This is a genomic window from Candidatus Methylacidiphilales bacterium (genome assembly GCA_028713655.1).
GTDB lineage: Bacteria > Verrucomicrobiota > Verrucomicrobiia > Methylacidiphilales > JAAUTS01 > JAQTNW01.
Window position 1 is genome coordinate 1 of the sequence record JAQTNW010000014.1, and the last position, 57,523, is coordinate 57,523.

Sequence of the window (57,523 nt, forward strand, 5' to 3'; positions counted from 1 at the left end):
GATCCTGCCCTACGCGCTCTACAGCGTGCTCTACGCCTCGACATCCGACTCCCGCTGGCACGAGGCCGGACACGGCACCGCCTTCAAAACCGACTGGATGAACAACGCCCTCTACGAAATTGCCTCGTTCATGGTCATGCGCGAATCCACGGTCTGGCGCTGGAGCCACAATCGTCATCATAGCGATACCATCATTGTCGGGCGAGATCCGGAGATCGCCGTCCCCCGCCCCCCAAACATCAAGACGCTCATCATGGGCTTTTTCAACCTTCCGGTGTATCCAAAATATTTCAGGCAAATCATAATGCACTCCTTTGGCCGGATGAGCGCCGATGAGAAGACTTTCATCCCCGAGAGTGAATTTCCAAAAATCTATTGGAAGGCCCGCATCTGCGTACTCATCTACGCCGATGTCATCGGCCTCGCGATCTGGACCGGCAGCATCCTGCCGCTTCTCTACGTTGGCCTTGCCAACCTTGTCGGCTCATGGCTCATGGTCATCTACGGCCTCACCCAGCACGCCGGGCTCGCCGAAAACGTCCTCGACCACCGCCTGAACTGCCGGACGGTCTATATGAATCTGATCCACCGCTATCTTTATTGGAACATGAACTATCATGTGGAGCATCACATGTTCCCGCTGGTGCCCTATCATGCCCTTCCGCAACTTCACGCCGCCGTCAAGGATGACATGCCGACGCCTTACCCAGACATCCTCACCGCCTGGCGCGAGATCGTCTCGGCTGTGCTTCGTCAGGTCAAAGACCCCGCCTACCATGTGAGACGCAAACTGCCCGAGACCAAGGCGCGCCTCAACGAGGGCCTCCACAGATCCGACGCCATGCCTGATGCCGACGGTTGGATCGAAATTTGCGCCGCAGCGGATCTCGGACCCGCCGACGTCATTCGCTTCGACCACGGCAAGAAAACCTATGCCATCTGCCGCGACGACAAGGGGAATCTCCATGCCACAGACGGCATTTGCACCCACGGCAACACCCATCTCGGCGACGGCCTTGTGATTGGAAATACCATCGAGTGCCCGAAGCACAACGGACGCTTCAACCTGGCTGATGGTTCACCGGCGCGCGCCCCCATCTGCCGCGGACTCGCCACATTCCCCATCGAGGAGCGCAAGGGCCGTCTCTGGCTCAACATCGCCCACCCCGGCGGCGCTGGAACCCGCGAGCAAAAAACCTATCATCTCCGCGTCGTCAGCAACAAGAACGTTTCCACCTTTATCAAGGAACTTGTTCTCGAACCCGTGGATCCGACGGAGAAAATCGCATTCACACCCGGCGACTACCTGCAATTGGATATTCCTGCCTACGAAAGCATCCCCTTTCGCGGGTTTGACATTCCCGAACCCTACGCCTCGGTCTGGGAGCGGCAACACATCTTCGACCTTGTCGCGCACAACCCCGAGACCGGCAGGCGCAACAACTATTCCCTCGCCTCCAATCAGGAATTCGAACGCATTCTGCGCTTTAATGTCCGCATTGCCACGCCGCCGCCCGGGCAGGATTGCCCGCCCGGCGTCGGTTCCACTTACGTCTTCAACCTCAAGCCGGGCGACACCGTCTCCGCCATCGGTCCCTTTGGCGACTTTCATATCAAGCCCACGCAACGGGAAATGGTTTATATTGGAGGTGGCGCAGGCATGGCCCCGCTCCGCGCCCACCTCTCGCATCTTTTCGAGACGGCAAAGACCGCCCGCAAGGTCAGCTATTGGTATGGAGCGCGCTCAAAGCAGGAGCTCTACTATCAGGACTACTTTGAAAACCTCGCCAGGTCCCACTCGAACTTCACGTTCCACTCCGCCCTGTCCTCTCCCCTGCCGGAGGACCAGTGGAGCAGCTACACCGGGTTTATCCACGAAGTCGTGCTGGACAACTATCTCAAGGGTCATGAGAACCCGAAGGTCGTCGAATTCTATCTCTGCGGCCCGCCCCTGATGATCAAAGCCTGCACGAAGATGCTCGCCACACTCGGCGTTCCCGCCAACCACATCGCCTACGATGAATTTTAAGAGCAGCTTGGAATTACTTGAGCCTTGTTTCGTAGAAGACGTATTTGCCGTCGGTCCGGACGAAGAAATCCTTGTTGAGCAGAATTATGGTGTAGGCCGGTGATGCCTCATTTGCGGGAGTGTATCCTTGTGATTCATAAATCCTGTTACCTTTCAGCAGCCAACGTCCATGCAGGATACCCTCTTCAACCGGCAGCAGGGTCCATGTCCCGTCTTTTCGGTAAAGGTAATCGTGACGCGGAGATCGCCATGAGCCTGGCAGCAGCTTTGAAAAATCCGGATCCGCGGGCGCCGGGTGCTGGATCAGTTTTGCGTCGATCTCAAACGCCGCCGTCGCATTGCCGGCCTGGGCAAATTTTTCGCGTTTCGGAATCAGGTCCAGAATGAGGCTGACGCGTTCAGACTCGGATTCGGCGAGGAGCACATGGCCTGTGAATAGAAACAACAACAGTAATATTCCGGTCTTCATGATGAGAGACAATTGAACCACCAAGACACAAAGACACCAAGAAAACAATTTTACAGGAAGGTCGCGAAAAGCGCAGAGAATGGAGATTAATACGAGCACGGTTTTAAACGCGGATTTCGCAGATAAACGCAGTTGGGAAGCCTTAAGAATCGGAGTCCTTATTAGTGATCCTGTTCATCCTGTCAAAAATGTGCCAGTCATGCCAACTTTTCACAAAGCTGCGCGATGGAATCGCCTTGTTCTGTGTCAGGCAAAGGCGGCCGTTAGCTAACCTTGTGAGGTTATTCGGAAGAAAAAAAGCGGTGTCGCGCCCGGAGGGCTTGCCACCGCACTCCATATCACATCCATCATACAAAGCGCATCAATGCGTCATCGCGAGAACCCAAACCTTCAAAGAAGGTGTTTTGAGCGGGAAAGAACGTGAGCTGTAGCTTACCGCAACGCGGTTGCATCCTTCAGCCCAGGGTTGGCGCGAGTCAGCGAGAGCCTACCCTGGGTATCTGTCAAAAATGTTCCCAACTCTGAAGGAGTTCACTCGCGATGCCTATCGGAGTTGCAGCGGGGCGGCATGGGCGAGAGGAGGACGGAACCCATTCAGGGTTCGGGGTATTTTTTGATTTTACCCAGGGTAGCTCGTTCCTCGCAACCCTGGGCTGAAGGACGAAACGCCGTTGGCGTTTTAGCTAACATCATATATCTCAACATCTTGTCACATCTGTTCATTAGGAGGTTCATCTGGAACACTCGCGACGCATGTCGGAGTTGGACCGTGGCGACCCATATATCTCTGGATTGCCGCGTTGTCCGCCACGGCGGACTCCTCGCAATGACGAAGCATGCCTGCTTCGTCTGGGATCACTGTAGCTTCAGTCAGCAGCTTTATGTTTTAAGCCTCCAGTTTCCCATCTGCGTCTATCCGCGTCCATCCGCGGTTCTATTTAAGTTCCTTCTGGATTCTGGATTTTCCTCCGCGCTCTAAATCATTCAACCATTTCATCCAGCACTTTATTCTCCAGCAGGATAACCGGGCACTCCGGCAGTTTACCCAGAAATGCCCTGCCATAGGACTTGGACAAAATCCGCGAGTCCAAAACAGCAATCTGTCCGGTGTCGGTGGCGGTGCGGATCAAGCGCCCGACTCCCTGGCGAAACTTCAGCACCGCTTCCGGCAATGAATATTCCTGAAACGGGTCGCCTCCGCGCGCTTCGATCCATTCCAGCTTGGCCTCGACCAACGGATGGTCGGGCACGGCAAAGGGCAGCCGGGTCAAGATCACGTTCTTCAAAAGGTCGCCCGGCAGATCAACACCCTGCCAGAAGCTGTCGGTACCGAACAACACCCCGGATTTGCTTTTCTTGAACGCCTCGATCAGGCGACGGCGCGAGGTGCCTGTCCCCTGCACCAGCAGTTCGATTTCATGTTTTTCAAAGCATCGCCTCATGGTGGCGGCCATGCGGTGCATCAGTCCGTAACTGGTAAACAAGACCAACGCCCGGCCCGCGGTCTGGCGTGAAAAATATTCGATCCAGCGCTCAAGAGCGGCCTCGTATTCCCGCGAAGCGGGCTCAGGCAGGCTTTTGGGGATAAACACCCGCATCTGCCGCGCGTAATCAAACGGCGAATCCAGTTGAAGGGCGTCCGCATCTTCCGCACCCACCCGATCCTGAAAATAGCCAAGCCCTTTCCCCACGGAAAGCGTGGCGCTGGTCAGGATTGCGGAATGCTCCGGTCTGAAAATGGTTTGGCGCAATACTTCAGCCAAATCAATCGGCGCGGCCTGCAATTGCAGGCTGGCATGATCCCTGCCTGTCCGCTCCACCCAATAGACATAATCGTCGCGCTCTTGCGAAAGAAACGTCTTGAGCTCATCCCGTACCGACGCAAAACGCCTCGCGAAGTCGCGCAGTTCAAGCTGCGTGCTTTCGTCCTTGGTGTCCGTGGCCAGTTCCAGCAACGACTGCCGTAATTGCATCAGCGGCAGCGCGAGCGAATCCTCGGCCAGCTCCGGCTGCCGTACGCGGAATTCGTTCCCCTTTTTGAAAGTGCAGGCCGTCTCGATTTTTCCAAAAAATATGTCCATTTCTTCCATCAGGTGCGACACCTGCTTTTGCGCCTCGCCCGCGCGCAGGACCGAAAGCAAACCCTTGCGGGTCGAGGGATGATGCAGTCGCTGGAGCTGGTAACGCAGGGCCGAAGATGAAACCGATAATCCAATATGCCGCGCCGCGGTCAGTTCGAGATTGTGCGCCTCGTCGAAGATCACGAAATCATTCGGGAACAGATAACCCTCCTGCGCCGCGATTTCCTCGTCCATGCCGCCCAGGCAGGTGAAAAAGAGCGTGTGGTTGAGGATCACGAGGTCCGACTCCAAAAGCCGCTTGCGCGCACGCTGATAAAAACATTTCGGATTCGATCCGCAAGTCCGCGTGGTGCAGGTATGCGGCTCGCTGCAAACCTGCGACCAGACCTTGAAATCCGGTTCGGTATCAAAATCGCTGAGCGTCCCCTCCTCGGTCTTTTGCAGCCACTGCCAGATCCGTTCCAGTTCCGCGCGCTCGCTGCTGACAAACAAATCGGCGGCCTGGGTCATGGCGCGCTGGAGGCGGGCCGGGCAAACATAGTTTTGCCGCCCCTTGAGAAGGGTTGCTTTGAAATCAAACGGCAGGATTTTTTCAGCCAGCGGAATGTCCTTGTGAAACAACTGCTCCTGCAGATTGATCGTGTGCGTGGAAATGAGGGCCTTCCGGCCCTGCTCACGGGCAAAGCTGATGGCCGGAAGCAGATAGGCCAGGCTTTTGCCGACACCCGTGCCCGCTTCGACCACCAGATGCCGCTGCCCTTCCAGCGCGCGGGCGACGGCGGCGGCCATGTCCTGCTGCACCGCGCGATGCTCGTACTTGCGCGCCTTTGAAAGCAGGCCGCCAGGGCCGAACATGGCGCGAATGCGTGCTTCGAGCCCGGAGCTGCTATGTTCGATCGGCAAAATCATGAAACAAAATTCTACCGCGTAGCAAGCGCCTGTCCAACAGGGAAAAACACTATGACTTTAACCGCCAAGACACGAAGAATTTTGGATTACGAGAGCTGCCGGGCAAGATGCCCGCCAGTGCGGGCGGGACGCCAGCGCTCCTGTAAAGCAACCATTTAAAGCAAATGCTCGGCGTGGAATTTTTCCACAAGGGCCAGAATCACATCCGCCATTCCTGGTTCGGTACCAAGGGAAGGCGCAACCCAAAACCGTCGCCGATCCGTCGTGGCATCATTCGAGGCGGCTGCGGTTCCGCTTTCTCCCGATGCGAGCAGCGCCGGGATGTCCTCGGAAGCATGCAGGCCGTCGGAAACAAAGAACGGAACCACGATCATCTGCGGCAGGGCCGTCAAAGTCCTCCAATCGCGGATGAAAGGCGGTTCTTCAAGGAAAGCCGCCTCCACCTGGCCATACACGCCCAGTGCGCGAAGTTTTTCCACCTGCGCAACAATCACAGCCTTCGAGTTTTCATTCCTGGGCGTACCGTGCCCCGCGATCAGCAGGCATACATCCTTTTCCGACAACTTTTCGGTTTCCAGGATCGCCCGCGCGCGGCGCAGCAAAACCTCCGTCATCGACGGATGGGTGCCGACCGGGTCGCAATGATAGATGCGATGCCCGCGAACTTCCGTGACCGGCCCTGTCAGGGAAAATTCGCGCGGCAGGATTTGTTTGGTGTAATAGCCCTCGCTGATAAAATTCGGGACCAGGTAAACCTCGCGGCTTTGGACGAGATTCAAGACGTCCTTGTAAAAAGGCGGCTCGAGCCAGAAACAAACGTACACTTCCGCAAAAATCCCGCGTTGCCGAATCCGCTCCGCCTGCTCGCGCGTGGGCCGGCTGGAATCCTGGTTTTGGGTGGAACCGTGGGCTGCCAGAAGCAAGGCTGCATGCCGATAAGTCATCGGAGGCAAGATAACCGGAAACCCAAAAAAAAACAATGGGAGCAAAAGGCAACGATTTTAACGCAAAGGCGCAGGGGAAAATGCAAATAAACTTAAAACTTACTCAGAACCACGGATGAACACGGATAGGCGCGGATAAAAAGGCCGCTATTTGTTTTAAATCGGACGAGACAAGCGCGTCCCTGGTTCCTGCCAAACTTTGGAGCAGGACACTTTGCAGGGGTTTTCAGAAGCGTGTGAAACATCCGGGCTAGTCATAAAAGTTTTTCAAAATATTCACACAATTGACTTCAAATACACCAGCATTTCGATAGAGTTGGCTCCATTATAAAACAGAGCAAGCAACAAAAACAAAGCCGTTCCCGCCAACAAAACCCGGATGACAGCCCGTCGGCCAACAGGCAAACCTGCATGGATTGGTATGTGCGCTATTTAAAATTCCACAAGATGCGGAACCCGGAAAAGATGGGCGTAAAAGAGGTTGCGGCTTTTTTGGGCCATCTTGAAGGCAACGGCTCTACCGCAATCCATATCCAGAACCAGGCGCTTAATGCCCTGGCTTTTGTGTACAGCCATGTTTTGGACAAGCCCTTGCCGGAACTGAACGCCTCGCGTGTGCGCGAAATGCATAAACATAGGAATTGAGCCGCAAAAGTAAATCGCCACGGCGCGAAAGACAACTCCGACATGCGTCGCGAGTGGAATGACCACACACCCCGAAGCGGTCGCCGCGGCGACCTTTCTGCCCCTCTTGATAGAGGGGATTGCTATCAAACTTTGCCGAAGATGGATTTCCCGGTCGAGAGCAGGTCGTCACAGGCCTGTCCGAGCCGCTGGGCAAGGCCGAGTTCCGCTTTTTTCAGATAGGTCCTGGGGTCGTAAGCCTTTTTGTCGCCGATCTCACCGTCGATCTTGAGCACTCCATCATAATTTTTCATCATGTGATCCACGATCGGACGTGTGAACGCGTATTGCGTGTCCGTATCGATGTTCATCTTGACCACACCGTAGCCGAGAGTTTCCCGGATTTCGTTCAGAGGCGTTCCAGAGCCGCCGTGGAAGACGAGGTCGAATTCCGCCACTTTGCCATATTTGGCGACAACGGCGTCCTGTCCCTTTTTCAAAATGTCGGGGCGCAACTTGACGGCGCCGGGCTTGTAGGAGCCGTGCACATTGCCGAACGTGGCGGCAAACATGTAACGGCCGACACCCTTGAGATTCTCATAAACAGCGAGCATGTCCTCGGGCGTGGTGTAAAGTTTGTCGGAATGATGGCCGGAATTATCGACGCCGTCCTCTTCACCGCCAACGACACCAGCTTCGACTTCGAGCACGATCTCGTTCTCGGCGCAAAGCTTGAGCAAGTCCTTCGACAGCGCGATGTTTTCCTTCAACGGCAATTCCGAGGCGTCGAGCATATGGGAGGTGAAGAGGTTCGACTGGCCGGCCTTGCGACGACGGGCAGTCTCCGTGATGAGCGGCTTCAGGAAATTGTCCACCTTCTTGGGCTGGCAATGGTCGGTGTGGAGCCCCACCAAGATGTTATATTTTTCTGCGAGGCGATGGGCCGCTTCGGCCAGCACCATGGCGCCGAAGGCCATGTCCTTGACATTCAAGCCCGAGGCAAATTCCCCGCCACCGGTGGAGAACTGGATGATGCCGTCGGATTTTTTATCGGCAAAAGCCTTGAGGGCTCCGTTGATGGTGGTGATGGAAGTGACGTTGATGGCCGGGTAAGCGTAGTCGCCCTTCTGGGCGGCATCGAGCATGGCGGCGAATTGTTTGGGAGTGGCGACTGGCATAATGCGGGAAAGGCTAACGTCGCGCGACGGCTTGGAAAGCAGAAAAGCAAAAAGGGGGTTGCGATATTAACCCTGTGAATGGGCTTATGAGCCGGAAGGTAAAACGTTTTTTACAGGAAGGACGCAAAGTTAAAGAAAATAAAACTCTTTCTTTGCGCTGAACACTGGGAAGTGGATCAGTTATGGGCATTGACCCGGACGGGTTGCACTTGGTTCGGTACCGCCTGTTTTCCAGGTTCGGTCACAAAGGGCAATGTCAACCCATCGGAAGAAGGGTCTTCCAGAATTTTGCGATCCACCACATTGGAGGAGGACGGACGCTCAACCACTTTGATGGCAAAAAGCCGCTCCTTGCCGTTGCGCAAGACCTTGACCGGAACGCTTTCACCGATTCTGGAATAAAACGCCGCGTCGAGAATATCCCTCGGATCCGAGACGGGGTGCTTGCCAATGCTGAGAACCTGGTCGCCCTTTTTAAGGCCGCTGGTGGAAGCGGGTGTGTTGTCGTAAAGCGAATCCACCAGGACCGCCTGGGCCGGTTCCGCGTCCGAGGATTGGCCTTCGATCACGCCGACTCCGACCCAGCCATGTTTGGCGTAACCGTAGGTTTTGATATCGGCCACAATCCGTCCGGCCGCCTTGATCGGGAGCCCGTAGCATTCCTTGCCATCCTGAATGGCCAGCACGAGCATGGCCACGACCTCGCCCTTGTCATTGAGAAGCGGCCCTCCAATTTCACCCGGGCTCACATCGACGCTGGCGCGGATATGGGTTGTGGCAAAAAAACGGTTGAGATAGCGGACGTCGAAACCCTTGACCCAGCCGAAGCTTGGCGTCAGAGGGAGGTTATAAGGATAGGCGATCCCGATGACCCCGGAAGCCATCCTGACAGCATCGGAGTTGCCAAAAGGCAGATACGGCGTGCTGTGCTCATCGACTTTAAGCAGGGCAACGCCGCTGCGCTGGTCCCGTCCAAGAATCTTCGCCTGGAGTTTCTGCGCCTTGTATTCGATCCAAACTTCGGGCGAGTCCCGGACCACTTCATAACTGGTGAGCAGAGCGCCCTCGGAGTCGATGAAAAAACCGGTGCCGGCAAGGGGGCGGTAACCGCCTGTGGAGCGGACCTTGACAATGGCCGGGGCGGCTTTTTCAAAAACCTGTTGGACTTCCCCGCTGATGGAGTCAATTACGCCACTGCGCGAGTCGGCTGCGGCGCTCAGAAAGATAATCAGACAAGCACAGAAACAGCCGTATCGGTGTTTAGAATGCAAAAGCCTTCTCATACGACAGCGGGGTCTGGCCTGTCACGTAGCGGGGACTGGAAAAGTCCTTTTCAAACGCGGAGGCAGAAACCAACTGAAGATCAGGTTGAGACGCCGAGACGGCCTCGGGTTCCACATAGCCCTGTGAGGCGGTTGCGGGAACAACATGAGCCGCAGCCAAGGCTGTGTTCAAACCTCCCCTGCTCCAAGTTCCGTTCATTCCCAATCCGACCAACAGCACAACCAGCGCGAAGCTGCCACCCCAAGCCAGAACCTTGCGGGGCTCCAACGCAAAAACCTGGCGGATCGACTCCGTGACATTTTCAAGCCACGAGGATTTTTGAATCAAATCGGCCCGTTGATAACGGTGAAATTCGTCCAGAAAGGCGTCAAAATAGGCCTGTCCCGGAGTTTCCAGTTTTTTCAACCGCAACAGTTTCTGAAGTGCTTTGTCGTTCAATTCCATACTTATTTATTTCCCAAGTAATTTGCCAACGATTTTTGAAGGTATTGGTGCGCGTAATGCAATCTGGACCGCACCGTTCCCTCCGAGCAGTTCATGGTCTTAGCTATATCAGCATGGCTCATGCCGTCAATATCGTATAAAACCACAACCGCTCTGTGAGACTCAGACAATTTTTGGAGCGATTCGTTCAATTTATTTTGCAGCTCGCCCAGTTCCGAACTCCTCTCTCCGGTCAGAGCTCCTTCATCCGCCAGCTCTTTTTCGGTGGATTCATCCAAATTCATCTCGTTCAGGCTGAAGTCCTTAGACCGTTTTTTATTCTTATTTATATGGTTGATCGTACGGTTCAAAGCGATGCGATAAACCCAGGTATAAAAAGATGCATTTTTTTTGTAGCTCCCCAAGCTTCGGAAGGCCTTGTCAAAAGCTTCCATCAGGAGGTCATTCGTATCGTCATGGTTGGAGGTCATGTTGTAAATGACGCCATATAAGCGTTCCTTATACCTCAAAACCAGCCAGTCAAAGGCTTGAATGTCGCCCGCCAAAACACGGTCAACCAGCGTCTCATCCGGTACCTGGGGTTCGCCGGGTCTGAACTCGCCTCCTGCCATTGTGGGTGCAACTTATTCGCCCCGGCAGGCAAAGGGAAGGCTAAAACCAAGAGATCGTGAATTAAAGCCTGTGCGGACGCACAATACGTTTTTGATTCTGCCCCTCTTACGATTTCAAAACTTCCAGTTCGCGGGCAAACCCAAGGGCAAATGTTTTAAGCGTCTCGACAAAACCGTTCTGAGGCACGCCGTCCAGGATGCGCGCCGCCTTTTCCAAATAATCCTGCGCCTTGCGCACCGAATAGGTATGCCCGCCCATATCGACAATTCTCCGCCTCAGTTCATCACGCCCCGAATCGTCTCCATGCAAAATGGATTCGGAAACTTTTTCCATCTCACTCCCGCCCAATTGCTGCAACATATGCAGCATCGGCAGAGTCAACTTGCCCTTTTTCAAATCGGTTCCCAGGGTTTTTCCCGAGCCGTCTTCCGAGCCAAACAAATCCAGGCAGTCATCGTAGATCTGGTACGCGATGCCGATGCTGTCTCCATAAATCCGATAGGCTTCGACACCCGCGGAAGGCAGGCCGTTCAAATACGCCGAGAGTTCGGTCGAAACCCGGAACAAGGCCCCGGTCTTCATGGCGATCATGCGCAGGTAGTCGGACACCGGCAGCTTCAAGTCAAAACGGCGCTGGGTTTGCAGGATCTCCCCCGCGCACACTTCATTGGCGGCATCGGCAATCTGGCGGCATATTTGATTGTCGTCAAAATGAGTGCATAACTTCAAGGCATGGGCGAAAAGGCAGTCCCCCAGCAAAACGGAAAGTTCGGTTCCCCATTTGGAGTTGGACGTCGGTTTGGCGCGCCGGATTTGGGCATTGTCGAGCACATCGTCATGCACCAGGGAGGCCAGGTGGATCAATTCAATAATGACGGCCAGATCGATATGCTCCTCCTTGCAACCGCCTGTCGCATGGCTGGCAAGAAGAACCAAAGCCGGGCGGATGCGTTTCCCGCTGGTCTCGGTGGCGTATTCGATGTAGCCGTGGATTCCGGGATCAAAAAAATCAGCCTGCTGTTTGATCCGGCTTTCCACCCGCTGCAAATCAGGCTGTACCGGCGCAAAATGCTGCTTCAAAACCAATTTTTTGGCCAGCTTGGGCACGCTTAGCCTTGCGGTCTTGTCCGTCAGGTGCGATATTCTCTGTGAATCGGCCACGCATGAGGCTAAGGCATCGACTTTTATTGTCAAACTGTGGTTCATTTGGCAAAGGGAACGATGAGGGGCACAGGGAAAGCAGGGCTTGCGGGGCAAGATAAATTTTTAGCAAACTAGAGAAGTTGTGTTACCATACATTTAAGGCATGGAAACCAATAAATCATATCCCGCCGGCTCTCCGCAAATCCAGCGGCTGGCCGATATTGTCATGTACGTGCAGCGCAATTTCATTGTCTCGATCACCGAAAAGGTTTCCGAGCGGAAATTGTCGATTCCCCAATACACCCTGCTCGGCTTTCTCTCCGTCAATGATTCGCTGAACATGGGGAAACTGGCGGCTCTCATGGGGCATACGACCCCCGCCACCACGGGCTTGGTGGATCGTTTGGCTCAAGCGGCGCTGGTCGAACGCTTCACCACTCCCACGGACCGCCGCCAGGTACTCGTCCGCATCACAGCCAAGGGCCGCTCGCTGGTGGAGGACATGAAGTCGGATGTGGCTCAATGCCTCTCCAAAATCATGGTCCTTTTGCAACCGGAAGACCAGGCCGCATGGCTTCGCATCTACGAAACCATGTACCAATATTGCTCCCAAAAAGCCGACTCCGAAAGCAAATGACCCAACCCCATGCTCCGTTTCACATGAAACGAGCGGCGGGCTTACGGCCTGCAGATTGCCTGCAATTTTCCGCTCTTGACTGTCCCGGCCTGCAGCATCTTTTCACGCTCCGCAGTTCCACCTGGAAAAGTCCGGAATCCGCAGTCAGCCTGCTGGATTCGGCGCCTCCGCCCTTTGTTCAGGCCGCTCAGATTCACGGCAACGGCGTGGCGCGTGTCGGCCCCACCCATGCCGGACAGAGCATTCCGTCCGTCGATGCCCTGGTGACGGACTCCACGGGATTGGCCCTGCTGGTCCGGGTTGCGGATTGCGGCCCGCTTTATTTTTATGACCCGGTGCGGAGGGTGATCGCCCTTGCGCATTCGGGGCGAAAGGGCACGGAACAAAATATCGCGGGGGCCACGCTCCAAAACCTGAAGCGGCATTATGGCAGCCGGCCGGAGGATGTGATTACCGTGTTAGGCCCTTGCATCCGCCCTCCGCACTATGAAGTGGATTTTGCCCGCGAGATTTGCCGCCAGGTGCGGGCGGAAGGCGTTGTGCAGGTCCACGACTGCGGGCTGAACACCGCTTCAGACCGGGAGCGGTTCTATTCCTATCGCATGGAAAAAGGCGAGACAGGGCGCCACCATGCCGTTTTAAGAATGATTTAACCCGCCTGAATGAGACTTCTTTGAATTGGAGCCGCCATATTTTGAGGCGGTTTTGCTTTTTCCCATTCCATTCGCCGTTTTACTGCGCCAAAACACGAGCACCAGGACTGCGCTGAGCGCGCCGGCGGCGAGGCCGATCAGATTGCAGCCCAGGAACAGGGGCCAGAGGATATCCTGAAAAACCGCCATGGGAGGCCCGAGATGATCCTGCACCGGCCTGAGCAGAAGGTGGTTCCAAATGTTCTCACAAAACACCTGGATTTCAGCCGCATTTCGGTGGGATTTGCGGAGCATCACACAACCCAGCAAATAGGCGGCCGGATAAAAAATGGGGGCTGTAAAAATATTGGTCACCCATTGCAGAGCAAAAGCCACCGGCATGTTGGCCCGGAACCAAAGACACAGCCCTATGGCCAGGAAAACATGAAGCCCGATGAAGGGAGAAGTTGCCACCCAAAACCCGATCAGGCAGGCCTTGGCAACCGAATCCCGCTCCAACATCCAGAGCCCCTTGTGAAAAATATGCTTCCCGCCCAAATGACGCATCCATCCGCGCCGCATTTTACGGCGGGAGATGCCCATTTTACGGAGGCGGCGGAAAAATTTCAGCGACATGGAACCAATACCCAAACACAAGCCGTGTCATCCGGCAACTGTTATACTTGATTTCATGCGAAGGCTTCCGTGGCCGCAATCACGGCTGATTTTTCGGCTCCTCGCGTTTTTCCGCAAACTGGCGCGCCTGCGCAGCGGCCAGTTGGATGTTCTCGGGTTTCATTATGGCGGACAACCTTTGTTTGTCTTCGACAGCCTGGGGGTCGGAGTTGTTGGCGCTGATCATATACCATTTCAGGGCCTCCACAGTGTCGGCCTTGACGCCCTTTCCGATTTCATAAATCACTCCGAGGTTGTATTGCGAATTGACGTTCCCCTGGCCAGCAGCCCGCTTGAGCCAATCAACCCCCGTCTGGACGTTCTGAACCACGCCGTTGCCCTCGAGATACATCATCCCCAGGTCGTTTTGGGCCTTTTCATTCCCGGCATTCGCCGCTTTTTCATACCACCGCGCGGCCTCCCTGGCATCCGCAAGAACGCCCCTCCCCTTCATATAACAACCCGCAAGAAGCATCTGCGCGTCGGAATCCCCTCCCTCGGAGGCCCGGCGAAGCCACTCCGCGGCGGTTTTGGGGTCCGGCGTGGTTCCAATTCCCTCCATATAAACTTTGGCGAGATTAAACATGGCGGGCGCATAACCCGCATCGGCTGACTTCCGGTACCAGGCCACGGCCTTTTCAAGGTCGGGAGCGGCGCCATACCCGTTGGCCAGGCAAACTCCCGCCACATTCATGGCTTTGGGCTGGCCTTTTGCCGCGGCTTTCAGGGTGTACTCAAAGCCCTTTTTCAAATCTTTGGGCACTTGCCTGCCCTCCCAATAAATCATGCCAAGCGCCGCCAGGGCATCCGCATCGCCTGAACCCGCCGCTTTGGTGACTTCTGCCAGGGGTTTCTGGCGCCATGCTTCCATTTTGTCCTCCGCCGAAATCAGGACGGACGGCGCCAGCAGGACTGTGGCGGCCATTGTAAAAATCAAGGCTTGTACTTTGGAGTTCATGCTCGCGTTGCGGAGGCTGCGGCTGGGCGCTCTCACGCCCCGATTTCAATTCGGATCGCCAGCGGCTCAGGCAGTCCCACATCCAAAATTTTTCTTTGGGCCAGCTCCAGATTGTATGGCACCCGGCGGTACTCCACCGTTTGCGATAATGGCGTATAAACCACATAACTGGCCCGCCAATCGCGATCGCGAGGCTGGCCCACCGCCCCGACATTGATCAAATAGCGGGAACCCCGGGTGATCTCCAGCTTGTTGGTTTTTGGAATTTCCCGCACCTCGCGGTCCCGGACAAAAATTTTCGGGATATGGGTGTGCCCGCAAAAACAAAGCGGCGTGTTCTGGTAGGTGAAACTGCTTCTCGCCTCAAGATCCGATGTCACATAATTCCAATTTTCGGGATCATCCAGCGACGCATGCACCACGGTAAAACCGCCGATCCGCAAAATAAAGGGCAATCCCCCCAGAAACGCCTTGTCCTCCGCCGAGAGCCTCTTTTTGGAATAAGTAATGCCTTCGCCCGCCAATGCGTTAAAATTTTTTGCTTCCTTGGGACCCGACACAATTTCGTCGTGGTTGCCCTTGATGACCGGACAGTTCAACTGCTGAACCAGCCGGATGCACTCCCTCGGGCTCGCATTGTAACCCACGATATCGCCCAGGCAGATGGGATGGGTGACTCCCTGCGCATACATGTCCAGCAAGACAGCCACCAGGGCCTCCATGTTGCTGTGAATATCACTAAAAATGCCGTATTTGACCTTCACAAGATTGAGACTCAAATAATAATGAAGTCACAGGCCAGCGCTAGAGAAATTATGTTTTTTTTCTGCCCGAGGCGAACAACCCCCTGAAAGGCACCCGTTCCTGAAATTATTTTTCTATTGTATGAGACGGCAAGCAGGGTAAATTAATCGCCCATCGATGGCGGCCATAGCTCAATGGTAGAGCTCCAGATTGTGGTTCTGGCTGTTGCGGGTTCGAATCCCGTTGGTCGCCCATTTTTACGAACCCGCCTCATTTTGTTGGCTGCCCCGACATTCGTCGGGGGGCCGACTCCTTGTCGGCCTTGCGGGTTCGAATCCCGTTGGTCGCCCATTTTTACGAACCCGCCTCATTTTGTTGGCTGCCCCGACATTCGTCGGGGGGCCGACTCCTTGTCGGCCTTGCGGGTTCGAATCCCGTTGGTCGCCCATTTTAAGATTTGCATATCTTGACCCTTGCAGGCCAAGATGAACCGCATGTTCCTTGTAATCGGCAGCAGCGGGTATGTGGGTTCGGCATTCCGCCGCTATCTCGGAACCAACAACCTTCCCCACACCTGCCTGTCCTTAAAAAATCCCAGCCGTCCGCACCGGGAAGTTCTCACAGAAGCCTTGAAAAACTGCCGGCCGGACTTTGTAATCAGCGCCGCCGGTTATGTCGGAACTCCCAATGTCGATGCCACTGAAACCCACAAGTTAGAATGCCTGGATGCCAACATCTCCATTCCTGTGTTGATCGCGGATGTCTGCCGGGAACATGGTGTACCCTTCGGGCATGTTTCCACCGGATGCGTCTATTCGGGCTCCAAACCGGGAGGTGCCGGCTTCAACGAAGACGATCCGCCCAACTTCGATTTCCGCCACAATAACTCGGGCTTTTACAGCGGATGCAAAGCCTTGGCTGAAGAAATGCTCGCGGAATACCCCGCCGTTTATATTTGGCGGCTCAGATATCCCTACAGCGCATTCAACCACCCCAAAAACTACCTCTCGAAATTGTTGCGCTACTCAACCCTCGTCGAGGCCAGAAATTCCATATCCGAAATCGAGGAATTCGCCGCCGCTTGCGTCCAGTGCCACCTGAAAAAAATCCCGTTTGGGAAATATAACATCACCAATCCGGGCTCTGTGACCACACGGGAAGTCGTGGCTCTCCTTCAAAAATACAACATGGCGCCGGGAAAAGAGTTCCGTTTTTTTGCCGACGAAGCCGAGTTCCTCAGAACTGCCGCAAAAGTACCGCGCGCAAATTGCGTTCTCGATTCCAGTCGGATCACCGGCAGGGGAATCCATCTGACCGAAGTTCATGAAGCCATCGAGTCCTGCCTGAAAAACTGGCGGGCATGATTTTAAGGCCAAGGCGCGGAAAAAACACTTTTTTACAGGAAGATCGCAAAGCAACGCGAAGAAAAATATTTTAAACCACGAATGAACGCTGATTAACACCGATGGGAACTGCTGGCGGGAAGCCGGGAAGGCTGGGCCGCGAAAATGCTTTGTATCCGCGTTTATCCTTGTCCACCTGCTCGCGACGGATGTCGGAGTCCGCGGTTCGATCCGGGTTTTAAGTCTTAAGTTTCTGAATTCCGCATTCTGAATTCTTCATTTTCCCCCGCGTTCCCTACGGCTGCTCGGCGGAGGTCGCCGTCTTCTGCCGGCCGGGCCTCAGCATCGTCCTGGAATTTTCAAGACTGACAATCATCTCCCGGTAATCGGCATACTCCGACTCGCCCGTGTCCACCGGATAATTCACCATGACATAGTCCAGATAATCGCGAACCTGTCGCATATACCCCCCGATTCCCTTCTGCATCGCGTCCGCCCGTTCGATGGCCTTCCGGTAGCCGCGCAGGTCCGGCTGCAGCCAGGCCGTTACGGCCGCCCGATACATTTCAATGACCGGCACCCACGCCGCGTGGGCCTTGGTCTCCAATAGCGTCAATTCTTCCAGCTTCCTGCTCAGCGGTTCGGTCGAAACCACCTGGGAAGGCTCCGGCAGGTTCGAGATCGACAAAATCCGGCTTTCCTTTTCATCTTTGGCTGTCAAACCCACCTGCAACGCCTCCGTCAACGCGGCCACCGTCGCATCCCAATCATAAAACCAAAAGGAACGCTTGGCGGTACCATCGGATTCCTTCCACCAGGCTTCGTTGCGTTGGTTGGGATCCAGAAACGGCTTCGATATGTTTTTGGCGTCCGAAGTCAGCCAGAGAACCAGCGTTTGCTTGTCAGCCGCCGCCATGGTCAAAGATCGGACCAGCCCATAGGCAAATGCCTGCTGCCAGCGCGCCTCCAGGGAATTGTCACTGAGTTCGCTCCATTCCTGAACCGTTTTAAGCGGAGGCATGCGGTCAAGACGCTGGTAGCGCCGTACAATCGCGTCGAATGTCTCCTCCCGCGACTTGAGCGCCAACTGGGTCAGCCCCTCGCTCAACCAAAGCGGGGGTTCCGGAACGGCCTGAAGGTCCGCGGGCAGTTTCCCTTGAAATTCAAGCGACTGGAGATAACAAATCATGCAACTGCGGTAGATTTGCTCCCGCTGCGCCTGCAAAGGCCCCTGCGTGGAAATACGAAAACGAAGATCGCCCACATCCAACCCCATTCTTCGGGGGAAGGAATCAAAGGCATCCGGTTTGTATTTTTGCGGGGCATCGCTCCACTCCAGGACCAATTTGAAGTTCTCCAGCTTGGGCAACCCCAGGCGCTCCAAAAAAACCGCATAAGAGCTTTCCGCCATTTGCAACAGGTCCGCTGCCGCGGATGAATCCACACTCCGGGCTTCAATCGGATAATCGCCGCTGGGTTGGACATAAACCTTGCGTGGCTGGGGCCTGGTCTCGGCCTCAAGATTGCAACCCGCGCACAGGAACAGGCACCCCGACAACAAAATAGCCGGCCAAACCCAACCGCGTGAAAAAGTCGCCTTCATGAATGTGCATCCACTCTGCCAGCCGAATTGCCAAGATCAAGAAACCTCGAAAAAGCCACGGAACAAGGGTTTACAGTAAGATCGCGAAGAACGTAAAAGAAGGCTGAAATCAAACTGTTTTAACAACGAGAGCACAGAGGTTCAGGAGAGGTTTATGAATCTCAAACAAACTCCGTGACCTCTTTGTGAAAAAACTTCTGTTCCATTTTTGCGTCTTTAGCGGGCAAACCTGTTCGAGTCTTGGATTTTAAATCTTCGGTTCTCCATCCGCGTGAATCCGTGTTTATCCGTGGTTCTACCTGAGTTTCAGGAGGCTTTATCTGCGCTTATCTGAGTCATCTGCGGTTAAAAACCCTGATATCAGGCTTGCCATCACGGGAGCCTTCCTTAAAACATTTTGCCGTGGATATTCATCATTATTGGCAACAGCGTCAGGCAACTTTTGAAAAGGCCCTCCACGCGGCCCTCCCGCCCGCAAGCACCAAACCCGCAACAATTCACAAAGCCATGCGCTACAGCCTTTTTGCCGGCGGCAAACGCCTGCGCCCGATCCTCTGCCTCGCCGCTGCGGAATCCGTCGGGGGCAAAGTCCAGGCCGCCATGCCCCTGGCCTGCGCGCTGGAATGCATCCATACCTATTCCTTGATCCATGATGACCTGCCCTCCATGGACGACGACGATTTGCGCCGCGGCAAGCCGACCTCGCACAAGGTTTTCGGCGAGGGCGTGGCCGTGCTTGCCGGGGATGCCCTGTTGACCCACGCCTTTGAGCTGGCCGCGCGCGTGCCGGGTTGGCCGCGTTATTCCGTGGCCGCTGTGGTAAGTGAACTGGCCCGCGCCTCCGGCAGCAAAGCGCTCATCGCAGGACAAGTGGCTGATTTGGAATGCGAAGGCAAAAAAATCAGCCCGGCTGAACTGGCCTACATCCACCGGAACAAAACAGCAGCCCTCATTTCCGCTTCCATCCGCCTCGGCGCCATGTCGGGCAATGCAAGCTCCGCCGATTTAAAAACCCTCACCCGCTTCGGAGAAGCACTCGGCCTTGCCTTCCAGGTCATCGACGACATTCTCGACATCACGCAGACCAGCGAACAACTGGGCAAAAGCGCGGGCAAGGATCTGAAGGCGCAAAAAGCCACCTATCCGGCCATTCTCGGAATGGAGAAGGCCCAAAAGGAAGCCAAACGCCTGACCCGCCTGGCACAAAGCACCATCAAATCGATGGGCCCCAAAGCCGCCCCGCTGCAGGCAATTGCGGAATATCTTCTAAGCCGGAAGAATTAATTTACACAGACGGCAAGCAACAAAAATTTAACGCAACTCCGACATCCGTCGCGAGCATGAGAGCATAAGACGCCAAGCCGCAGAAAAAGGCAAAACAACATTCTTTGGCTTAAAACAAGCGCCATTTTGCCACCGTTGGGTGCGCATTTGGAACAACCACAAAAACAAAGGGGGTTTTTAATTTAGTTTCCCCTGCGCCTTACGCCCTTTGCGATTTGCGTTAAACCTTGTTGTTCTCGTCCTCTGGATTCCGCTCACGTTGGCGGGATGATTTTTTCGATCTCCTGCACCGCACGCTGATTCGCGCCGGGGCCGCCGAGTTTTGCCACCACAAGCTTGAGGTCTTCCTTCATGCGCGCAGCCAGCTCGGGCCTCGACAGCAGTTGCCTGCCCGCCTCCGCAAGAATTTCCGGATCGGCCCGGTCCTGCAGGAATTCAGGAACCACTTTGCGTTCCGCGATCAAATTGACAATGCTGATGGCGTCGAGTTTGACGAGCCTTCGACCCACCGAGTATGTGAGCGGGTGCGTCTTATAAACCACTATCATGGGAATGCCGGCAAGGGCGCATTCCAACGTGGCCGTACCCGATGCAACCAGGGCCAGATCCGAGCGGCTGAGCTGCGTGAGCTGGTAGCCGCATTGGATTTCCACGTTCAGGCCGCGGGCAGAAGTGGAATCGATGATCCGTTCCATCAGGCCCCGCGTTTCCGCATCCGTGGCCAGAATCAAAAATTTTAAATCGCCCACGACTTGAGCCAGCTTCAGCGCGGTCCGGAGCAGGATCGGCAGATGGATTTTGATTTCGCGCTCACGGCTGCCCGGCATGAGCACGACTTTGCGCCGCCCATCCGGATTCGCTCCAGCGGATTTCACAACGCGCCAGCGGTCCATGACCGGATGACCGACCCAGACGGTTTTTAAATCCGGAACATGTTTCTGGAACCAATCCTTCTCAAACGGGAAAATCACGAGCAACAAGTCCAGAATTTCCTGCATCCGCCGCGCGCGGCCGGCTTTCCAGGCCCAAACCTGCGGGCTGATGTAATAAATCTGCTTGGTTTCGGGCATTTGGCGCCGCACGGCCTCAGCCAGCCTCAGATTGAAACCCGGGAAATCCACCAGAATCAGAGCGTCCGGGCCCAGTTGTTTGAGGTCATCCAGGATTTTCCGGAAGAACCCGCGGAACTTCCAATAGTGCAGCAAGACATCTGTCAGGCCGACCACCGCATGCTGGGCCATGTCAAAAAGCTGTTCCTGGCCCGCGGCCTTGAGATGGCGTCCGCCCACGCCGCAAAACAGCGCATCGGGATAGCTTTTCCTGAGCTCCTTCAACAGCTCCGCCGCATGGCGGTCTCCGCTGGCCTCGCCCGCCACAATGTAAAATAATTTTTTGGCCACAAGCTTGGTTTAAAAACGGCTTTTAAATAAATACAGTTTCCAACATCCGGTCAGTCCAGGCGGCATCAGGCCAGGGCGGGAACGATGCTCTGGCTTTCAATCAACTCGACCACGCGGGCCGCCAGCTTGAGCGCTTCAGTCGCATGATCGCCTGAAACCACCGGGGCCGAGCGGGTCGCCACGCAATGCACAAAGGATTCAAGTTGCCGCTTGAGCGGCTCGTCCTTCGCCACCGGAATGCGTTCGCGCGTGATCTGGCCGCCGTGCTTCCGGTAAATCTCACCCTCCTGTTTCTGATAATCAAGCGACAAATAAGCATCGTCCTGAAAAACCCGGATCTTGCGCATTTTGTCCGGGCTGATCCGGCTGGTCGTGATGTTCGCCACACAGCCGTTCTCAAAGCGGATGCGCGCATTGGCGATATCCTCGGCCTTGCTCAACACCGGCACCCCGACCGCATCAACCGACGCCACCGGCGACCGGACAATATGCAAAATAATCTCAAGGTCATGAATCATCAAATCCATCACCACGCCGATATCCGTGCTGCGGCCCGGATAGGGTGAAAGTCGATGGGCTTCGATAAATCGGGGGTGCGTCAACCGTTCCTCCAATGCTTTCAAAACCGGATTGAACCGTTCGATATGGCCGACTTGCAGTACGAGGTTGTTTTGCCGGGCCAGTTCCACAAGGCGGGTGGCTTCCGCGGTCGTGTTGGTAATCGGTTTTTCCAGCAACAGATGGCGCCCCTTGCCCAGGAACGCCTGCGCCAATTCAAAATGAGAACTCGTCGGGGTGGCAATCGAAGCCGCCTCCACTTCGCCGATCATCTCTTCCAGAGAACCAAAAAGTTTGCAGCCATGGTGCTGGGCGATCTTGCGCCCGGTTTCGCGGTCCGCGTCATAGACCCCCACCAGTTCCGCCGACGGCAATGCGGAATAAATCCGCGCATGTTCCCGGCCCATATGACCGACTCCCGCAACACCCACTTTGATTTTTGACATAAACTTATGACTCTTTCGCCCAGACCGTGATTCGATGATGGGAAGCTAGCTGTCTAAGTTCATCAGCCCCCAAGAGCAATGTTTTTCTTGCCTCAACCGCAATACAGGAAACCCCACACTCTGCCGCGATTTTCACGGTATCAGGCCCGATCACCGGCACGTCAAAGCGCATATCCTGCCTGGGTTTCGACACCTTGATCAAAATCGAATCCCCCTGTCCGATGCCACCACCCCGGCGAAGCGTGGCATTGGTTCCGTCATATCCCTCGACGGCCAGAACGGTGCCTTTTTTGACCACCACGGACTGGCCGATGTTCATCCGGCTGATTTCCCTGGCCAGCGGCCAGCCAAATTCCACGTCTTTCAACTGGCTCTTCGACAGCTTAGGGCCCGCAACCAGACCCGGCGCGGCAAGAAAATCCTCCATAAATGTGGTCGCAGGCAACAGTTTGATTCCGGCTTTTTCCAAAGCGTCCGCCACCGCGCCAAAAAGCGACTCGGCATTGCGCTCCTTAAGCCGGGCCAGCAGAACCACCGCCTTCAAATCCGGTCTCAGGTCAAAAAGCCGGCCCGGCGTGATTTGTCCGGCCATGATCGCCCGGTCCACTTTTGCGTCCTTGAAAAAACGCAGCAGTTTGCCCAACTGCCCGACGCGCATCCAGCAATGCGCTTCCGCCGCCGAGGCAAGCTCCGGGTCTGTTTCCCCCTCAAAAGCCGCCACGGCAATCCGGGAAACGCCCTGCCTGCGGGCCTGTTCCAGCACCAGCCGGGGATAAGTCCCTTTGCCTGCGATCAATCCTAATGCGCCCATAAAATGTCCGTTCGTCACAATCTTTGTAAGTGGCTTAAATTCAATACTTGACCCTATCCGCAATTCACCTAACCTCCTAGGAGGTTTACAAGCGGGAAAGCTTGAGTGGGAACCAGAAAGGTTTCCACTTTTTTTTTCCTGTAAAGACTATTGATAACATTCATTTTAAGCAGAATACGAGCATGAGCCAGGAATTTTTAGCCGTCCTTGAGTACATGGAAAAGGAGAAGGGCATCGACCGCAAGCAAATGATGCTGGCAATCGAGCAGGCCCTTCTGTCCGCGTCGAGAAAAAGTTTTGGCACCGCCAAGGACTTACGCTTCCAAATGGACCCCAAAACCGGTCAAATCCGGGCCTTCGCCACCATGAAGGTGGTCGAGCGCTCCACCAAGCCCTACGAGGAGATCTCCCTCACCAAGGCCCGCCAGAAAAACAGCAGCATCCACCTCGGCGAAGAGATGGAAGTTGAAGTCACCCCCTCCGATTTCGGGCGCATTGCCGCCCAGGTCTTCAAACAGACCATCAACCAAAGCATCCGCAGCATCGAAAAAACGATGATCTTTGACGAATTCAAAGACCGCGTGGGAGACGTCGTCACCGGCGTCGTCCGGCGCTTCGAACGTTCGGATGTCCTGATCGACCTCGGTAAATTCGAGGCGGTGATGCCCTCCAAAGAACGCGTTCCCACCGAGGAGTATTCGCCCAACGAGCGCATCCGCGCGCTGGTCCTGGCCGTCGAGAGCACCCCCCGCGGCCCGCAAATCATCCTCTCCCGCAGCCATCCGAATTTCGTCCGCCGCCTGTTTGAACTGGAAGTCAACGAATTGCATGACGGCACGGTGGAGATCAAGGGCCTGGCCCGCGAGGCCGGTTACCGCACCAAAATCGCGGTCTGGTCCAAGGATGAAAAAATCGATCCGGTCGGCGCCTGTGTCGGCCTCCGCGGCGCGCGCGTGAAAAACATCGTCCGCGAACTCAACAACGAAAAGATCGACCTCTTTCGCTGGTCCGACAACATCCGGGACCTCGTCATTGAGGCCCTCAAACCCGCCAAGCTCAAGAGCATTGAAGTCGATGCGGAGAACAAACGCATCAAAGCGCTTGTGGATGAGGAAAATCTTTCCCTCGCCATCGGACGCCGCGGCCAGAACGCGCGCCTCACCGCGAAGCTGACAGGCTGGGAAGTTGACATCTCGAAGGAAGAAATCGTTGTCAAAAGCTTTGAAAACAAAATCGAGGAAGCCACGCAAAAACTCATGACGGCCCTCGAGACCGACCACGAAACAGCCGCGCAAGTCGTGAAATGGTTCCCGAGCGTGGAAGTTTTGGCGGAGGCGGAAGAGTCTGACTTGAAAGAAGCCATCCCCGATCTGCCGGAAGAAACGATTCAAAAGATCCTGGCAAAGGCCAGGCAATCAATGGGAGGCGCCGTTTCTTGAGCGACACGGCCCAATTATCCACTATGGCTTCCGACGCAACAAAAAAAACCGGGGCGCCCGCCGCAAAAGGCAAAGCCAAAAAAACAGCCACTGACACTCCGGTTGAAGAAGCCGCCTCTGCGCCTAAAAAGGCGGCAGCCAAAAAAACAGGCGAGGCCAAAGCCGCGCCAAAAGCAGCCAAGCCAAAAGCGAAGAAGAGCGAGGAAACCACCGCCGCTCCCGCTGCCGAGGGCACTGAAGCCCCTGCGCTTGTCGAAATAAAGGCCGCACCCAACTTGGCAAAAGAGGAAGCTTCCGCGCCCGCTTCCAATGTCATTACCATGAAGCCTCCTGTCATAGCAAAAGAACTTGCTATGAAACTCGGCCTCAAGCCGTTCCAGATCGTCCACGCCCTGATGGAAATGGGCATCTTTGGCGCCCTCACCACGCCCATCGACGAGCCCACGGCCAAGAAAATTTGCGAAAGCCGCGGGTTCCAGTTCGAACTGGAACGCCGCAAGGAAGGACAGGGCGTCCATAAACCCGAACCTGTCGTTGTCGAAGTCCCGCCGCCGCCCGTCGAAACCGGTAACCTGACCCCCGTCCGCCCGCCTGTCATCACGTTCATGGGGCATGTGGATCACGGAAAAACCTCCCTGCTCGACGCGATCCGCAAAACCCGTGTGGCCGCCGGTGAAGCCGGAGGAATCACCCAGCACATCGGCGCCTATCATATCGAGCGCAACGGCCACAAAATCACCTTCCTGGACACCCCCGGCCACGAGGCCTTCACCGCCATGCGCGCCCGAGGAACAAATGCGACGGACATCGCCGTCATTGTGGTGGCTGCGGACGACGGCCTCATGCCGACCACTCTGGAAGCCATTTCACACGCCAAGGCGGCCCTGGCCGCGCATCCGCATCATTTTGCCATCATGGTCGCCATCAATAAAATCGACCTGCCTGGCGCCAATATCGACCGCGTCAAAGGCCAGTTGCAGGAGCAAGGCTTGGTCCCGGAAGACTGGGGGGGAACCACCATCTGCTGCGCGGTTTCGGCCACCAAGGGCACCGGCATGGACAAGCTTTTGGAAAACATGCTGCTGCAGGCCGAGGTTTTGGAATTGCGGGCCGACACCGAATGCCCCGCGCGCGGTGTGGTCATTGAAAGCCAGATCGAGGTCGGACGCGGCCCGAACGCAACCCTCATCGTCCAACACGGCACACTCCGTGTCGGCGACGCCTTCATCAGCGGGCCTTTCTGGGGCAAAGTCAAAGCCTTGATTGACGACAGCGGACGCAGCCTCAAGGAGGCGGGTCCTTCAATCCCTGTCAAAGTGCTGGGCTTCAACGGCAATCCCTCCCCCGGCGAGGAGTTCACCGTCATGCGCAACGATCGCGAGGCGCGCCAGGTCGCGGAAGAGCGTTCCGATTCCAACCGCATGGACAAGCTGGCGCCCAGCCGCCCTGTCACCCTCGAAAACCTTTTCGATTCCATCGCCGACGGCCAGAAAAAAACCCTCAATCTGATTCTCAAAACCGATGTCCAGGGTTCGCTCGAAGCCATCATCGAGGCCCTGAAAAAAGTACCCAACGACAAGGTCGATATCAATTTTGTGCTCAGCGCCATCGGCCCGATCTCGATCAACGACGTGCTCTTGGCCAGGGCCTCCCAGGCCGTCATCATCGGATTTGGAACCAAGACCGACAATGCCGCCGCCACTGCCGCCAAACGCGAACAGGTCCAGATCAAGCTCTTCAGCGTCATTTACGAGTTGATCGACCAGGTGAAGGAAGCCATGGCCGGCATGCTGGATCCCGAACTACGCGAAAGCCAGGTCGGCAAGGCCACGGTTAAAAAAGTTTTCACCCTGTCCAAGTATCCCGTGGCCGGCTGCCTTGTGGATTCCGGACGCATCGCAAGAAACGGCCACGCGCGCGTGGTCCGCAAAAACCAGCCCATTTACGACGGCACCATCCAGACCCTCAAACGTTTCCAGGACGACGCCAGCGAAGTCCGCGCGGGAATGGAATGCGGCATCCGCCTCGGGAATTTCGACGACTACATGGAAAACGACACGATCGAATGTTATGTTTTGGAAAAAATCCCGCAGTCGCTGTGACGAACTCCAATCGTGTTGAGCCCCCTGTGTTATATTCCAGTTTATGGCAACGCGCCGCACCATCCGACTCTCCGCGCTCGTCCAGTCCGAACTGGGCCGTCTGGCGGCGCGTGAAAAATCGCTCGACGGCGAATTACTGACATTCACCGCCGTCGAAGTCGCCCCCGATCTGCACAACGCCTTCATTTACGTCAGTTCCCTGAATCCAAACCTGGACGAAGAGAACCTGCTCAAAAAACTGTTCCGTCTGGCGCCCGAATGGCAGCACGAAATCGGTTCCCGCCTCAAAATCAAATACACCCCAAGGCTGAATTTTCGTTATTCGGAGCACATCAAACGCGGCGACCGCGTGATGGAAATCCTCCATGAACTGGAGGAGGATAAACCCGAGGAACCCGTTTGAATAAGCTTCTTGTATTGTAGCTACAATGGGGCTACATTTATCTCATGAGTAAAACCGCCACCATACGAGCCCGAATCGAGCCCGGCTTAAAAAATGAGGTGGAACACATCCTCGCCGACATTGGCCTGACTGCCTCGGAAACAATCCATTTGCTTTACCGGCAGATTAAATTGCGCCAAGGGCTGCCTTTTGAAGTCGCCATTCCAAATCATCTGACAGCCCAAACCCTGCGCGACAGCAAAGCTGGCAGGAATGTAAAACATTTTGGAAACAAAAAGGAACTCTATAACGATTTGGGTCTGTGAGAACTTTCAGCCGCGCAAGCCAGTTTAAGAAAGATGTCAAACGGGCTGGGAAACGCGGCGAAGACCTTTCAAAACTCCGCTTTCTCATGGATTTGCTTATCGAAGGCAAACCACTGCCCCAGGAATTTAAAGACCATCCGTTGCGCGGCAATTTCTCTGGAAGCCGCGATTGTCATATCAACCCGGACTGGGTTTTGATTTATACCTTCACACAAATGGGTTCGCACGTCTGCTTCGAACGAACCGGCACACACAGTGACCTGTTCCGCTGATCGCATGCCGAAGTTCACTCGCGGTGCCTATCCGAGTTCGCGGCAGACTCCGGGTTAAATTTGTGCCTATAACCGGGCTGCTTTGTGTTGTGAAATCCACCGGGAACACATAAATTCACCCCCATAATGCCCTGCCGCCGCCATTTCAACCTCAGCGAACGGGAACTCATGGACGACCCCGCCGTGGATACTTCCGCGCTGGCCGCAGGTCTTGAAAACCTGACAACCATCAATCACTATTTTGGCGGCCATGTGGTTTGCGACCTGATCCTCGAACACATCGCATCCGGCACTCGAGAACCGGCACTCAAAAACCGGGAACTCATGTGGCTGGATTGCGCCACGGGCGCGGGCGATCTTCCCGTCTATTTCTCAGCAAAAACAGGCCCATCCGCACGCTTTGTCCTGCTCGACCTGCATGCCGGCACGCTCCAAATTTCAAAACAAAGGGCTCCGACCACCGGATTCCACGGCTCCTGGTTGCAAGGCAACATGCTCAAACTCCCGTTCGGAGACGGCAGCTTCGACATCGTAACCTGCCAACTGGCCCTCCACCATTTCAGCGAACCCGATGCCATCCGGATTTTGCAGGAGCTCCGCCGCGTCAGCCGCCACTGGGTGTTCGTCAGCGATCTTACCCGCTCCCCCCTCGCCCGGGTGGTGGTCTGGTTCCTGGTCCAGTTCTGGCTGCGGGATCCCATGACACGTTACGATGCCAGACTCTCCATCCGCCACGCCTACACCCCTGCCGAATTTCAGTCGCTGGCCCGGGAGGCAGGCTGGGAAAAATTCCATCATAAGGCCTTGCCGTTATGGTTCCGGCAATTACTCTGGCTGGACAAGACACCCTAGCCTGCTTATCTCACACATGTCATGAAAATTCCCCACTGGTCCTTTCACCCGTCGATGGAAGGAAATGCACAGGGGGATAAGCAGGCTGTTGCAAAACCGCTTCAAAATAAGGAAGTTCCATTTCAAAAAGAATTTTCAATTCAAGCGGTTTTGCTTGTAGCCCGGATCTTGTCATCGCGTCATTTTGCCCGGCCTTTTGACAAAACACTCCGCAAGGGTTTGCAGAAGCGCGTGAGGCATCCGGGCTAGTTCCGCAAAATTTCCAAGCCATATCCGCTCACACATTTATGCATTCCGAGCTGAGCATTCTGATCCGTGCCCCTCGCACCGAAATTTTCCGTACCGCCGCAAATCTCGAACGCTGGCCGGAGTTCCTGCCCCATTATATCCGCAATCACTTCACTTCAGGCTCTGCCTATGATGGAATTGTGGACATGTCCTGCCACCGTCCGCCGTGGGTGTTGAAATGGACCTCCCAATTCCGCGCAGACCCGGAGAAATTTGAATTGCACTTCCACCACCTGCGTCCAACCACCCGCGGCATGATCGTGATCTGGACCATGGAAGAAACTCCGGGCGGCGTTGAAGTCAAGATCACCCATGATTTTACGCTCAAATGGCCTCTCATCGGAGCTCTCGTGGCCAACTGGATTATCGGGCGATACCTGATCGATTCCGTCGCCACCCGCACCTTGCGGCATCTCAAACAAACTGTCGAAAGCCGGACGAAATGAAGCGCCGCGTCGTCGTTACAGGCCTGGGAATCGTCTCCGCCGCCGGCAATTCAGTGCCCGCCTTTTGGAAATTTATCCGGGACGGGCGCTGCGGCATACGCCGCCTCAGCCATTTTAACGAAAAACGTTTCACCTCGCAGAATGCCGCCGAGGTTTCGGACTTTCGCCTGAACCCACCCCTGCCCCCGCTTCATGTCAAACGGCTGGACCGTTACGCCGAATTTGTACTCGAAGCCGCCTGGCAGGCCCTGCAGCACTCGCAATTGGAATTGTCCACGGCGCGGCAACGGGATGATGTCGGCATTTCCTTCGGCACCGCGCTGGGCGGCCTTTGCAATGCGGAACCGGAAATGCGCACCCTGCTGGAAAGCAACAAAAACAGCATATCGCCCTACCTGGCCCTGCAGGTTTTTGGCGGCGCGGCGCACAGCAACATCGCCATCGCCTTCGGCGCCCGCGGTTATGCCACGACCAATTCCAACAGTTGCGCCTCTGGAACCGTCGCAATCGGCGAAGGCCTGCGCGCCATCCGGGACGGCCTCGCCGACGTGATGATCACCGGCGGCGCGGAAGCCCCGCTTTATCCGCTGACCTATGGCGCATTCGACGTCATCCGGGCCATGAGCCGCCAGGACGATCCCTCCCTTGCCTGTCGCCCGTTTGACGCCAACCGGGACGGCTTTGTCATGGGCGAAGGCTCGGCTGCTTTGATTCTGGAAGAACTCAACCACGCCTTGCGGCGGGGAGCGCTTCCCCTGGCGGAAGTTTGCGGATACAGCCTGAACAACGACGCCCACCACATGACCCAATCACGGCCTGACCTCGCCTGCACCACACGCGCCATGCAGGACGCCCTCCGCGATGCGAATGTCGGACCGGAACAAATCGACCTGATCAACGCGCACGGATCGGGAACAAAGCTCAACGACGAAAACGAGGCCCGCTCCATTGCCGCCGTGTTTGGGGCCAGGAAAGTCCGGGTTCACGCCACGAAGGGATACTACGGGCATCCCTTGGGGGCCAGCGGCGCCATCGAAGGGCTCCTGGCGACCCTCATGCTGCAGGAAGGCTGGGTCCCCCACACCCTGGGCTGCAACAACCCGGAATATCCGGATTGGATCGATTTGCTCTGCGAAAAAGGATGTACACAACCGGTAGGTAGTATAGTATCGAACTCATTCGGATTTGGCGGTATCAATTCCTGCCTGGTCTTCAAAAAATTCGTGAAGTGAAAAAGTACGATGCGATAGTAGTCGGAGCCGGGCCTGCCGGCAGCCTGTTTTCGTATTTGACGGCCAAGGCCGGCCTTCACACCTTGCTGATCGATAAAGCCGTTTTCCCGCGCTCCAAGGTGTGCGGCGACTGCCTGAATCCCCGTTGCTGGAACATTTGGGAGCGTCAGGGACTGGCCGACTCGTTCCGCACACTGCCCCATTCGGTCATCAAATCGTTTTCGCTCTCGTTTGAAAATAATCCGCCATCCCGGTTCCCGCTGCCGGACGGCATCGGAGAGCTGCGTGCGGTGACCCGTGAGGTATTGGACGAATGGCTGCGGCAGCAGGCCATCGAGGCCGGGGCGGAATGCCTGACCGGCATCCGGGGCCAGTCGATTGATTACAGCCAGAGGCTGATGACGGACGCCGGGGAATTCCAGGGCAAGGTGCTCATTGGAGCGGACGGACGCACCTCCTGGGTGGCGCGCATGGGCGGTTTCCCCTCGATGGCCTTCAAATGCCGCCGCATCGCCTGGCAAACGACACTGCCGGGGGATGCGACGGATGAATCCATTCACATGAAATTTTTCCGGGAAGGGTACTTTGGCTTGGTGCGTTATTCGCCTCAATATGCCAATCTTTGCATGACTTTGTCCGGGCGGCGCACCGGCGCCACGCCGCAGAAAATCATGAACCGCCTTTTCCCGGGGCACGAACATCTGACCTGGCACAGCACCTATCCCATCAGCCGCCAGCCGAGAGTGCCGGCCCGGGACAACATTTTGTTGCTCGGCGATGCGGCCCGGGTCGTGGAACCCTTCACGGGCGAAGGCATTTACCTTGCGCTGCGGACGGCGGAGATTGCCGCCCAGCTCGTGATCGACACCTACCGCAAGGGCGGCTGGAGCACCCTGGACCGTCATTATATCCAGGAACATGCCAGGCTTTATCAGGGCATGAGCTTTCATAACAACCTCACGCGCTTTCTCGGAAAACATCCCCGGACCGGGATGCTGACCGCAAAATCCCTCACACAAGTCCCCACGGTCTTCCGCGCCCTTGCGTCCTCGTTTTTTAAGAAGCAGTAAGGCAAAACAAGGTTCACCGCAGTCGCCGAGAACGCAGAGCGGAAAAATATTTTCGGATTGGCACCATCTGTATTTATCCCCCTGAAAAGAGGGAAGACAAGGGGGTTTGTGTTTGGATGAATGCAACTCCGACAGGCGTCGCGAGTAAAAAGCGCTGGATCACCATGTGACAAATTTGGACTGCGGCGGCACGACGCCGCTTTCCCTGCGGGCGACATGTTCTTAATGCAAAGCGTCCGCCGCGGCGACCGCTTCGGGGTGTCTGGTCTTCCGGGCCGTGCCGATCCAATCTTCCCAAGTCTTAAATGGGACGACACGGCGGTCGTCCCTCCATCTCCGTTTTGACGTCTGCGGTGAACCGTTTTCTTGCGTCGGCGTCAAGGATGCCGGAATCCCTGAGCAATCGGCATCCGGCGGCCGATGCCGAAAGCCTTCGTCGTCACTTTCAAGCCCGGCGCCGCCTGCCGGCGCTTGTATTCGTTCTGGTCGAATTTTTTAATCAAGTCCCGCACCACGTTCTCCTCAAAACCCGCCGCCATGATCTGTGACACGGTCCGGCCTTTCAGCACATACAAATCCAAAATGCCGTCCAGAATTTCATAGGGCGGGAGGGAATCCTGGTCGGTTTGATGGGGCCGCAATTCCGCGCTGGGCGCCTTTTCAATCGATGACCGCGGAATAATCTCCTGGTGCCGGTTGATCCAGCGGGCCAGTTGATAGACCTGGGTCTTGGATACGTCGCTGAGCACGCCCAGGCTGCCGCACATGTCGCCATACAGCGTGCAATAACCCGAGGCCAACTCGGATTTGTTGCCGGTCGTCAGCACCAACCTCCCCGTCTTGTTGGAAATGGCCATCAGGGTCACGCCTCGGATCCGGGCCTGCAGATTTTCCAGGGTCAGGTCCGGCCCGTCGCTTTCCTGCACAAACGGCCCCAGTTGTTTCAACAACGCCTGGTAGGAGTCGTCGATCCGCAGCGTTTTCCATTCAATTTCCAAAATTTTAGCCAGGGCTTCGGCGTCCGTGATGCTGCCCTGGCTGGAATAGCGCCCCGGCATCAGCACCCCCAGCACATTGTCGGGCCCGAGCGCCTCCACGGCAATCACCGTCGTCAAGGCCGAATCTATCCCGCCGCTCAACCCAATCGCCACCTTGCCGAAACCGCATTTCCGGACATAATCGCGCGTACCCAGGGAAAGCGCGGAAAAAAGCAGTTCCTCCTCGCAGGGCCAGGCGGGGTCGCATTCCTCGCCCTCCGTGTCCAGCACGAGGATTTGTTCCTCAAACGAGCGTCCGCGCGCGATGAGCCTGCCCTTGCTGTTGAACGCCATGCTGTGGCCGTCGAAAATCAGCTCGTCGTTCCCGCCCACCACGTTGACCTGCACCAGAGGCAGCTTTTCCGTCTCCGCCACCTTTTGCAGCATGGCATAACGCAGCATCTCCTTGTTCTGGGTCCAGGGCGAGGCGGAAATGTTGACCAGCAGATCGATCCCCTTCCCGGCCAGTTCGCGGACCGGATCGACTTGATACAGCCGCTCGCGCCAGAAATCAGCGTCATTCCAGATGTCTTCACAAATCGTTATCCCTATCTTTTTCCCGTTCCACTCAAACGGAATGCAGGCCGTGCCCGGCTCAAAATACCGGTCCTCATCGAAGACGTCGTACGTCGGCAGCAGGCATTTGTGGATCAGGTGCCGGATTTCACCCTCCTGGAAGAAAGCGCCGGAGTTCCGCAACGGCTTGCCGGGGCGGGTTTCATTGCGCGTCAAAATCCCGCAGATCAGCGGCACCTCTCCAACCCATGACGCGAGCTTGGCGTTGGTCACATCGTTGGCTCTTAGGAAATCTTCATGCACGAGAAGATCCCGCGGCGGGTAGCCTGTTAAAAACAGCTCGGGTGCCAACACCAAATCGACTTCCTTCAGAACCGCCTTTTGATACGCCTCCCGTACTTTCTGAAGGTTCCCCTCAAAATCACCGACGGTGGCGTTCAACTGAAGACAGGCTATTTTCATGACATCCCGCAGCCATTTTGCTTCTCTCTGCGCCGGAAGCAAGAACCTGTTTTAAAAAAATCACGTACCCGCCTGCTGTAAAGGGCTTTGCATTAGTTTTCCTAAACAAAATCCGCCGTGTATTAGTTTTAATCTCTTTATCAACGCTGCATTGACAGGATCGATGCCTGCTATATTGTTTCGCAAATTATGGCAGTTCCCATCTCTCAGGCATGGACCGTTGCGAGTTACGTCATCGGACAAAAACTCAAGGGCAACAAACATTATCCGCTGGTTCTCATGCTCGAACCCCTCTTCCGCTGCAACCTGTCCTGCGCAGGCTGCGGTAAAATCCAATACCCCGATCACATCCTCAACAAACGCCTGACCCCCGAGCAATGCTGGGCCGCTACGGAAGAATGCGGCGCCCCGATGGTCAGCATCCCCGGCGGCGAGCCCCTGATCCACCCGGAGATCGGCGAAATTGTCCAGGGCTTGGTTGAACGCAAAAAATACATCTACCTCTGCACCAACGCCCTCCTGCTGAAGCGCAAGCTCGATCTCTTCAAGCCCAGCAAATACCTGACATTCAGCATCCACATGGACGGCTTGAAAGACGAACACGATGTCGCAGTCTGCCGCGACGGCACCTATGATGTCGCTGTCGAAGCCATCGTTGAAGCGGTCAAGCGCGGTTTCCGCGTCACCACCAACACGACGCTTTTTGACGGGACCGAACCCGCCCGTGTGCGCGAGTTTTTTGATGAAATGATGAAGCTCAAGGTCGAAGGCATGATGGTCTCGCCCGGTTACAGCTATCAAAAAGCCCCCGACCAGGAGCACTTCCTGCACCGTTCAAAAACCAAGAAGCTCTTCCAGGAAATCCTCAAGAACCGCAAAAAATCCTGGCACTTCAATCTTTCACCCAATTTCCTGGAATTCCTCCAGGGCAATGTCGATTACGACTGTACGCCTTGGGGCAATCCCACCTACAACATCTTCGGCTGGCAGAAACCCTGCTACCTTTTGCAGGACGGCTATGTGCCCACCTTCAAACAGTTGATCGAGGAAACCGAGTGGGAAAAATACGGGCAAAAGAGCGGTGAAGCGCGCTGCAAGGATTGCATGGTGCATTGCGGCTATGAAGCCTCATCGGTGGACGATACTTTCGGCTCGCTGCCCGGCTTTCTCCGCACGGTCAAGGCCACCTTGGCCGCCTGATCCCCGCACCGTAACCGCCAGTTTTCTCCATTGATTATTGCTTATGCCGCAGTCTGAAAAAAATCACGCCGCTTCCGGAAACACCCGCCTGGAAGGCAAAGAATTTCATCCCGCCACCCGCGCGGAACTCGAAGAAGCCCTGCGCCTGGCTTTTGATTACCGGGGCGACACCACCCTGCAATTGAAGGATGGAAGCACGGTCGAGGGCTACCTCTACAACGTCGATCCCAAAAACGGCCTGGCCCACATCTTTGTCAAGGAAGCCAAGGATTCGGTTCCCAAGGCCGTGAGCTACGACACGGTCAAAGGCGTCCTGTTCACCGGGGACGACAAAGCCTTCGGCAAATCCTGGGACGATTGGTCGGCCAAAAGCGCCAAGCAGCGCGAAGAAGAAGCCGAGCGCGCCCGCCGTCTGGCCGCCCAGCTCGGTCATCTGTGATTATTTCAGATTTGAGATTTCAAATCTCAAATCCGCCACTATCCCAGACTCTCCAGCATGGGATTGAGCGCTAGTCTCGGTTTTCCACTGGCAACGCCTTCAGCCTCCAGCAGCTTGCGCCGGTTTTCAATGGCCTGCCGGTACACCTTGAGATATTCCCCGGCCGGTTTTTCCCAGGAAAAATCCTGTTCCATTGCCTGCCGCATCAAACGCGCTATCCTGTCGGGCCGGGCGTTCCACGTTTCCAGGGCGCGGCGCAACACCGCCTCCAACGCTTCCGGCGCGGGATCGTCAAACGCAAAACCCGTTCCCAGCCGCGTTTCAGGATCGTAGTCTTCCACCGTGTCCCGCAGGCCGCCGGTCGAACGCACTATCGGCAGGGTGCCGTAGCGCATCGCATAAATCTGGGTCAGCCCGCAGGGTTCATACAGCGACGGCACCAGGAAAAAATCGCTTCCCGCCGTGATCCAATGGCTCAGCTCGTTGGAAAAACCGATAAAGGCCCCCGCCCTGCCCGGAAAACGCAGCGGCAACTTCTGAAAATAATCTTCCAGGCCGGCATCGCCCGAACCCAGGACAACAAGTTGAAATGGCAGCGAAGCCAGCAAGCGGTCCAGGACGGCAACGGCCAGATGCAGCCCCTTCTGCTCGACAAAGCGCGACACCACCCCGACGACGGGGCTGTCGTCCTCATCCAACCCAAAACGTTCTTTGAGCCGGCGGCGGCACTCGGCCTTGCCTGACAAGTCATGAATGGAAAAATTCTCCGGAATCAGACGGTCGGACTCCGGGCTCCAATGCGAGTAGTCCGCGCCGTTCAGGATGCCGGAAAAATCCGCCCGGCGGCGGTTCAAATACGGCGCCAGCCCGCGCCCGCCTTCGGGACTGAGGATTTCCTCCGCATGCGCGGGCGAAACTGTCGTGATCGCATCGGCAAAGTACACGCCCATTTTTAAAAAATTCACCCGGCCATGGTCTTCGCACACGTCCGGCACAAACCACTGCTTCCCGAGGCCGAGAAAAGGCATGACATCCGCGGGATAAACGCCCTGGTAACCAATGTTATGGATGGTCAGCACGGTGGCAGTCGCGGCAAGCGGGGAAAGCACCCGGTCCCAAGTCTTCAAATAAGCCGCCACCGGGCTGCCTGGCCAGTCATGCGCATGCATCACATCCGGCAGGAAATCCCGGTCCTTGCAGACCTGCAGGACAGCTTTGGAAAAAAATGCGAAGCGAAAGGCATTGTCGCCGTACTCCCGGTTGTTTTCATTGTAAATCCCGGGCCTGCCAAAAAATTCTCCATGCTCCAAGAACCAGATTGGAATCAGGTTGTCCAGCAAGCCCTCATAAACTCCAGCCCAAAGCTCCTGACGTCCGCCCAGATGGACGCAAACCGGGCCCATGAATTTTAACGCCGTTGTTTTAGGGTCGATCTGCCCATAGAGCGGCATCACAATCCTCACATCGTGCCCTTCCGAGCGGAGCTGTTTGGCCAGGCCGGAAACCACATCCCCCAAGCCGCCGACCTTTGCCAGCGGGGCGCATTCCGAAGCGATAAATAAAATTTTCAACGGCGGGGTTGTATCATAAAATCATGGATTGGCAAAACCGAAGCTTAAATACAAGGCTTGACTGGACATAGTGACAAGCGCTATGTTTTATAATGTAAATCAAGCTTGGCTTTTTAGGTATATTTTTATGAAATCCATTCATTATTTGCTTCTGGCAGGCGCACTTGCATTTGCCTGTTCCAACGCATTCTCAGCAACCCAGTTACACATCAACGGCCTCCAGGAACTTGAGATCGCCAATCAGGACGGCAAACTGATCAACAGCCTCACAAGCGGAAGCATCAGCCAGCTTATTAAGTCCGATAATCAGGCCTTCAAGGTTTCTTACGGCAAAGACCTCAAAGGCCGCCAAACTGTTATTCTGTATCCGGACCCTGCCAAGCCTCAATCCATTTCAGTCAATTTCATGGGACAGGACATTAATCTATCCCCTGATTCTGTTCTGACCATTGTCATCGACAAGTCCGCCACCATTTTTCAAGCCGGTATTCTCGGTACAATCAGTGTCGGCGGGCAAACAGTGGCCTCGGGCACAAGCGTACAATTGCAAAACGGAGCTGTAGTCAGCGCTTCCACCGCTGCTCCTGCTCCTGAGCCTCCGTCCGCACCGCCATCGCTTGCGCCGAAAATAACCAAAATTGCCAACCAAGAAGCTCCGCCTGCCCCCGTCGCCGCGGGAAATTTCACCGGACCGACAGTTCTGTCCGTGCAAGGTGATGCGTTTATTGCGCCTCCGGGGAAAGACGTTGTGCAAGTGGTCAATGAATCCGCCATCCCTCCCCGCATCAGCAAGGGCGCCCAATTGACGCCCGGCAATACGATTCAAACAGGCCCTAACAGCACGGTTATCATCACGCCCTTCCCGGGAACACAAGCCACCATCCAACCCAACACAACCGTCACACTGGACCAAATGGCCTACACACCGGGCGCTTCGGTGGAACGAAAATTCCACGCCAATTTGAAATCCGGATCGGTTTTTTCAAACATCAACGGCTTCAAACCCGGCAGCACGTCTTATGAAATTGAGACGCCTTTCGGCGTTGCGGCTGCCCGCGGCACCATTTTCAATGTGACCTACGATGGCATAAAGTTCAAAATCGAAGTGGTCGATGGCCATGTCCGCGTCACCAACGAGACTACGGGCAAAACCTATGATATTACCGTCAATACCGGCGAAATGGCCGTCATTACCAAGGACATTGCGGACGGTAAGGATCCTGCCACAGTAACAGCCAACTTGGAGCGCGTTCTGGATTCCTTCCAAACCCTTTTTGCTCCGCGCTTGAACGATCTGCCCATTACGCCCACCACCCCCTAACCTGCATATTCCATACTCATTTTGATCATCGGATCGTTGGCGCCGTGCCACAACAGTGGGAAGACTTACGCAGTACCTATGCAGGTTATTACAAAACCGCCTCAAAATTAAGGCGGTCCCAATTCAAAAAAATCCCATCCAGGCGGTTTTGTTTTTAACCCGGATGTGAATTCGCTACTGATTCTGCCCGGACTTTTGGCTGGACACTATGCGGGGGTTTTCAGAAGCGTATGAACCATCCGGGTTAACAGCAATACAGGTAAATAGCCGTGAAATGGCAGCCCGTGCCCGCCATCACGAAAAGGTGCCAGATAAAATGGCTGTAGCGGAGGCGCTCTGCCGCGTAAAATACCACCCCGCCCGTGTAAGCGAGCCCACCGGCCACCAGCAAAATCAGGCCCGGCGCCGGCAAATGCAGCCAAAGAGGCCGGATGGCAATCACGATCAACCATCCCATGGCCAGATAGAGCGAGTTTGACAGGATTCCATGTCGGAGCCCGCCCGCCAATTTGGCTATCATGCCAAAAATCGCCAATCCCCAGACAATTCCGAACAGTGTCCAGCCCCACGCGCCGCGCAATACGCCAAATGTAAACGGAGTGTAGGAACCTGCAATCAAGAGAAAAATCGCCGCATGGTCGAGCAGTTGAAAGGCGCTTTTCCACACGCTCTTCGGCAGGGCATGATAAAACATCGAGACGAAATACAACAGCAGCACGGAGATGGAAAAAATTGAGGCCCCGGCCACCGATAATACGCTGCCATGCCGCGCAGAGGCCAAAATGAGAAACGGAGCGGCAGCGGCGGCCGCAAAAAATCCAATGCCATGGCTGACACTGTTGGCGATCTCCTCTCCAATCGTCTGCCCGGGCCGGGGTGTCGCAGCCGTCCGTCCCATGCTCGTGGGATGATTCATAAAACGCGGCTCAGAACCTCGCGCAAACGGTCGCGGTTAAACGGCTTGGCTATGACGGCGGTAAACCCGAACGGCTGGGGGTCCATCATGGCCGGTTGGTCGGTATAACCGCTGGATGCAATGGCGAGCACTTCAGGATCAATCTGGCGCAGACTGTGAATGACCTCCGCCCCTCCCATGCCGTTAGGCACCATCAGATCCAGAATCACAGCATTGAATTTTTGCCCCATCGCGATTGCCTCTTCATAAATGCGGATGGCTTCTCCTCCGTCCTTCGCCGTCATCACTTGATACCCCAATTGCTTGAGCATCGTGCCAATAAAATTGCGCACAAGCTCTTCGTCGTCCATCAGCAGGATGCGCTTTTCCCTGCCGGCGGCTTGCGGCGCGGCAACAGTCTCCCTTGCCTGCACAGGCCCGTGCACAGGTATGTATATTTTAACCACGGTGCCGACGCGGGGTTTGGAGTCGATCAAAATGGTCCCTTTGTGCCGTGAGATGATCGACAAAGCGGTGGTCAGGCCCATGCCCTGGGCTTTTTCCTTTGTTGTAAAATAAGGTTCGAACGCCCGTGCGAGATGCTCCTGCTCAATCCCTTTGCCCTGGTCTCGAATCTCGATGTTGACGTATGCTCCCGGGGCCAGTTGTGGCGGGCGGTTTACCGAGTTGAGCGAAAAGGTGGCAACATCGGCCGTGATCCGAATGACCGAGCGGCTGGTGATGGATTCAACCGAATTCGTGAGGATATTTTTCAGCGCCTGGATAAAGCCCTGCTGTTCGACCAAAATACTGGGTATTCCGGGAGCAATGAAAAGATCGCAGCGGGCCAGCGTGTTGGCAAGCACGGCCTCCGAAATACCGCGAAGCAACGGCCCCACCATCAATTCCTTCTTTTCCACTTCATCCGTTTCGCCTCCCAACCCCATCAGGCGGTTCACCACCTGCTGGGCTTGCATGGCCGCAGTTTCCGCCTGCTCGAGGTCCGCTGCAAAATCACGCCCTTTCTGGGCTGAGTTCTTGCGCGCCTTGCGAATGTGCTCCACCACATTTTTCAGGATGCTGTCGAATTCATGCCCGACTCCCGTTGCCAGGTTTGAAACAGCCTCGATCTTTTTGGCTTTGATCAACTCCTCTTCCATTTTTTTCCGCATGGTAATGTCGCGCGATACCAGAACCAGGCACTCGACATCCCCTTTTTCATTCGCCACCACACGCGCCACCGATTCCAGCAGAACCCAGTCTCCCTTTGCATGGCGGATGCGGTACTCGATTTTCCGTCCCATCCCTGTGCGGATGGATTCCTCAAAAACCGATTGCACCATCGCCATGTCGTCCGGATGCACCTCGGCCAGGGAATAACTGCCCTCCATCGCTTCGGGATCGTAGCCCAGTGTTTTTTGATAGGCGGAATTGTTCCAGAGCCGCAGTCCGGTCGGGCTCACCACCGCGATCAGATCCGCAATATTGTCGGTGACCAGCTTGAAGAGGGTTTCGACCTTTTTGATTTCAAGCCGCTCGTCATGGAGTTGCTTGAGTTCGCGCAGAAGATGCGCAAGCTCTTCTTTGGACACAAAACCCGAATCCTCGGCTTCACCCATAAAATCATTAGACCTGTTACGGCCTGTTTGGGCCGTACTAGCGGTCTATGCTGAAGCTTAAATTATGCCAATTCCAATTTTCAGCGAAATGGCCCTAAAGCATGCTCTTTCAGGTAATTCAGGAGCGTCTGCGTAATTAATTCACCGGTTTCCCGGCACTCATCCTTTAATGAAATATCGGCCGGTGGCGCAGTATCCGCCGCCGTATCCTCGGCGATCTTGCGCCTGCCGGTCACCCGGAATGTCATAAACGGTTGGACCTGCGATTTTCCCAAATCATACACAAAAACCGTGCACTCAATCCTGTTTTGCCTGGCGCTGTCAGGATTCAACAAAATCGATTGCGCATCCGCCATGGATAACAACCGGATACGACCACTCACCAGCCAGCCGTCCGCGGCAAATGGCTGGGTTTTGTCCTGGCGCTGCACATCAAACCCTTCCTGTGCCAGACGCTCCTTAAGACGATCACCCAATTCATGCACCACACCCGACTCAAAATCAGCAGCGGCAGCCTGCTCCATATCCATGGTCAAAACCACACCATCCGTTTCAAAATCCCGGATAAAGATCGAAGTGGGCCTTTTCTCGGGTACCGGCAAATTTTGAAGTTCCATGTCATGGGTGGAAACCGTACCGCAGCCCGAAATAAGGAGCCCGGAGCCTGCCAATAGGCTGAAAGCGACAAGGTAAGCCGATATTGTTTTCATGTCAAAAGCCCTGGGTGAACGTGGACACATGGAAAATCCAGCCAGAGCGGCACTTTGGCAAGCAGAAAGAAAAATCAAATCTTTGAAAATACGGCCAAAGCAGGCAGAATATCACTTATGTCAGGCGCAAAACTGGCCAAGCCACAATGCCGGGACACCCCTTTTCACAGCTAAACAACCGTAAAGCAACCCCATCATGATTCGACTCATCCTGGCCTTGCTCAACCTTCTGGGATTCCCCGGCATTGGAACCCTGCTGGCCGGACATAAACGCACCGGACTCATCCAACTGGCCCTCGCTTTCATCGGAGGCGCCCTCACCCTGCTTCCGATTCTTCCAATAATCCATACTGTTTCACCCTATCTTTCCGACAGCAACCAATTGACGGAAAAACTCGAAAGCGGTGAATTGGTTTCCCTGCCTACCCTTGTGATAACACTGCTCCTCAGCCTCATCGGCGTGTTGATTTTCTCCTGCACCTGGCTCTGGTCCTCCGTGACAACAGCCCCGCGCAAAAAGACCCCACCCCCGCTGCCCGGTTCCACTACACCTTAGAAGCCGCTTGACGAATTATCTATGGGATCACAGTCAGATTACCACAACCCAAGTGTACACCCGCGTTGTGCCGGTCGATCTAAAAGTGCCTCTGGAGTCAGCCCTCGACTCCTGACAGATTTTATCCTGGCTTAGCTTTTGAATCGGGAGAGGTTGCTTCGGGGCGTTTCCCAACATCAGATGAACATGGTTCAACATCAGCAAGAGGCATGCATCGAAAGATTCAAATCACTGACAAATTCCCCGCCTTCGCATTGCGGACGGCGGAAACCAAAATTCCAGTGTCAAAAGTCGCCAACTTTCCGCCGTGCTTCACCGCCAGCGCGAGCAGATAAAGATCGGTCAGATGGCGCGAGCTGTGAATCCGCTCCGCTGAAAAAATGGCATCGTCGCGAATCGAAAGGTCGTCCGGCCAGAATTCATGGTTGGTCTGGCCGGCGAATTTTTGCAGCCTTGAAATCAAATCACCCGGCATGAAATGCGCGTTCCGGCTGTAACTCCGGTTTGACATGATGCGGACAACGCCGCTTTCAGTAAGCGGGCAGCTCGCCCAACCGCGCTTCGCATGGGCCGCCCACCAGGCATGCGCCCGATCATGAAAAGCGTGGTCGGGGTCAAGCAATGCAATGACGACATTGATATCCAGCAAAGTTCGCATGATTTAGATGCCTTCTTCGTCGCGCAGTTTTTGAACATGCTCAAGCGTGACGACTTCACCGCGCGAAGGCAGTACCGGCACGCCGCCGCGCAAAGTCGGACGATTTTTTTTCTGCGCTGCAGGCGCAGTCAAACCCCGGCGCGCAAGGTTGGAAATGACCTCCCCGGCGGTACAGCCTTCGGATTGGGCCAGTTCCTTGGCCGCCTGCAACACGTCATCTTCAATGTTCAACGTCGTTCTCATGCATCTGATGTTATTGCATCAAGGCATCAACGTCAAATTTCTTCGTCCCGGAAATCGGGCGCGGCGACCGTCTCCCCCTGCCCAAGTGCGGACACGGAAATAAACCGGGTTGAGATTCAAGTCCCTTGCAGTCAGCCGCTGAATTTGCTTTTGTCTTCCGGCGTCTGCTTTTAACTTCAATCCCTTATGGCCAATGACACCGCAATCAAACCCACGCGCTCTGAAGATTTTCCCGAATGGTACCAGCAGGCCGTCGCCGCCGCCGATCTGGCTGAAAATTCAGATGTCCGCGGCTGCATGATCATCAAACCCTGGGGCTACGGTCTCTGGGAACAAATCCAGCGCCCGCTCGACCGGATGTTCAAGGAAACCGGGCATGACAACGCCTATTTTCCTCTCTTTATCCCGCTCAGCTACCTGCAAAAAGAAGCCGACCACGTCGCCGGGTTCGCAAAAGAATGCGCCGTTGTCACCCACCACCGCCTGGAAACCGATGCTTCCGGTCGCCTGGTACCCAAGGGTGAGTTGACCGAACCGCTCATCGTCCGCCCCACCTCGGAAACCATCATCGGCGCCTCGTTCGCACGCTGGGTGCAGTCCTACCGCGATCTGCCTCTGCTGCTGAACCAATGGGCCAACGTGGTCCGCTGGGAAATGCGGCCCCGGCTCTTTTTGCGCACCACCGAATTCCTCTGGCAGGAAGGCCACACCGCGCACGAAACGGCGGATGAAGCCCGCGAAGAAACGGAAAAAATGCTGGGTGTCTATGAAACCTTCGCCAAGGAATACCTCGCGCTGCCCGTGTTGACCGGTGAAAAAAGCGAAAGTGAACGCTTCCCCGGCGCGAACCGGACGCTTTGCATCGAGGCCATGGTTCAGGACCGCAAGGCCGTCCAGGCCGGCACCTCGCATGACCTCGGCCAGAATTTCGCCAAGGCCGCCAACATCCAGTTTTTGTCGCGCGATAACAAGCAGGAATTCGCCCACACCACAAGCTGGGGCGTCAGTACGCGCCTGATCGGCACGCTCGTCATGGCCCACGGGGATGACAACGGCATCATTCTTCCTCCTCGCGTCGCGCCGTCCCAAATCGTCATCCTGCCTGTCATTCCAAAAGAACCTCAACGGGCCGATATCCTCTCGGCCTGCGAGCAGCTCGCGGCGGAACTCCGCGCCCAAAACTGGCATGGCGAACCCTTGCGCGTCAAAGTGGATGCCCGCGAAAAAACAGGCGGCACAAAAAGCTGGGACTGGATCAAAAAAGGAGTGCCCCTGCGCGTCGAGATCGGGCCTCGCGACCTGGCGTCGGGCAGCGTTTTTGTCGGACGCCGCGACCGCGAAGCCAGGGACAAGCAGTCGCTGCCGCGCAACGAATTCGTCGCCAAAGCCGCCGCACTATTGCAGGAAATCCAGCAGGGACTGTATGACCGTGCGCTGGCATTCCGCAATGAGAACACACGCAGGATCGACTCGAAAGAGGAGTTCTACGCCTACTTCACGCCGAAAAATCCCGAAAAACCGGAGATCCACGGCGGCTTTGCCCTCGCCCACTGGTGCGGGTCACTGGAAGTCGAGGAACAATTGAAAAACGACCTGAAAGTCACCATCCGCTGCCTGCCCTTTGACGAAAAAGAGCCCGGCGCCTGCATCTTCACAGGCAAGCCCAGCAAACAGCGCGCCGTCTTCGGCAAATCGTATTGACCCAGCCACCTGGGAAATGGCACATGGATATCCATGTGAATAAAGGAATCGCAGCTAGGGCTCCTCGTCTTCGAGAAGTCCGGGCTCGTTGATGTCTTTAAATGCACGCGTGTCGGAGGCTGCTGACAATTGTTTTTCAACCTCCGCATGATAGAGCTTGCGCAGAGTCTCGGTATCCGGGCCTATCCTCAGATTGCGCCCCCGCCACAGGATCACCGGCATGATGCCAATCCGGCTGTTGGTGACGAAGATTTCATCGGCGGCCTCCAACTCCTCCACCGCCCAGCGCCCCTGCTCCAATTCCCCCCTCCAGTTTTCCATCACCCAGTGCCGGACAACCCCCGCCCGGCAGCCGCAACTGTGATCGGGCGTGAACAGCGTTCCCTCCTGGAGCCAGAACACATTCGCCATCGAGGCCGACGCAATTTCCTCCCGTTCGTTCAGCAGGATCGTTTCATCATAACGTGTCTCATGCCTGGCTTGGTAGTGGAGCAAATAACTCAGTGTTTTCAAGCGCGAATCCCAGGCCTCGGACGAAACCCGCAGGCGCGAAAGATCCAGCGTGTAATTTGCCGGCACATGGTCGATCCCTTCCTCAAACATCGTGTTCAACCCGGAGGAGGTCAAAAACCAGCGCCAGATCCCATCCCCTTCCGGAACCGCCCCGTGATTATCGGCGCCATCAATCGGCAACCCGATAGATTTCGCGCCTGTGATGAGATTCCTAAGGTGGGATTCATAAAAGAGCGCCACGCCTTTGCGCACCACAACGGTTTCAAAAACACCCAGGCCATAGCGGAATCCCGAGTCTGATAGCTCCACTCTGGGTTTTTCACTCATGGCAAGGCGCCCGTTTTTCGCGCGGGAATCGGCCGCCGGGCCTGATAAATCGAAAAAGCCTGGCATAACGCCCGCGCCTTATGCTCCGTCTCTTCAAATTCCAGGACCGGGTCCGAATCGGCGGTAATGCCGCTCCCGGCAAAGAAGGAAAGCTTTCCGCGGTGGTATTCCGCCGTACGGATCGCGATGTTAAACTGGGCGCTGCCGTCAAACCCAAAGTACCCGATGGCCCCCGTATAAAACCCGCGCCGGAACGGCTCGAGCTGCGCGATGATTTCACGGGCCCGTTTCTTTGGGGCGCCCGTGATCGAGCCGCCGGGAAAACAGGCCCTGACAGCCTGCACAGGCGAGACATCCCCGCGCAACTGCCCCTCAACAGTCGAAATCAAATGAAACACATGCGAAAAAGCCTCGCAATGCAGCAGGCTCGGCGCCGTCACGCTGCCATACTCGCATATCGCGCCCAGATCGTTCCTCTCAAGGTCCGTAATCATGATAAGCTCGGCGATTTCCTTCGGGGAAGTGGCCAGCTCGAACGCATTCTGCCGGTCGCGCAGGCTGTCCCGGTCGCGGGGCCGCGTGCCTTTGATCGGCTGCGTGCGGATACGCCCGCCTTGCAGGCTGATGAACAGTTCCGGCGAAGCCGAGCATAAAATCCTATCCTGACATTCGAGATAAGCCGAAAGCGGCGCGCCCGTCGCCTGCCAGAGGGCCTGGAAAAAACGGCGTGCGTCAAAATCCGGCACCGCACGGCAAAAGCGGCGCGCGAGATTCGCCTGATAAATGTCCCCGCTTCGAATGTGTTCCTGCGCCGCCTCGATCATCCGGCAGTATTCTTCCAAACCCGGTTCCCCGGCCCAGTCCTCGTCCAGGGCCGCCTGGGAACGTTCGACCTCTTCCGGGAACAACGGGTCCTGCGAAACCGGTTCCAGCTCCGGATAAAACGCAAAATCAAAATCGCCATCGTAGGAAAAATAGCCCACGGCCGCCCCCGGCGGATGCAGGCAGTCCGGACCGGATTTTGTCCGTTCTTTCAAGGCTTCATCCAGCCGACCCCAGTCGTCCCAGGAACCGGACAGGCGAAAATCCGGGCGCCCGAACAAATAAACCGTGTCGGTCAGGTCCGCCCGCAACAATGCCGCGCTGCATTCGCCGAAGTTCATAGGTCCTGGAGCGGTTTTGCCGCTTCCTTCAGCAGCGTGTCATTGACTTCCGGCCCCACAACGGCGAGCGCCATCCGGCCCGGTCGGAACAAATCGCGCGCCACGGCCTGCACCTCACTGGGAGTCACTTCTTCAATGGCGCGGATCACGTCGGCGGGCTGCAGCATAACGTTGAGCCCAACCAGCGATTCCCCCATCCACATCATGCGGCTAGTCGTGCTCTCCAAATGCAGTTTCATCTGGCCGATGATGTAATCCTTCGCCCGGCGCAACTCGACCTCGTCCGGCTTTTTCCGGGTGATGCGCTCCAGTTCCACGGCCACCAATTTCATGGCCTTGACAAGCTTGGGTGTATCGACTCCCGCCTGCACATAAAACGCGCCGGTTTCATGAAAATGCGCCGTAGCAGAATTGATCGAGTACGCCAACCCGTGCTTTTCGCGCACCATCTGAAAAAGCCGCGAGCTCATGTTTTCGCCCAGCATGACGCTCAGGAGCTTGAGGGCGTAGCGGCGTTTGTCGCCTTTGGGATAGGCAAGCACGCCGAGAGAAAGGCTGCATTGTTGAACGGGACGGGGCACGGAAACCAATGCCACGCGGCTGCGGGACGGGGCCTTGAAAACAGGCGCGGAAAATTTCGAGCCGGTGCGGCTGACATTCACATAGCGCTTGGTCAGGGAGTGTATCCGTTCGCGCGTGACCCCGCCTGCCACCGAAACCACCAGGGTCTCCGGACTGTAATGGCTGCGCCAAAAATTCATCAGGTCTCCGCGCTTCATGGCCGACACCGACCCCGGGCTCCCGGTGATCGGCCGCCCCAATCCGTGCCCAGACCAAAGAGCCTGGTTGAGTTGCTCCATCACAAGCGATGAAGGCTGGTCTTCGTACATGCGGATTTCTTCGAGGATGACCCCCCGTTCGCGTTCCAATTCCTCCTTGGGAAAATTGGATTTCCAAAGCATGTCAAAAAGGACATCCAGCACCAGCTCCAGATGGTCGGCATCCAGACGGGCGTAATAGCAGGTCATTTCCTCTGCTGTGAAGGCGTTCAAGTCGCCGCCCTTGCTCTCGATTTCCTGGGAAATCTGAAGGGCGTTGCGGCGGGCGGTACCCTTGAACAGCATGTGTTCCAGAAAATGCGCGCCGCCGTGGAGGCCGGGGGTTTCATAGCGCGCGCCGGTCCGGAACCAGAGTCCGACCGAAACACTGTCCACCTGCGGCATGTGGCAAAATGCAAAATCCGAACGCCCAACCGCCTCGCGGTCATAAGAAACCATAACAGAACAGCTTACGCTTCCCTGTCAACCTGTCAAACAGGCTTCTCACGGGATTTCCGACGCCGCTTTGGGAATGCACGCCCGGATAAAAATAAAGCATTTGAGCCGTATCTGTTCCATTGCAAAGCCGGAAAATTAACCTTACGGTTTTTGCGGATGAAACCAGCTCCGCCGCCTGCCAGCTTCCATTTCTTTTATCGACAGCCCGCAGATGGAGCCTTCTGTAACATGTTAAAATCTTAATAATGGAACGATGAAAAAATGACTGAGAAACTACGTTACGGAACTTGGGGCTCTGACGAAGCCGGACTGCCTTGTTTTAACCTCACTGCTGGCGACAATGACGCGCGCGAAGCGCCCTTCCGGCATCTGATCGGCACGGGTCGGCTCCTGGCAATGGCGGATCGCTGGGGGCGGGCACATCTGTTCACGACCGAAGGCGGCTTTCTCTGGCTCAACAAACCCGGCGATGCGCCGGTCAATGGTTCGTTGTATTTAAAGATGGAGTCGGACGGGAAGGCGCTTCCCCTGCTACACGGCGCGTTAACGCAGAAAAACGGAATACGGATCGGGGTCGGACATATTGAATACTCCGGTGAAGTACAATCCGAAGGAGTCCATCTGCGGGTTGTGCAACAATTTTATGCAAGACCGGACCGGGGACGTGTTCTTTTTGCCCGTTTCTCGCTCACCAATCTTGGAAATACACCTCTCCAGACCCGTCTAAAAATCTGCAGCGATGTCACCTGCGCGCAGGCCGGATTGCACCCGATTCTGCAACCCGGATTGGCCGGGTTCAGCAAAGCCCATGAACAGCTTGGTGATGTTTTTTTGGCTGCCGCTCCGGAATGGCAGCCTTCTGCCGAACAGCAAACGCTGGCCCTGGGCCATGATGCAGTCCTTGCACCCGGTAAAACATGGACTGCGGACGTTGCCACGGGTTATGGCAGCGCCGGAGCGGTTCAAATTCCTCCGCTGGATGAAGTCAGGAAACAATGGAGCAGCAAACTGGAGCCTTTTCGCGTCGATGCGCCCGAGGAATGGATGCGGCAGGAATGTTTGTGGAATGCCGGACAGTTGCTTTCCTTCACCTGCTACGATGGCTCGGTGGACGAATATTTCATCGCACTCGGCGGCTATGGTTGGGGCGAATTCGGAGTCAGGGAAGTCGCAGAAACCAGCATGGTGCTGGCGGACTGCGACTGGGAGTTGGCGGCCTGTTCGCTTCGCTTCGTCGCCAAAACACAACTGGCCAGCGGCGACATCCCCAAAATGCACTCGATGCGCCGCGACCGCAAGGTGCGCGAGTTCGAAAGTGACAACGAACTTTGGTTCGTGATCGGCTGCTGTGAAAGCATTGCGAGCGCCGGAAAAACACAGTTTTGGGATGAACCGTGCAGCTTTTGGGACCAGGGCGAAGGCAGCATCTGGGAACACGCCAGGCGCGCCTTTTATTGGGTGCGCGACGGCATCGGCCTCGGCAGCCACGGGTTGATCCTTATGCGGCAGGGCGACTGGAATGATTACCTCTCGCTGGTGGGAGCCGGAGGCCGGGGCGAGTCCGTGATGAATTCCGGCATGGCCTGCTTCGCATTCACGGCGATGGCGGATCTTGCGCGCCGCCGCGGTGAAACACAGTTTGTAGCCGAACTCGAAGCCTACACGGCCAAACTTCGCCAAGCCGTCAACGCTGTGTTCGACCAAGGCTGGTTTCTGCGGGGCTACACCGACAATGGCAAGCCGGTCGGCTCCTATGAAGAGGGCCGCCTTTTCATCAATGCCCAAAGCTGGTGTTCCCTGGCAAAATGCGGCACGCCCGAGCAGCGGAAAACCGCCCTCAAAAATGCCGTGGCCCGCTGCCACACCGACATCGGCCTGATGCTCATGAGCCTGCCTTACAGCGGCCCCGCACCCGAAGGCATTTCCGTCTGCGCCTTTCCCGATGGCGAAGGCGAGAACGCCGGGATTTGGCCGCAGACAATCTACTGGATGGTTTGGGCGCTGGCGGAAGAGGGCCTCGTTGAAGAGGCATTCAGCGAATGGATCTGCGGCACCTTGCGCAATCATTCCCGCCGTTTTCCGGAAGTTCCCTACGGCATCTTCAATGGCCCGGATTGTTTTTCCTCGAAGTGCGCGGGGGAACGCGAGGGCTGGACCCAGCTTGAACTCGTGGACCGCGCCCGCACGGTACCCATGAATCCCATGATCGCCTGGCAAGGCTTCGCGATGAAGAAAATCAACCGGGCGAAAAAGGCTCGCAGTATGGTGTAAAATCCAAAGCGGTGTCGCGCCTCCGGCTTGCCACCGCACTCCACATCGGACATGGCGATCCATGCCTGTTGGATTCACGCAGGCGTTTATTCCGAAACCAAGCCTGCAAGATAAGCCAGTACCTTGCTGTCGAACTGCAGCCCGGAGTCCATCGCGCGCGCCAGATAATCCGGCACTTCAGCGCGTCTGAGGAGCAGGACGCTGATTTCCTCGTCCTCGCCCAAGCCGGGGACCGGGTATATATTTTCAGGAAGGGTTTCATCAATCTCAACCAGCACCACATGCGTGCGTTCGCTGCTCAGGCCGGGCGTGTTGTATCCTGCGGGCAGCAACCGGACCACGCGCCCATGATACCCCGTTTCCTCCTTCAGTTCCCGAAGAGCCGCGATTTCGGGCGTTTCGGAGCCGTCGATCAGGCCGGCCGGGAATTCAATCACCAGTCCCTGCGCAGGCGGGCGGTACTGTGAAATCAGCAAGAGGCGGTTTGACGGCATCAACCAGGAGATCAGGAGAACAGCCCGGCATTCGCCGTTGCGCGCCGCCATTTCCCATACCCGTTCGGATCCCCGCGCGTCCTTCCAGCGAATGGACTGCAGGTTCAGAAACCTGCCCGAGGCGAGTGTTTCCCGGGAAAGTTCACGGCTGGGATCGTTTTTACCTGTGGAGCTCATATCAATATATGAAGTTGGAATTAGGACGGAGTGTCCGGCTTCTACCATGGAAATACAAACAAATTTCGGTTTTCATGGAAAAGACTTTCGTCTAGCGTGAACTCCACTTATAACAAAAACCATTCCGTTGATGGATTTCACAGACGGGCGCAAGTCCGCACCCTGTGTTCTCGGGAAAAATCGGATTAAAACGCCAACATGAGCACTCAATCAAAAAAAACAAAAGTTTATCTTGTCGCCAACAACCATATCGACCGGGAATGGACCTATGACTCGCAGTTGACGCGGGTCCTGACCACGCAGTTCTTTGAGGATTTGATCACCACTTTCAAAAAAATCCCCGATTTCCAGTTTGTCCTCGATTCCCAAACTGTGCCCCTCGACGATTTCCTGGAGTTGTATCCGGAAAAAAGGGGGGTGCTGAAAAAATATGTCGCCGAGAAAAGATTATGGGCGGGCCCCTGGTACACGGCGCCCGATTGCTTTTATTTGAGCGGCGAATCGGTGGTGCGAAACCTGCTGGTGGGCCATGAGGTCGCGGCCTCTTTCGGCAATGTCTCCAAATTCGGCTATACACCGTTCGGATGGGGCCAGCTTTCCCAGCTCCCGCAGATATATGCGGGCTTCGGCATCGACAGCGTGTTCTTTTACCGCGGAGCCGACACGATCAAGAGCAACTATTACAAATGGGTCGGCGCCGATGGAACAAAGGCCTATTGCATCAAATATCATCGGACAAACTTCTTCGACAAGGTGTTCCGCCCGATGACAAAAAACCGGGAAGCGGTTCCGTGGGACCGGGAGTTGAATTATACCGGGGACGAAGTGCCGTTCATGTTCGGCAGCGACGACTACAAATATGAACACGGTTTTGTCGCGGGCGGCAAATACCACATCAAGCAGGACAAGATCGGGGACGCCATCGAGAAGTTCACCGAGGAGCACCGGCCTCATTTCCCAGGCAACATCGTTCTGGGCATGAATGGCATGGACACCTGCTTCCCTTCACTCAAAGGACTTCTGGCAATCGATGAAGTCAAAAATGAAAAGAAGGGCAAGCCCCGGAATTACGACCTGTTTTACAGCAGCCTCGACCGCTTTTCAGCCGACTTGAAAAAAGCGGTGGCAACCGCCCGGGTGAAGTTGGAGGAACATTCCGGGGAAATGCGGCGCTTTTTGCCCGGGTTCGGCGGCCCTAACAAATCGGAGCTCAAGAGCACGCATTTCTACCTGGCCGCAACACGCCCGCGCCAGAAATCCAGGAATGCAAAGGCCGAGAACCTTCTCGCCCGCTACGCGGAGCCGTTTGCCGCCGTCAGCCACATGCTCGGAAAATCCTATCCCCAGGAATACCTGACTTCCGCGTGGAAACATCTCCTGAAATGCCACCCGCACGACACCATCGCCGGCTGCGGCGTCGATGCCATCGAAGTCGATATGCTCAACCGCCTGGACCAGGTGATCCATATTGCCAGGGCGGTTCTGAATGTGTCGGCCCAGCATATCGTGACCCGGATCGACAATTCACAGCTCAGCGACAATGAACTGGCGCTTGTGGTCTTCAATCCCTCGCCTTTCATGCGCAAGGAAGTTGTCAGCACCTGGCTGCACCTGCCGGAAAAACTGGGCATCAACGACTTTGAAATTGTCGAAAAGCAAAGCGGGCAGAAGGCGGAGTTCGAGATTGTGGAACGCGGGGAGATGACCGACCGGATCTTCAGAGACCTCACCGACACCAGCCTTTACATTTATGGCGAACTGGTCCAGATCCGCCTGAACGCCTCGGTGGACGCGCTCGGATACAAGACCTATATTGTTAGGAAATCGGCCTCAAAGCTGTCGTTTGGCTCCGAAGTGCGCTTGATGGACAACCGCATGGAAAATGAGCACCTGCAGGTGACCATCAACGACGACGGCACCTTCAATATCCTTGAAAAGGAAAGCGGCAAATCCTACGCGGACCTGCATTACTTTACCGATACCGGCGACAACGGCGATTCATGGGTCCGCTTTGTTCCCGACCGGAACCGGCTTCATTCAAGCCGCGGCCTCACGGCGGACATTCACAGGATCGAAAGTTCAAGTTTGGCGACCCGCTACCAAATCGACTACCAGATGATGGTTCCGAAGGGGCTCGAAAAGAAAAATTACATCATGGAAGGGTATTATGATTATGCGGAAAGTTCGAAGGAGCTTGTGCCTTTGAAGATCCGCTCGGTTCTGACTTTGTCAAAAGGCTCCAGAAGCCTTGATATCCAAACTGAGATCGACAACCGTTCGTTCGACCATCTGGTGCAGGTTGTTTTCCCGACGAGGTTGAAGACCGATAAAGTACACGCGGAATCGGGCTTTGATGTCGTGGAGCGCAGCATTGTCCGGAACGAAAAGAAGGCGGACCCCAGCCTGGTGAACGGCGAGGACCCCTTCATCCGCTTTGTGGATATGTCCGGACCCGACGGCGGGCTGGCGATTCTGAGCGACAGCGTGAAAGGCTATGAGCCCCTGGGAGACGAGGACAACAGCCTGGCGCTCAACCTGATCCGGGCCTACACCTCGCAGCTCGTCACCATCTATGGTCGCAAGGAACGGCGCACCGATTCCGCGCTCACCCAGGCGCAGGGAATCCACAAATTCCATTATGCCGTGTATCCCCATGCCGGGAACTGGGAAAACGGTTGTCTCGAGCAGGCTGAGAAGACAAACTATCCGCTGGTCCCGGTGCAGACGCATCGCACCTTCGGAAAACTGCCTTCCGAATCAGGCTTCATCAAGGTCGCATCAACGGCGCTTGTGCTCAGCGCGCTCAAAAAAGCCAATCGCGAAGACGCCGTCATTCTGCGACTTTACAATCCCTCGACAAAAGCTGTGGAATCCGAAGTCGAGTTCATGCAGGAGCTTGCGGGCGTCGATGCGGTCAATTTGAACGAGGAAAAGCTCAAGACCGGAGGCCGACCCGACTTTAAAGGCCGCAAACTCAAAGTAAACATCGGGCCGAAAAAAATCGTCACCTACAAACTCAAATTCAAATCAAAGTCTTAACATCCCAGAAAGAATTATTCATGAGTCATTCAATCAAAATTCCGGACATCGGTTCATTCGGCGCGGATTCCGGCCTCATTCCGTTGCAGGCTTGCAGCGACGGATTTTACAAAACCGGAAGCAATGGCGTCGTCTCCATTACGGCGACCGGCGATAAAAAAGTGGAGTTCATCGCCTTCGAAAAACATACGATCGCCTATGTCAAGTCGGCCATGGGTTATCCGGCCTATTATCCGGTCCACCCGATCCGCCTGGAAAGGCCCGTCAAAGCCGTGCTGATGGATTTGGACGGCACCAGCGTCCGCAGCGAAGACTTTTGGATTTGGATCATTCAAATGACCACCGCAAGCCTGCTTGGGAATCCGCGCTTTGAGCTGGAGGAAGCCGACATGCCCTATGTGTCCGGGCACAGCGTCTCGGAGCATTTGAAGTATTGCACCAAAAAGTATTGCCCCAATAAGACGGTGGAAGAGGCACGCGATTTTTATTTTCAGCATACCCACCATGAAATGCAGGAAATCATGGAAGGCCGCGGCAGGGAGAACGCCTTCGTGCCGACCGAGGGCGTGAAGGAATTCCTTCTGGAGCTGAAATCCATGGGGATCAAAATCGGCCTGGTAACATCCGGGCTTTACGAAAAAGCCTGGCCGGAAATCCTTTCGGCATTCAAGACCTTGAAGATGGGCGATCCCCTGGATTTTTACGACGCCGTCATCACCGCCGGTTTCCCGCTGCGCAAAGGCGTCAGCGCCGGAACCTTGGGCGAACTTTCCCCCAAGCCGCACCCCTGGCTCTATGCGGAAACCTGCCGGGTCGGATTGGGGATCGAGTTCAAGGACCGCCATTCCGTGATCGGCATCGAAGACAGCGGGGCCGGGGTCTGTTCCATCCGCCTTGCGGGCTACACCACCATCGGCATCGCCGACGGCAACATCATTGAAAGCGGCACCAAGGGGTTATGCGATCATTATTGCAATAACTTCAACGAAATCCTGAAGGTGATCAAAGGCTGAATTGGCATTGTCTATGGCGCTCAATTTTCTATTCAAGGGCGTTATCATTGGATTCTCCATCGCCGCGCCGGTTGGGCCGATTGGCGTTCTCTGCATCCGCCGCACTTTGAGAGATGGAAAACGGATCGGATTGGCCATCGGTTTGGGCGCGGCGATTGCTGATACCGCCTATGGCGCAGTTGCAGCTTTTGGTCTTACGATCATATCCAACTTTTTGGTTGGCGAAAAATTGTGGCTTTGCCTTCTTGGCGGCTTATTCCTCTGCTATCTCGGCATTCAAACCTTTATCAGCAAACCTGCCGGGAAGGCTCCGGAAGTTCGTGTCGGCGGATTCTTCTCAGCCTGCCTCAGCACGTTGTTCCTTACGCTTGCAAATCCGCTGACCATTCTGTTTTTTGTTGCCGTGTTTGCCGGGTTTGGTCTTGGGACATCGCGGGACTATTTCAGCGCGAGCACGTTGGTTGCAGGCGTATTTCTCGGTTCAATTCTTTGGTGGCTGTTGCTCAGTAGTTGCGTCACCTTATTTCGATCACGAATTACCGGGCGCTGGATGCGCACCATAAACCAATTGTCGGGCGGTGTTATCGTCGCGATTGGGCTTTATTCGCTGTCGCTGTTTTTCTTCAGATGATGTCTCCGGAGCGCGGGTCAAGGAGTCGCCGGGGAGACCATCCTGCCTGCACCGCTGCGCATCTGGAACACTCACGATTTATCGGAGCTGCGCAGCGGATGTTTTTCAGCTCCCGCTTTGGGGGGTGTGGTATTTTTGATTATGCCTAATTTTCAGGATTGGAAAAACAAACACATCACCTCTCACAAAGCCACAAAGAACACAGGGGGTGAAAGCACATACATCGAAGGAAGAAAATGTATTTCGCGCCAAGCTCGCTAAGCCCGCAAAAAATTCAAAGGGCAGGATGAATGCTTGCGCTATCGAACTCATTTCAGATTTCTATTTGATGTATAGTATGTCGTGAAGTCGCGTTGAATGCGGTTGCGCTTATGTAAGTTGTCATAGTAGCCAAGAAATTCTGTGGCCAAGGATGTTTCTTCAACCGTTTTACCATCTTCATCATTCAACTGAACAAGACATGGGAGGTTTACGTGAATTCCGCCAATCGTAGTAAAGCGATTCACAGCCTCTAAATACCCAGCGCGCGCAAAAGAAACTTTTTCTGATATTACCTCTCTTAGGTGTAATCCACGCACATAATTATGCCAGATTCCAGTCTACACTTTTTGATCCGATACTGGTTCGCCGGGCAACTCCGACATACGTCGCGAGTGTTCCAGATGCCCGGCTGTGCGGGCGGGACGCCCGCGCTCCCATCGAGCACAAATGCAAATCCGCATTCATCCGTGTAATCCGTGGTCAAAGTATATTTCCTCTGCGCTCTCTACGGCTCAGCGGTGAGTGATTGCTTTGGCTAAATAATTTGTGAACGGGGCCTAGACTTTAAAAATGAATCCCACATCATGCACGCATGGCTCTGCAGGCACGTCTCCAGTGGGAATCGAAAGAACGCCAAATCCTGGCCCCTTACGCCCAGTACAGCTCGGAAAGCCGCGGCCGGCACCATGCCGAACCCGTCCATGTTTTCCGGTCCGAATACCAGCGCGACCGCGACCGCATCATCCACAGTTCCGCCTTTCGCCGTTTGGAATATAAAACCCAGGTCGTCCTGAACGGCACCGGCGACCACTTCCGCACCCGGCTGACCCACACAATCGAAGTCGCCGCCATCAGCCGCACCACCGCCCGCGCCCTCGGGTTGAATGAAGATTTGTCGGAGGCGGTTTCCCTGGCCCATGACCTCGGCCATCCGCCCTTCGGCCACCCCGGCGAGCACACCTTGAACCAGCTCATGACCGAGCACGGCGGGTTCGAACACAATCGTCAGAGCCTGCGCGTGGTTGAGGAACTCGAGATGAAATATCCCGAATTCAACGGGCTGAATCTTTCATGGGAAGTCCGGGAAGGCCTGTGCAAGGGATTTCTGGAAGCATTCGGCGACGGCCCCCAGCCGAGCCTCGAAGCCCAGATCGCAGATGCGGCGGATGAAATCGCCTATTGCTGCAACGACCTCGACGACGCGCTGGAAAATTGCCTGATTGCGCCGGAAGACCTGCGGGACATCGCGCTTTGGAGTAAAATCGAAGAGGACGTGGCGCAAAACTATTCCAAGCTCGAATTTTCCCGCAAGCGCCGCTATCTCATCCGCTGCCTGATCGACATGCTGGTCGAGGACCTCTGCCGGCAGTCGGATGCCAATATCGAGGAATCGGGGGTCAAGACCGCTTCACAAGCCCGCGCCCAAAACAAACGCCTGATCGGGTTTTCCATGCCCATGCGTTCCAATATCCAGAATTTGCGCGACTTCCTCATGCAACATTTTTATTATCATCCCTCCGTGAGCCAGATCAACCAGCGCGCGTGCAAAGTTCTCCAAGCGTTGGTTGAGTTCTACCACAAACATCCGCACCTGATCGGCCAGAAGGCGGCCCTGCGCATCAAAAAGGACGGCCCGGCCCGCGCCGTCTGCGATTACGTTTCCGGCATGACCGACGGCTACGCGCTCAAGATGTACGCCAAGCACATTGGGACTGACAACTTGCTGACAGAACTTTTGCCGAAGTCCTGAAGCGCCATCATGAAATCCTCCGGTCGCATCCGAGTCACCACCGGTTCCGCCGGCGGCCTGTATTTGAAAGTCCCGCCAGGTTTCACGTCCCGCCCGACCCAGGACCGCATCAAGCAGGCCATTTTTTCCAGCTTCGCCGCCAAAGTACCCGGCGCGCAGGTGCTCGACCTGTATGCGGGAACCGGATCGCTCGGCATCGAGGCGCTCAGCCGGGGCGCGGCTTCCGCCACCTTCGTTGAATCCAATGCGGCCGTTTGCGCGACGCTCAAGGAAAATTTGGAGTATTGCCGTTTGAAGGGCAACATCGTCTGCCGCGACGTTCCGGCTTATCTCGCAGAGGGCAGCGGCCCGGCCTTCGACATCATTTTGGCCGACCCGCCCTACCTCAAGGGCAAGCATGAGGCCGTCCCAAGCGAGATGATCCGGCTTCTGGCCGGCAAATTGAACCCGGGAGGGTTGCTG

53 protein-coding genes and 1 tRNA gene (1 of these 54 cut by a window edge) are annotated in these 57,523 nt (G+C 55.9%); 27 read left to right on the forward strand and 27 right to left on the reverse strand.

The genetic code is table 11. The annotated features are described in order from the left end of the window. The coding region (nqrF, locus tag PHD76_06035) for an NADH:ubiquinone reductase (Na(+)-transporting) subunit F (GenBank protein MDD5261392.1) at positions 1–2,029 on the forward strand (2,029 nt) is incomplete at its 5' end. A gap of 13 nt (positions 2,030–2,042) precedes the next feature. Here nqrF and PHD76_06040 read toward each other — a convergent pair. The 3 genes from PHD76_06040 to PHD76_06050 all read right to left on the reverse strand — a co-directional run bounded on the left by PHD76_06040 (position 2,043) and on the right by PHD76_06050 (position 6,432). Continuing rightward, positions 2,043–2,498 (reverse strand): hypothetical protein, encoded by a 456-nt coding sequence (locus tag PHD76_06040; protein ID MDD5261393.1) that lies wholly within the window; start codon positions 2,496–2,498, stop codon positions 2,043–2,045. A gap of 980 nt (positions 2,499–3,478) precedes the next feature. Further along, positions 3,479–5,488 (reverse strand): helicase C-terminal domain-containing protein, encoded by a 2,010-nt coding sequence (locus PHD76_06045; protein ID MDD5261394.1) that lies wholly within the window; start codon positions 5,486–5,488, stop codon positions 3,479–3,481. Between the two features lie 155 nt (positions 5,489–5,643). Further along, positions 5,644–6,432 carry a CbiX/SirB N-terminal domain-containing protein gene (locus tag PHD76_06050; GenBank protein ID MDD5261395.1) on the reverse strand — a complete coding sequence of 263 codons (789 nt, stop codon included), beginning with the start codon at positions 6,430–6,432 and terminating at the stop codon, positions 5,644–5,646. Positions 6,433–6,843: 411 nt separating this feature from the next. On the opposite strand from PHD76_06050, the gene PHD76_06055 reads away from it, so the two are divergent. Beyond that, entirely contained in the window at positions 6,844–7,077 is a 234-nt protein-coding gene (locus PHD76_06055) for a phage integrase N-terminal SAM-like domain-containing protein (protein ID MDD5261396.1), read from the forward strand. Positions 7,078–7,202: 125 nt separating this feature from the next. Here PHD76_06055 and fbaA read toward each other — a convergent pair whose 3' ends face one another. The 5 genes from fbaA to PHD76_06080 all read right to left on the reverse strand — a co-directional run bounded on the left by fbaA (position 7,203) and on the right by PHD76_06080 (position 11,735). Beyond that, positions 7,203–8,234, reverse strand: a complete 1,032-nt coding sequence (gene fbaA, locus PHD76_06060; GenBank protein MDD5261397.1) for a class II fructose-bisphosphate aldolase — start codon at positions 8,232–8,234, stop codon at positions 7,203–7,205. Between the two features lie 176 nt (positions 8,235–8,410). Further along, entirely contained in the window at positions 8,411–9,505 is a 1,095-nt protein-coding gene (locus PHD76_06065; GenBank protein ID MDD5261398.1) for a S1C family serine protease, read from the reverse strand. Beyond that, positions 9,495–9,962, reverse strand: a complete 468-nt coding sequence (locus PHD76_06070; GenBank protein MDD5261399.1) for a hypothetical protein — start codon at positions 9,960–9,962, stop codon at positions 9,495–9,497. The genes PHD76_06065 and PHD76_06070 overlap by 11 nt, the downstream gene beginning before the upstream one ends. A gap of 2 nt (positions 9,963–9,964) precedes the next feature. Further along, positions 9,965–10,573: a sigma-70 family RNA polymerase sigma factor gene (locus PHD76_06075; protein MDD5261400.1), complete on the reverse strand. Its 609-nt coding sequence runs from the start codon at positions 10,571–10,573 to the stop codon at positions 9,965–9,967. Between the two features lie 106 nt (positions 10,574–10,679). After that, entirely contained in the window at positions 10,680–11,735 is a 1,056-nt protein-coding gene (locus PHD76_06080; GenBank protein ID MDD5261401.1) for a polyprenyl synthetase family protein, read from the reverse strand. A gap of 145 nt (positions 11,736–11,880) precedes the next feature. On the opposite strand from PHD76_06080, the gene PHD76_06085 reads away from it, so the two are divergent. Both PHD76_06085 and PHD76_06090 read left to right on the forward strand, forming a co-directional pair. Continuing rightward, entirely contained in the window at positions 11,881–12,354 is a 474-nt protein-coding gene (locus tag PHD76_06085; GenBank protein MDD5261402.1) for a MarR family transcriptional regulator, read from the forward strand. A gap of 23 nt (positions 12,355–12,377) precedes the next feature. Continuing rightward, entirely contained in the window at positions 12,378–13,007 is a 630-nt protein-coding gene (locus PHD76_06090; protein MDD5261403.1) for a polyphenol oxidase family protein, read from the forward strand. On the opposite strand, the gene PHD76_06095 is transcribed toward PHD76_06090, so the two are convergent. From PHD76_06095 to PHD76_06105, 3 genes are all read right to left on the reverse strand, one after another. Beyond that, positions 12,993–13,622: a DUF2062 domain-containing protein gene (locus PHD76_06095; GenBank protein ID MDD5261404.1), complete on the reverse strand. Its 630-nt coding sequence runs from the start codon at positions 13,620–13,622 to the stop codon at positions 12,993–12,995. The two genes, PHD76_06090 and PHD76_06095, sit on opposite strands and share 15 nt — an antisense overlap. 79 nt (positions 13,623–13,701) lie before the next feature. Continuing rightward, a complete protein-coding gene (locus tag PHD76_06100; GenBank protein MDD5261405.1) occupies positions 13,702–14,655 on the reverse strand; it encodes a tetratricopeptide repeat protein in 954 nt (317 codons plus the stop codon). Further along, positions 14,652–15,398: a metallophosphoesterase family protein gene (locus PHD76_06105; protein MDD5261406.1), complete on the reverse strand. Its 747-nt coding sequence runs from the start codon at positions 15,396–15,398 to the stop codon at positions 14,652–14,654. The genes PHD76_06100 and PHD76_06105 overlap by 4 nt, the downstream gene beginning before the upstream one ends. 145 nt (positions 15,399–15,543) lie before the next feature. On the opposite strand from PHD76_06105, the gene PHD76_06110 reads away from it, so the two are divergent. Continuing rightward, positions 15,544–15,615 (forward strand) — tRNA-His (locus tag PHD76_06110). Between the two features lie 233 nt (positions 15,616–15,848). Beyond that, entirely contained in the window at positions 15,849–16,727 is an 879-nt protein-coding gene (locus PHD76_06115; protein ID MDD5261407.1) for a sugar nucleotide-binding protein, read from the forward strand. A 274-nt stretch (positions 16,728–17,001) separates the two neighbouring features. Here PHD76_06115 and PHD76_06120 read toward each other — a convergent pair whose 3' ends face one another. Then, entirely contained in the window at positions 17,002–18,309 is a 1,308-nt protein-coding gene (locus PHD76_06120; protein MDD5261408.1) for a hypothetical protein, read from the reverse strand. A gap of 402 nt (positions 18,310–18,711) precedes the next feature. On the opposite strand from PHD76_06120, the gene PHD76_06125 reads away from it, so the two are divergent. After that, positions 18,712–19,593: a polyprenyl synthetase family protein gene (locus PHD76_06125; GenBank protein ID MDD5261409.1), complete on the forward strand. Its 882-nt coding sequence runs from the start codon at positions 18,712–18,714 to the stop codon at positions 19,591–19,593. A gap of 254 nt (positions 19,594–19,847) precedes the next feature. Here PHD76_06125 and lpxB read toward each other — a convergent pair whose 3' ends face one another. From lpxB to lpxI, 3 genes are all read right to left on the reverse strand, one after another. Beyond that, complete coding sequence (gene lpxB, locus PHD76_06130) at positions 19,848–20,993, reverse strand: lipid-A-disaccharide synthase (GenBank protein ID MDD5261410.1); 1,146 nt, start codon at positions 20,991–20,993, stop codon at positions 19,848–19,850. A gap of 65 nt (positions 20,994–21,058) precedes the next feature. Then, positions 21,059–21,997 carry a Gfo/Idh/MocA family oxidoreductase gene (locus tag PHD76_06135; protein MDD5261411.1) on the reverse strand — a complete coding sequence of 313 codons (939 nt, stop codon included), beginning with the start codon at positions 21,995–21,997 and terminating at the stop codon, positions 21,059–21,061. Between the two features lie 4 nt (positions 21,998–22,001). Next, the gene (lpxI, locus tag PHD76_06140) at positions 22,002–22,808 is read right to left on the reverse strand and encodes a UDP-2,3-diacylglucosamine diphosphatase LpxI (GenBank protein MDD5261412.1); all 807 of its coding nucleotides are present in this window, start codon (positions 22,806–22,808) and stop codon (positions 22,002–22,004) included. 182 nt (positions 22,809–22,990) lie between these two features. Between lpxI and nusA the strand changes: the two genes are divergently transcribed. From nusA to PHD76_06170, 6 genes are all read left to right on the forward strand, one after another. Continuing rightward, a complete protein-coding gene (gene nusA / locus PHD76_06145; protein MDD5261413.1) occupies positions 22,991–24,247 on the forward strand; it encodes a transcription termination factor NusA in 1,257 nt (418 codons plus the stop codon). Positions 24,248–24,270: 23 nt separating this feature from the next. Further along, positions 24,271–26,349 carry a translation initiation factor IF-2 gene (gene infB, locus PHD76_06150; protein MDD5261414.1) on the forward strand — a complete coding sequence of 693 codons (2,079 nt, stop codon included), beginning with the start codon at positions 24,271–24,273 and terminating at the stop codon, positions 26,347–26,349. A 43-nt stretch (positions 26,350–26,392) separates the two neighbouring features. After that, positions 26,393–26,752 carry a 30S ribosome-binding factor RbfA gene (gene rbfA, locus PHD76_06155; GenBank protein ID MDD5261415.1) on the forward strand — a complete coding sequence of 120 codons (360 nt, stop codon included), beginning with the start codon at positions 26,393–26,395 and terminating at the stop codon, positions 26,750–26,752. Positions 26,753–26,796: 44 nt separating this feature from the next. After that, the gene (locus tag PHD76_06160) at positions 26,797–27,057 is read left to right on the forward strand and encodes a type II toxin-antitoxin system RelB/DinJ family antitoxin (GenBank protein MDD5261416.1); all 261 of its coding nucleotides are present in this window, start codon (positions 26,797–26,799) and stop codon (positions 27,055–27,057) included. Next, positions 27,054–27,329, forward strand: a complete 276-nt coding sequence (locus PHD76_06165) for a type II toxin-antitoxin system YafQ family toxin (protein MDD5261417.1) — start codon at positions 27,054–27,056, stop codon at positions 27,327–27,329. The genes PHD76_06160 and PHD76_06165 overlap by 4 nt, the downstream gene beginning before the upstream one ends. Before the next feature lie 126 nt (positions 27,330–27,455). Beyond that, the gene (locus PHD76_06170) at positions 27,456–28,181 is read left to right on the forward strand and encodes a methyltransferase domain-containing protein (GenBank protein ID MDD5261418.1); all 726 of its coding nucleotides are present in this window, start codon (positions 27,456–27,458) and stop codon (positions 28,179–28,181) included. 19 nt (positions 28,182–28,200) lie between these two features. Here PHD76_06170 and PHD76_06175 read toward each other — a convergent pair whose 3' ends face one another. Continuing rightward, entirely contained in the window at positions 28,201–28,452 is a 252-nt protein-coding gene (locus tag PHD76_06175) for a hypothetical protein (protein ID MDD5261419.1), read from the reverse strand. 16 nt (positions 28,453–28,468) lie between these two features. Here PHD76_06175 and PHD76_06180 point away from each other — a divergent pair, with 16 nt between their 5' ends. Genes PHD76_06180 through PHD76_06190 form a run of 3 tightly spaced genes read left to right on the forward strand, consistent with a single transcriptional unit; the run spans position 28,469 to position 31,217 of the window. Beyond that, positions 28,469–28,915 (forward strand): SRPBCC family protein, encoded by a 447-nt coding sequence (locus tag PHD76_06180; GenBank protein MDD5261420.1) that lies wholly within the window; start codon positions 28,469–28,471, stop codon positions 28,913–28,915. Then, a complete protein-coding gene (locus PHD76_06185; GenBank protein MDD5261421.1) occupies positions 28,912–30,147 on the forward strand; it encodes a beta-ketoacyl-[acyl-carrier-protein] synthase family protein in 1,236 nt (411 codons plus the stop codon). The genes PHD76_06180 and PHD76_06185 overlap by 4 nt, the downstream gene beginning before the upstream one ends. After that, the gene (locus PHD76_06190) at positions 30,144–31,217 is read left to right on the forward strand and encodes an NAD(P)/FAD-dependent oxidoreductase (protein MDD5261422.1); all 1,074 of its coding nucleotides are present in this window, start codon (positions 30,144–30,146) and stop codon (positions 31,215–31,217) included. The genes PHD76_06185 and PHD76_06190 overlap by 4 nt, the downstream gene beginning before the upstream one ends. Before the next feature lie 377 nt (positions 31,218–31,594). Here PHD76_06190 and PHD76_06195 read toward each other — a convergent pair whose 3' ends face one another. After that, positions 31,595–33,232, reverse strand: a complete 1,638-nt coding sequence (locus PHD76_06195) for an NAD+ synthase (protein MDD5261423.1) — start codon at positions 33,230–33,232, stop codon at positions 31,595–31,597. A 189-nt stretch (positions 33,233–33,421) separates the two neighbouring features. Here PHD76_06195 and hpnH point away from each other — a divergent pair, with 189 nt between their 5' ends. Together hpnH and PHD76_06205 are read left to right on the forward strand one after the other, a co-directional pair. Next, positions 33,422–34,432 carry an adenosyl-hopene transferase HpnH gene (gene hpnH / locus PHD76_06200; protein ID MDD5261424.1) on the forward strand — a complete coding sequence of 337 codons (1,011 nt, stop codon included), beginning with the start codon at positions 33,422–33,424 and terminating at the stop codon, positions 34,430–34,432. A 43-nt stretch (positions 34,433–34,475) separates the two neighbouring features. Beyond that, positions 34,476–34,871, forward strand: coding sequence for a hypothetical protein (locus PHD76_06205; GenBank protein MDD5261425.1), 396 nt, complete (start codon positions 34,476–34,478; stop codon positions 34,869–34,871). Between the two features lie 38 nt (positions 34,872–34,909). On the opposite strand, the gene glgA is transcribed toward PHD76_06205, so the two are convergent. Beyond that, positions 34,910–36,442 carry a glycogen synthase GlgA gene (gene glgA, locus PHD76_06210; GenBank protein ID MDD5261426.1) on the reverse strand — a complete coding sequence of 511 codons (1,533 nt, stop codon included), beginning with the start codon at positions 36,440–36,442 and terminating at the stop codon, positions 34,910–34,912. A 127-nt stretch (positions 36,443–36,569) separates the two neighbouring features. Between glgA and PHD76_06215 the strand changes: the two genes are divergently transcribed. After that, the gene (locus PHD76_06215; protein ID MDD5261427.1) at positions 36,570–37,763 is read left to right on the forward strand and encodes a FecR family protein; all 1,194 of its coding nucleotides are present in this window, start codon (positions 36,570–36,572) and stop codon (positions 37,761–37,763) included. A gap of 244 nt (positions 37,764–38,007) precedes the next feature. On the opposite strand, the gene PHD76_06220 is transcribed toward PHD76_06215, so the two are convergent. The 3 genes from PHD76_06220 to PHD76_06230 all read right to left on the reverse strand — a co-directional run bounded on the left by PHD76_06220 (position 38,008) and on the right by PHD76_06230 (position 40,987). Beyond that, entirely contained in the window at positions 38,008–38,679 is a 672-nt protein-coding gene (locus PHD76_06220; protein MDD5261428.1) for a hemolysin III family protein, read from the reverse strand. After that, positions 38,676–40,277 carry a response regulator gene (locus PHD76_06225; GenBank protein ID MDD5261429.1) on the reverse strand — a complete coding sequence of 534 codons (1,602 nt, stop codon included), beginning with the start codon at positions 40,275–40,277 and terminating at the stop codon, positions 38,676–38,678. The genes PHD76_06220 and PHD76_06225 overlap by 4 nt, the downstream gene beginning before the upstream one ends. Positions 40,278–40,357: 80 nt before the next feature. Next, positions 40,358–40,987 carry a hypothetical protein gene (locus PHD76_06230; protein MDD5261430.1) on the reverse strand — a complete coding sequence of 210 codons (630 nt, stop codon included), beginning with the start codon at positions 40,985–40,987 and terminating at the stop codon, positions 40,358–40,360. Between the two features lie 196 nt (positions 40,988–41,183). Between PHD76_06230 and PHD76_06235 the strand changes: the two genes are divergently transcribed. Then, positions 41,184–41,543 (forward strand): hypothetical protein, encoded by a 360-nt coding sequence (locus PHD76_06235; protein ID MDD5261431.1) that lies wholly within the window; start codon positions 41,184–41,186, stop codon positions 41,541–41,543. Between the two features lie 223 nt (positions 41,544–41,766). Here PHD76_06235 and PHD76_06240 read toward each other — a convergent pair whose 3' ends face one another. Then, positions 41,767–42,201, reverse strand: a complete 435-nt coding sequence (locus PHD76_06240) for a PIN domain-containing protein (GenBank protein MDD5261432.1) — start codon at positions 42,199–42,201, stop codon at positions 41,767–41,769. A 3-nt stretch (positions 42,202–42,204) separates the two neighbouring features. After that, positions 42,205–42,444 carry a hypothetical protein gene (locus tag PHD76_06245; GenBank protein MDD5261433.1) on the reverse strand — a complete coding sequence of 80 codons (240 nt, stop codon included), beginning with the start codon at positions 42,442–42,444 and terminating at the stop codon, positions 42,205–42,207. A 186-nt stretch (positions 42,445–42,630) separates the two neighbouring features. On the opposite strand from PHD76_06245, the gene proS reads away from it, so the two are divergent. After that, complete coding sequence (gene proS, locus PHD76_06250) at positions 42,631–44,145, forward strand: proline--tRNA ligase (GenBank protein ID MDD5261434.1); 1,515 nt, start codon at positions 42,631–42,633, stop codon at positions 44,143–44,145. A gap of 54 nt (positions 44,146–44,199) precedes the next feature. Here the strand turns inward: proS and PHD76_06255 are convergent, their stop codons facing one another. The 3 genes from PHD76_06255 to PHD76_06265 are packed head-to-tail and all read right to left on the reverse strand — an operon-like array spanning position 44,200 to position 47,425. Beyond that, the gene (locus tag PHD76_06255) at positions 44,200–44,985 is read right to left on the reverse strand and encodes an aminotransferase class IV (GenBank protein ID MDD5261435.1); all 786 of its coding nucleotides are present in this window, start codon (positions 44,983–44,985) and stop codon (positions 44,200–44,202) included. Further along, complete coding sequence (locus PHD76_06260; protein ID MDD5261436.1) at positions 44,982–46,148, reverse strand: anthranilate synthase component I family protein; 1,167 nt, start codon at positions 46,146–46,148, stop codon at positions 44,982–44,984. Before PHD76_06260 ends, PHD76_06255 begins: the two co-directional genes overlap by 4 nt. Further along, positions 46,145–47,425, reverse strand: a complete 1,281-nt coding sequence (locus PHD76_06265) for a pitrilysin family protein (protein ID MDD5261437.1) — start codon at positions 47,423–47,425, stop codon at positions 46,145–46,147. Before PHD76_06265 ends, PHD76_06260 begins: the two co-directional genes overlap by 4 nt. A 261-nt stretch (positions 47,426–47,686) precedes the next feature. Here PHD76_06265 and PHD76_06270 point away from each other — a divergent pair, with 261 nt between their 5' ends. Further along, complete coding sequence (locus PHD76_06270; GenBank protein ID MDD5261438.1) at positions 47,687–49,696, forward strand: hypothetical protein; 2,010 nt, start codon at positions 47,687–47,689, stop codon at positions 49,694–49,696. A gap of 86 nt (positions 49,697–49,782) precedes the next feature. On the opposite strand, the gene PHD76_06275 is transcribed toward PHD76_06270, so the two are convergent. Then, on the reverse strand, positions 49,783–50,367 hold the full coding sequence (locus PHD76_06275) for an NUDIX hydrolase (GenBank protein ID MDD5261439.1): 585 nt from the start codon (positions 50,365–50,367) through the stop codon (positions 49,783–49,785). A 198-nt stretch (positions 50,368–50,565) separates the two neighbouring features. Between PHD76_06275 and PHD76_06280 the strand changes: the two genes are divergently transcribed. From PHD76_06280 to rsmD, 5 genes are all read left to right on the forward strand, one after another. Then, positions 50,566–53,406, forward strand: a complete 2,841-nt coding sequence (locus PHD76_06280; GenBank protein MDD5261440.1) for a glycoside hydrolase family 38 C-terminal domain-containing protein — start codon at positions 50,566–50,568, stop codon at positions 53,404–53,406. A gap of 20 nt (positions 53,407–53,426) precedes the next feature. After that, positions 53,427–54,419 (forward strand): HAD family phosphatase, encoded by a 993-nt coding sequence (locus PHD76_06285; protein ID MDD5261441.1) that lies wholly within the window; start codon positions 53,427–53,429, stop codon positions 54,417–54,419. Between the two features lie 13 nt (positions 54,420–54,432). Further along, the gene (locus PHD76_06290) at positions 54,433–55,050 is read left to right on the forward strand and encodes a LysE family transporter (GenBank protein ID MDD5261442.1); all 618 of its coding nucleotides are present in this window, start codon (positions 54,433–54,435) and stop codon (positions 55,048–55,050) included. An 853-nt stretch (positions 55,051–55,903) separates the two neighbouring features. Then, complete coding sequence (locus PHD76_06295; protein ID MDD5261443.1) at positions 55,904–57,061, forward strand: deoxyguanosinetriphosphate triphosphohydrolase; 1,158 nt, start codon at positions 55,904–55,906, stop codon at positions 57,059–57,061. 9 nt (positions 57,062–57,070) lie between these two features. Beyond that, positions 57,071–57,523, forward strand: partial view of a 16S rRNA (guanine(966)-N(2))-methyltransferase RsmD gene (gene rsmD / locus PHD76_06300; GenBank protein ID MDD5261444.1) — the 5' portion only. It continues 111 nt past the right edge of the window; the window shows 453 of its 564 coding nt (coding positions 1–453); it begins with the start codon at positions 57,071–57,073; the stop codon falls past the right edge of the window.

Excerpts from the sequence above, each read along its gene's own strand:
- PHD76_06135 (MDD5261411.1), bottom strand. The coding sequence starts at position 21,997 with ATGTCAAAAATCAAAGTGGGTGTTGCGGGAGTCGGTCATATGGGCCGG.
- PHD76_06230 (MDD5261430.1), bottom strand. The coding sequence starts at position 40,987 with ATGAAAACAATATCGGCTTACCTTGTCGCTTTCAGCCTATTGGCAGGC.
- infB (MDD5261414.1), top strand. The coding sequence starts at position 24,271 with ATGGCTTCCGACGCAACAAAAAAAACCGGGGCGCCCGCCGCAAAAGGC.
- PHD76_06170 (MDD5261418.1), top strand. The coding sequence starts at position 27,456 with ATGCCCTGCCGCCGCCATTTCAACCTCAGCGAACGGGAACTCATGGAC.
- PHD76_06220 (MDD5261428.1), bottom strand. The coding sequence starts at position 38,679 with ATGAATCATCCCACGAGCATGGGACGGACGGCTGCGACACCCCGGCCC.
- PHD76_06040 (MDD5261393.1), bottom strand. The coding sequence starts at position 2,498 with ATGAAGACCGGAATATTACTGTTGTTGTTTCTATTCACAGGCCATGTG.
- PHD76_06115 (MDD5261407.1), top strand. The coding sequence starts at position 15,849 with ATGAACCGCATGTTCCTTGTAATCGGCAGCAGCGGGTATGTGGGTTCG.
- fbaA (MDD5261397.1), bottom strand. The coding sequence starts at position 8,234 with ATGCCAGTCGCCACTCCCAAACAATTCGCCGCCATGCTCGATGCCGCC.
- PHD76_06285 (MDD5261441.1), top strand. The coding sequence starts at position 53,427 with ATGAGTCATTCAATCAAAATTCCGGACATCGGTTCATTCGGCGCGGAT.
- PHD76_06075 (MDD5261400.1), bottom strand. The coding sequence starts at position 10,573 with ATGGCAGGAGGCGAGTTCAGACCCGGCGAACCCCAGGTACCGGATGAG.
- PHD76_06055 (MDD5261396.1), top strand. The coding sequence starts at position 6,844 with ATGGATTGGTATGTGCGCTATTTAAAATTCCACAAGATGCGGAACCCG.
- PHD76_06295 (MDD5261443.1), top strand. The coding sequence starts at position 55,904 with ATGGCTCTGCAGGCACGTCTCCAGTGGGAATCGAAAGAACGCCAAATC.
- PHD76_06175 (MDD5261419.1), bottom strand. The coding sequence starts at position 28,452 with ATGGCTTGGAAATTTTGCGGAACTAGCCCGGATGCCTCACGCGCTTCT.
- hpnH (MDD5261424.1), top strand. The coding sequence starts at position 33,422 with ATGGCAGTTCCCATCTCTCAGGCATGGACCGTTGCGAGTTACGTCATC.
- PHD76_06045 (MDD5261394.1), bottom strand. The coding sequence starts at position 5,488 with ATGATTTTGCCGATCGAACATAGCAGCTCCGGGCTCGAAGCACGCATT.
- PHD76_06195 (MDD5261423.1), bottom strand. The coding sequence starts at position 33,232 with ATGAAAATAGCCTGTCTTCAGTTGAACGCCACCGTCGGTGATTTTGAG.
- PHD76_06085 (MDD5261402.1), top strand. The coding sequence starts at position 11,881 with ATGGAAACCAATAAATCATATCCCGCCGGCTCTCCGCAAATCCAGCGG.
- PHD76_06260 (MDD5261436.1), bottom strand. The coding sequence starts at position 46,148 with ATGAACTTCGGCGAATGCAGCGCGGCATTGTTGCGGGCGGACCTGACC.
- PHD76_06240 (MDD5261432.1), bottom strand. The coding sequence starts at position 42,201 with ATGCGAACTTTGCTGGATATCAATGTCGTCATTGCATTGCTTGACCCC.
- PHD76_06255 (MDD5261435.1), bottom strand. The coding sequence starts at position 44,985 with ATGAGTGAAAAACCCAGAGTGGAGCTATCAGACTCGGGATTCCGCTAT.
- PHD76_06180 (MDD5261420.1), top strand. The coding sequence starts at position 28,469 with ATGCATTCCGAGCTGAGCATTCTGATCCGTGCCCCTCGCACCGAAATT.
- PHD76_06225 (MDD5261429.1), bottom strand. The coding sequence starts at position 40,277 with ATGGGTGAAGCCGAGGATTCGGGTTTTGTGTCCAAAGAAGAGCTTGCG.
- PHD76_06235 (MDD5261431.1), top strand. The coding sequence starts at position 41,184 with ATGATTCGACTCATCCTGGCCTTGCTCAACCTTCTGGGATTCCCCGGC.
- PHD76_06275 (MDD5261439.1), bottom strand. The coding sequence starts at position 50,367 with ATGAGCTCCACAGGTAAAAACGATCCCAGCCGTGAACTTTCCCGGGAA.
- rbfA (MDD5261415.1), top strand. The coding sequence starts at position 26,393 with ATGGCAACGCGCCGCACCATCCGACTCTCCGCGCTCGTCCAGTCCGAA.
- PHD76_06280 (MDD5261440.1), top strand. The coding sequence starts at position 50,566 with ATGAGCACTCAATCAAAAAAAACAAAAGTTTATCTTGTCGCCAACAAC.
- PHD76_06120 (MDD5261408.1), bottom strand. The coding sequence starts at position 18,309 with ATGAAGGCGACTTTTTCACGCGGTTGGGTTTGGCCGGCTATTTTGTTG.
- PHD76_06205 (MDD5261425.1), top strand. The coding sequence starts at position 34,476 with ATGCCGCAGTCTGAAAAAAATCACGCCGCTTCCGGAAACACCCGCCTG.
- PHD76_06265 (MDD5261437.1), bottom strand. The coding sequence starts at position 47,425 with ATGGTTTCTTATGACCGCGAGGCGGTTGGGCGTTCGGATTTTGCATTT.
- PHD76_06050 (MDD5261395.1), bottom strand. The coding sequence starts at position 6,432 with ATGACTTATCGGCATGCAGCCTTGCTTCTGGCAGCCCACGGTTCCACC.
- proS (MDD5261434.1), top strand. The coding sequence starts at position 42,631 with ATGGCCAATGACACCGCAATCAAACCCACGCGCTCTGAAGATTTTCCC.
- PHD76_06090 (MDD5261403.1), top strand. The coding sequence starts at position 12,378 with ATGAAACGAGCGGCGGGCTTACGGCCTGCAGATTGCCTGCAATTTTCC.
- PHD76_06160 (MDD5261416.1), top strand. The coding sequence starts at position 26,797 with ATGAGTAAAACCGCCACCATACGAGCCCGAATCGAGCCCGGCTTAAAA.
- PHD76_06245 (MDD5261433.1), bottom strand. The coding sequence starts at position 42,444 with ATGAGAACGACGTTGAACATTGAAGATGACGTGTTGCAGGCGGCCAAG.
- PHD76_06095 (MDD5261404.1), bottom strand. The coding sequence starts at position 13,622 with ATGTCGCTGAAATTTTTCCGCCGCCTCCGTAAAATGGGCATCTCCCGC.
- nusA (MDD5261413.1), top strand. The coding sequence starts at position 22,991 with ATGAGCCAGGAATTTTTAGCCGTCCTTGAGTACATGGAAAAGGAGAAG.
- PHD76_06070 (MDD5261399.1), bottom strand. The coding sequence starts at position 9,962 with ATGGAATTGAACGACAAAGCACTTCAGAAACTGTTGCGGTTGAAAAAA.
- PHD76_06270 (MDD5261438.1), top strand. The coding sequence starts at position 47,687 with ATGACTGAGAAACTACGTTACGGAACTTGGGGCTCTGACGAAGCCGGA.
- lpxI (MDD5261412.1), bottom strand. The coding sequence starts at position 22,808 with ATGGGCGCATTAGGATTGATCGCAGGCAAAGGGACTTATCCCCGGCTG.
- PHD76_06290 (MDD5261442.1), top strand. The coding sequence starts at position 54,433 with ATGGCGCTCAATTTTCTATTCAAGGGCGTTATCATTGGATTCTCCATC.
- PHD76_06185 (MDD5261421.1), top strand. The coding sequence starts at position 28,912 with ATGAAGCGCCGCGTCGTCGTTACAGGCCTGGGAATCGTCTCCGCCGCC.
- PHD76_06215 (MDD5261427.1), top strand. The coding sequence starts at position 36,570 with ATGAAATCCATTCATTATTTGCTTCTGGCAGGCGCACTTGCATTTGCC.